The sequence below is a fragment of the Streptomyces sp. NPDC048269 genome (genome assembly GCF_040652395.1).
Classification (GTDB): domain Bacteria; phylum Actinomycetota; class Actinomycetes; order Streptomycetales; family Streptomycetaceae; genus Streptomyces.
Genome location: NZ_JBEZLW010000044.1, coordinates 1 through 53,978, shown reverse-complemented (window position 1 = coordinate 53,978; position 53,978 = coordinate 1). Strand labels below are relative to the sequence as shown.

Annotated in this window: 55 protein-coding genes, 1 tRNA gene and 1 pseudogene; 31 read left to right on the top strand and 26 right to left on the bottom strand. The window is 71.3% G+C overall.

Annotated elements, in window-relative coordinates; genetic code table 11:
* Positions 1-114: 114 nt before the first annotated feature.
* From AB0D48_RS30870 to AB0D48_RS30855, 4 genes are all read right to left on the bottom strand, one after another.
* A complete protein-coding gene (locus AB0D48_RS30870; protein ID WP_362404279.1) occupies positions 115-840 on the bottom strand; it encodes a class F sortase in 726 nt (241 codons plus the stop codon).
* Complete coding sequence (locus tag AB0D48_RS30865; RefSeq protein WP_362404287.1) at positions 837-1,661, bottom strand: hypothetical protein; 825 nt, start codon at positions 1,659-1,661, stop codon at positions 837-839. The genes AB0D48_RS30870 and AB0D48_RS30865 overlap by 4 nt, the downstream gene beginning before the upstream one ends.
* A 141-nt stretch (positions 1,662-1,802) precedes the next feature.
* Positions 1,803-2,237 (bottom strand): ribosome-inactivating family protein, encoded by a 435-nt coding sequence (locus tag AB0D48_RS30860; RefSeq protein WP_362404276.1) that lies wholly within the window; start codon positions 2,235-2,237, stop codon positions 1,803-1,805.
* A 633-nt stretch (positions 2,238-2,870) separates the two neighbouring features.
* Positions 2,871-3,326 carry a transglycosylase SLT domain-containing protein gene (locus AB0D48_RS30855; protein ID WP_362404273.1) on the bottom strand — a complete coding sequence of 152 codons (456 nt, stop codon included), beginning with the start codon at positions 3,324-3,326 and terminating at the stop codon, positions 2,871-2,873.
* A gap of 955 nt (positions 3,327-4,281) precedes the next feature.
* Here AB0D48_RS30855 and AB0D48_RS30850 point away from each other — a divergent pair.
* The 4 genes from AB0D48_RS30850 (at position 4,282) to AB0D48_RS30835 (ending at position 7,429) form a co-directional block, all read left to right on the top strand.
* Positions 4,282-4,848 carry a CAP domain-containing protein gene (locus AB0D48_RS30850; RefSeq protein WP_362404270.1) on the top strand — a complete coding sequence of 189 codons (567 nt, stop codon included), beginning with the start codon at positions 4,282-4,284 and terminating at the stop codon, positions 4,846-4,848.
* 299 nt (positions 4,849-5,147) lie between these two features.
* On the top strand, positions 5,148-6,431 hold the full coding sequence (locus tag AB0D48_RS30845) for a hypothetical protein (protein ID WP_362404267.1): 1,284 nt from the start codon (positions 5,148-5,150) through the stop codon (positions 6,429-6,431).
* A gap of 72 nt (positions 6,432-6,503) precedes the next feature.
* The gene (locus AB0D48_RS30840) at positions 6,504-6,953 is read left to right on the top strand and encodes a hypothetical protein (RefSeq protein ID WP_362404264.1); all 450 of its coding nucleotides are present in this window, start codon (positions 6,504-6,506) and stop codon (positions 6,951-6,953) included.
* 92 nt (positions 6,954-7,045) lie between these two features.
* The gene (locus AB0D48_RS30835; RefSeq protein ID WP_362404261.1) at positions 7,046-7,429 is read left to right on the top strand and encodes a VOC family protein; all 384 of its coding nucleotides are present in this window, start codon (positions 7,046-7,048) and stop codon (positions 7,427-7,429) included.
* Between the two features lie 140 nt (positions 7,430-7,569).
* On the opposite strand, the gene AB0D48_RS30830 is transcribed toward AB0D48_RS30835, so the two are convergent.
* On the bottom strand, positions 7,570-7,731 hold the full coding sequence (locus tag AB0D48_RS30830) for a hypothetical protein (protein WP_362404257.1): 162 nt from the start codon (positions 7,729-7,731) through the stop codon (positions 7,570-7,572).
* Between the two features lie 109 nt (positions 7,732-7,840).
* Here AB0D48_RS30830 and AB0D48_RS30825 point away from each other — a divergent pair, with 109 nt between their 5' ends.
* Together AB0D48_RS30825 and AB0D48_RS30820 are read left to right on the top strand one after the other, a co-directional pair.
* Complete coding sequence (locus AB0D48_RS30825; RefSeq protein ID WP_362404254.1) at positions 7,841-8,350, top strand: hypothetical protein; 510 nt, start codon at positions 7,841-7,843, stop codon at positions 8,348-8,350.
* Positions 8,351-8,389: 39 nt separating this feature from the next.
* Positions 8,390-8,767: a peptidase inhibitor family I36 protein gene (locus tag AB0D48_RS30820; RefSeq protein WP_362404252.1), complete on the top strand. Its 378-nt coding sequence runs from the start codon at positions 8,390-8,392 to the stop codon at positions 8,765-8,767.
* Positions 8,768-9,071: 304 nt separating this feature from the next.
* Here the strand turns inward: AB0D48_RS30820 and AB0D48_RS30815 are convergent, their stop codons facing one another.
* From AB0D48_RS30815 to AB0D48_RS30800, 4 genes are all read right to left on the bottom strand, one after another.
* Entirely contained in the window at positions 9,072-9,590 is a 519-nt protein-coding gene (locus tag AB0D48_RS30815) for a GNAT family N-acetyltransferase (RefSeq protein ID WP_362404249.1), read from the bottom strand.
* A gap of 428 nt (positions 9,591-10,018) precedes the next feature.
* A complete protein-coding gene (locus tag AB0D48_RS30810; RefSeq protein WP_362404246.1) occupies positions 10,019-10,267 on the bottom strand; it encodes a hypothetical protein in 249 nt (82 codons plus the stop codon).
* Complete coding sequence (locus AB0D48_RS30805) at positions 10,267-10,476, bottom strand: hypothetical protein (protein ID WP_362404243.1); 210 nt, start codon at positions 10,474-10,476, stop codon at positions 10,267-10,269. The genes AB0D48_RS30810 and AB0D48_RS30805 overlap by 1 nt, the downstream gene beginning before the upstream one ends.
* A gap of 297 nt (positions 10,477-10,773) precedes the next feature.
* A complete protein-coding gene (locus tag AB0D48_RS30800; RefSeq protein WP_362404240.1) occupies positions 10,774-11,415 on the bottom strand; it encodes a TetR/AcrR family transcriptional regulator in 642 nt (213 codons plus the stop codon).
* A gap of 100 nt (positions 11,416-11,515) precedes the next feature.
* On the opposite strand from AB0D48_RS30800, the gene AB0D48_RS30795 reads away from it, so the two are divergent.
* The 3 genes from AB0D48_RS30795 (at position 11,516) to AB0D48_RS30785 (ending at position 13,008) form a co-directional block, all read left to right on the top strand.
* Complete coding sequence (locus tag AB0D48_RS30795; protein WP_362404237.1) at positions 11,516-11,749, top strand: hypothetical protein; 234 nt, start codon at positions 11,516-11,518, stop codon at positions 11,747-11,749.
* On the top strand, positions 11,740-12,099 hold the full coding sequence (locus tag AB0D48_RS30790; RefSeq protein WP_362404234.1) for a dihydrofolate reductase family protein: 360 nt from the start codon (positions 11,740-11,742) through the stop codon (positions 12,097-12,099). Before AB0D48_RS30795 ends, AB0D48_RS30790 begins: the two co-directional genes overlap by 10 nt.
* Before the next feature lie 105 nt (positions 12,100-12,204).
* Complete coding sequence (locus tag AB0D48_RS30785; protein ID WP_362404284.1) at positions 12,205-13,008, top strand: VOC family protein; 804 nt, start codon at positions 12,205-12,207, stop codon at positions 13,006-13,008.
* A 137-nt stretch (positions 13,009-13,145) separates the two neighbouring features.
* On the opposite strand, the pseudogene AB0D48_RS30780 reads toward AB0D48_RS30785, so the two are convergent.
* The 4 genes and pseudogenes from AB0D48_RS30780 to AB0D48_RS30765 form a co-directional block, all read right to left on the bottom strand.
* A pseudogene (locus AB0D48_RS30780) lies at positions 13,146-14,176 on the bottom strand (aminoacyl--tRNA ligase-related protein).
* A gap of 301 nt (positions 14,177-14,477) precedes the next feature.
* Complete coding sequence (locus AB0D48_RS30775; protein WP_362404231.1) at positions 14,478-15,047, bottom strand: TIGR03086 family metal-binding protein; 570 nt, start codon at positions 15,045-15,047, stop codon at positions 14,478-14,480.
* Between the two features lie 218 nt (positions 15,048-15,265).
* Positions 15,266-15,940: a M15 family metallopeptidase gene (locus AB0D48_RS30770; RefSeq protein WP_362404228.1), complete on the bottom strand. Its 675-nt coding sequence runs from the start codon at positions 15,938-15,940 to the stop codon at positions 15,266-15,268.
* A 53-nt stretch (positions 15,941-15,993) separates the two neighbouring features.
* On the bottom strand, positions 15,994-16,287 hold the full coding sequence (locus AB0D48_RS30765; RefSeq protein WP_362404226.1) for an acylphosphatase: 294 nt from the start codon (positions 16,285-16,287) through the stop codon (positions 15,994-15,996).
* A gap of 545 nt (positions 16,288-16,832) precedes the next feature.
* Here AB0D48_RS30765 and AB0D48_RS30760 point away from each other — a divergent pair.
* The 3 genes from AB0D48_RS30760 to AB0D48_RS30750 all read left to right on the top strand — a co-directional run bounded on the left by AB0D48_RS30760 (position 16,833) and on the right by AB0D48_RS30750 (position 20,733).
* Complete coding sequence (locus tag AB0D48_RS30760) at positions 16,833-18,284, top strand: hypothetical protein (RefSeq protein ID WP_362404223.1); 1,452 nt, start codon at positions 16,833-16,835, stop codon at positions 18,282-18,284.
* Positions 18,285-18,303: 19 nt separating this feature from the next.
* Complete coding sequence (locus tag AB0D48_RS30755) at positions 18,304-19,785, top strand: hypothetical protein (protein ID WP_362404220.1); 1,482 nt, start codon at positions 18,304-18,306, stop codon at positions 19,783-19,785.
* Positions 19,786-19,950: 165 nt separating this feature from the next.
* Complete coding sequence (locus AB0D48_RS30750) at positions 19,951-20,733, top strand: lysophospholipid acyltransferase family protein (protein ID WP_362404217.1); 783 nt, start codon at positions 19,951-19,953, stop codon at positions 20,731-20,733.
* Positions 20,734-20,880: 147 nt separating this feature from the next.
* Here the strand turns inward: AB0D48_RS30750 and AB0D48_RS30745 are convergent, their stop codons facing one another.
* Complete coding sequence (locus AB0D48_RS30745) at positions 20,881-21,723, bottom strand: serine/threonine protein kinase (protein WP_362404214.1); 843 nt, start codon at positions 21,721-21,723, stop codon at positions 20,881-20,883.
* A 96-nt stretch (positions 21,724-21,819) separates the two neighbouring features.
* Between AB0D48_RS30745 and AB0D48_RS30740 the strand changes: the two genes are divergently transcribed.
* From AB0D48_RS30740 to AB0D48_RS30715, 6 genes are all read left to right on the top strand, one after another.
* The gene (locus tag AB0D48_RS30740; RefSeq protein ID WP_362404211.1) at positions 21,820-22,305 is read left to right on the top strand and encodes a DUF2975 domain-containing protein; all 486 of its coding nucleotides are present in this window, start codon (positions 21,820-21,822) and stop codon (positions 22,303-22,305) included.
* Positions 22,305-22,526: a helix-turn-helix transcriptional regulator gene (locus tag AB0D48_RS30735; protein WP_089213797.1), complete on the top strand. Its 222-nt coding sequence runs from the start codon at positions 22,305-22,307 to the stop codon at positions 22,524-22,526. Before AB0D48_RS30740 ends, AB0D48_RS30735 begins: the two co-directional genes overlap by 1 nt.
* A gap of 278 nt (positions 22,527-22,804) precedes the next feature.
* Positions 22,805-22,975 (top strand): hypothetical protein, encoded by a 171-nt coding sequence (locus AB0D48_RS30730; protein ID WP_362404206.1) that lies wholly within the window; start codon positions 22,805-22,807, stop codon positions 22,973-22,975.
* A 165-nt stretch (positions 22,976-23,140) separates the two neighbouring features.
* Positions 23,141-24,295, top strand: coding sequence for a hypothetical protein (locus tag AB0D48_RS30725; RefSeq protein WP_362404203.1), 1,155 nt, complete (start codon positions 23,141-23,143; stop codon positions 24,293-24,295).
* 269 nt (positions 24,296-24,564) lie between these two features.
* Positions 24,565-26,565: a hypothetical protein gene (locus tag AB0D48_RS30720; protein WP_362404200.1), complete on the top strand. Its 2,001-nt coding sequence runs from the start codon at positions 24,565-24,567 to the stop codon at positions 26,563-26,565.
* Between the two features lie 4 nt (positions 26,566-26,569).
* Positions 26,570-28,048 carry a branched-chain amino acid ABC transporter substrate-binding protein gene (locus AB0D48_RS30715; protein ID WP_362404197.1) on the top strand — a complete coding sequence of 493 codons (1,479 nt, stop codon included), beginning with the start codon at positions 26,570-26,572 and terminating at the stop codon, positions 28,046-28,048.
* 73 nt (positions 28,049-28,121) lie between these two features.
* Here the strand turns inward: AB0D48_RS30715 and AB0D48_RS30710 are convergent, their stop codons facing one another.
* From AB0D48_RS30710 to AB0D48_RS30685, 6 genes are all read right to left on the bottom strand, one after another.
* Positions 28,122-29,087 (bottom strand): glycosyltransferase family 2 protein, encoded by a 966-nt coding sequence (locus tag AB0D48_RS30710; RefSeq protein ID WP_362404194.1) that lies wholly within the window; start codon positions 29,085-29,087, stop codon positions 28,122-28,124.
* Positions 29,088-29,187: 100 nt separating this feature from the next.
* Positions 29,188-29,529, bottom strand: a complete 342-nt coding sequence (locus AB0D48_RS30705; protein WP_362404191.1) for a hypothetical protein — start codon at positions 29,527-29,529, stop codon at positions 29,188-29,190.
* Positions 29,530-29,765: 236 nt separating this feature from the next.
* Positions 29,766-30,968 (bottom strand): FAD-dependent oxidoreductase, encoded by a 1,203-nt coding sequence (locus tag AB0D48_RS30700; RefSeq protein WP_362404187.1) that lies wholly within the window; start codon positions 30,966-30,968, stop codon positions 29,766-29,768.
* A 251-nt stretch (positions 30,969-31,219) separates the two neighbouring features.
* Positions 31,220-31,903 (bottom strand): DUF4232 domain-containing protein, encoded by a 684-nt coding sequence (locus tag AB0D48_RS30695; RefSeq protein ID WP_362404184.1) that lies wholly within the window; start codon positions 31,901-31,903, stop codon positions 31,220-31,222.
* A gap of 507 nt (positions 31,904-32,410) precedes the next feature.
* Positions 32,411-33,625 (bottom strand): glycosyltransferase, encoded by a 1,215-nt coding sequence (locus tag AB0D48_RS30690; protein WP_362404181.1) that lies wholly within the window; start codon positions 33,623-33,625, stop codon positions 32,411-32,413.
* A complete protein-coding gene (locus AB0D48_RS30685) occupies positions 33,622-34,422 on the bottom strand; it encodes a MerR family transcriptional regulator (protein WP_362404178.1) in 801 nt (266 codons plus the stop codon). Before AB0D48_RS30685 ends, AB0D48_RS30690 begins: the two co-directional genes overlap by 4 nt.
* 246 nt (positions 34,423-34,668) lie before the next feature.
* On the opposite strand from AB0D48_RS30685, the gene AB0D48_RS30680 reads away from it, so the two are divergent.
* Together AB0D48_RS30680 and AB0D48_RS30675 are read left to right on the top strand one after the other, a co-directional pair.
* Entirely contained in the window at positions 34,669-35,430 is a 762-nt protein-coding gene (locus AB0D48_RS30680) for a maleylpyruvate isomerase family mycothiol-dependent enzyme (protein ID WP_362404175.1), read from the top strand.
* Positions 35,431-36,145: 715 nt separating this feature from the next.
* Positions 36,146-36,706: an HPP family protein gene (locus AB0D48_RS30675; protein ID WP_362404172.1), complete on the top strand. Its 561-nt coding sequence runs from the start codon at positions 36,146-36,148 to the stop codon at positions 36,704-36,706.
* A 177-nt stretch (positions 36,707-36,883) separates the two neighbouring features.
* On the opposite strand, the gene AB0D48_RS30670 is transcribed toward AB0D48_RS30675, so the two are convergent.
* Together AB0D48_RS30670 and AB0D48_RS30665 are read right to left on the bottom strand one after the other, a co-directional pair.
* Positions 36,884-38,416, bottom strand: a complete 1,533-nt coding sequence (locus AB0D48_RS30670; RefSeq protein ID WP_362404169.1) for an amino acid permease — start codon at positions 38,414-38,416, stop codon at positions 36,884-36,886.
* Positions 38,417-38,553: 137 nt separating this feature from the next.
* On the bottom strand, positions 38,554-39,534 hold the full coding sequence (locus AB0D48_RS30665; RefSeq protein WP_362404166.1) for a hypothetical protein: 981 nt from the start codon (positions 39,532-39,534) through the stop codon (positions 38,554-38,556).
* A 397-nt stretch (positions 39,535-39,931) separates the two neighbouring features.
* On the opposite strand from AB0D48_RS30665, the gene AB0D48_RS30660 reads away from it, so the two are divergent.
* The 3 genes from AB0D48_RS30660 to AB0D48_RS30650 are packed head-to-tail and all read left to right on the top strand — an operon-like array spanning position 39,932 to position 43,949.
* Positions 39,932-41,368: an FGGY family carbohydrate kinase gene (locus AB0D48_RS30660; RefSeq protein ID WP_362404163.1), complete on the top strand. Its 1,437-nt coding sequence runs from the start codon at positions 39,932-39,934 to the stop codon at positions 41,366-41,368.
* The gene (locus tag AB0D48_RS30655; RefSeq protein ID WP_362404160.1) at positions 41,365-42,762 is read left to right on the top strand and encodes an FAD-dependent oxidoreductase; all 1,398 of its coding nucleotides are present in this window, start codon (positions 41,365-41,367) and stop codon (positions 42,760-42,762) included. The genes AB0D48_RS30660 and AB0D48_RS30655 overlap by 4 nt, the downstream gene beginning before the upstream one ends.
* Positions 42,759-43,949, top strand: coding sequence for an FAD-dependent oxidoreductase (locus AB0D48_RS30650; RefSeq protein ID WP_362404157.1), 1,191 nt, complete (start codon positions 42,759-42,761; stop codon positions 43,947-43,949). Before AB0D48_RS30655 ends, AB0D48_RS30650 begins: the two co-directional genes overlap by 4 nt.
* A gap of 177 nt (positions 43,950-44,126) precedes the next feature.
* On the opposite strand, the gene AB0D48_RS30645 is transcribed toward AB0D48_RS30650, so the two are convergent.
* Complete coding sequence (locus tag AB0D48_RS30645) at positions 44,127-44,330, bottom strand: cold-shock protein (RefSeq protein ID WP_328929665.1); 204 nt, start codon at positions 44,328-44,330, stop codon at positions 44,127-44,129.
* A gap of 270 nt (positions 44,331-44,600) precedes the next feature.
* Between AB0D48_RS30645 and AB0D48_RS30640 the strand changes: the two genes are divergently transcribed.
* The 5 genes from AB0D48_RS30640 (at position 44,601) to AB0D48_RS30620 (ending at position 47,275) form a co-directional block, all read left to right on the top strand.
* A tRNA-Trp gene (locus AB0D48_RS30640) sits at positions 44,601-44,675 on the top strand.
* A 175-nt stretch (positions 44,676-44,850) separates the two neighbouring features.
* Positions 44,851-45,351 carry a hypothetical protein gene (locus tag AB0D48_RS30635; RefSeq protein WP_362404154.1) on the top strand — a complete coding sequence of 167 codons (501 nt, stop codon included), beginning with the start codon at positions 44,851-44,853 and terminating at the stop codon, positions 45,349-45,351.
* A 206-nt stretch (positions 45,352-45,557) separates the two neighbouring features.
* Positions 45,558-45,791, top strand: a complete 234-nt coding sequence (locus tag AB0D48_RS30630; protein ID WP_362404151.1) for a hypothetical protein — start codon at positions 45,558-45,560, stop codon at positions 45,789-45,791.
* Positions 45,792-46,094: 303 nt separating this feature from the next.
* Positions 46,095-46,379 carry an isoamylase early set domain-containing protein gene (locus AB0D48_RS30625; protein ID WP_362404148.1) on the top strand — a complete coding sequence of 95 codons (285 nt, stop codon included), beginning with the start codon at positions 46,095-46,097 and terminating at the stop codon, positions 46,377-46,379.
* A gap of 149 nt (positions 46,380-46,528) precedes the next feature.
* Complete coding sequence (locus AB0D48_RS30620; RefSeq protein ID WP_362404145.1) at positions 46,529-47,275, top strand: VOC family protein; 747 nt, start codon at positions 46,529-46,531, stop codon at positions 47,273-47,275.
* Positions 47,276-47,397: 122 nt separating this feature from the next.
* Here the strand turns inward: AB0D48_RS30620 and AB0D48_RS30615 are convergent, their stop codons facing one another.
* On the bottom strand, positions 47,398-47,700 hold the full coding sequence (locus tag AB0D48_RS30615; protein ID WP_362404143.1) for a hypothetical protein: 303 nt from the start codon (positions 47,698-47,700) through the stop codon (positions 47,398-47,400).
* A 307-nt stretch (positions 47,701-48,007) separates the two neighbouring features.
* Between AB0D48_RS30615 and AB0D48_RS30610 the strand changes: the two genes are divergently transcribed.
* Both AB0D48_RS30610 and AB0D48_RS30605 read left to right on the top strand, forming a co-directional pair.
* Positions 48,008-50,512 carry a nitrate reductase gene (locus AB0D48_RS30610; RefSeq protein WP_362404139.1) on the top strand — a complete coding sequence of 835 codons (2,505 nt, stop codon included), beginning with the start codon at positions 48,008-48,010 and terminating at the stop codon, positions 50,510-50,512.
* A complete protein-coding gene (locus AB0D48_RS30605) occupies positions 50,509-51,693 on the top strand; it encodes a zinc-dependent alcohol dehydrogenase (protein ID WP_362404137.1) in 1,185 nt (394 codons plus the stop codon). Before AB0D48_RS30610 ends, AB0D48_RS30605 begins: the two co-directional genes overlap by 4 nt.
* Before the next feature lie 32 nt (positions 51,694-51,725).
* Here the strand turns inward: AB0D48_RS30605 and AB0D48_RS30600 are convergent, their stop codons facing one another.
* Together AB0D48_RS30600 and AB0D48_RS30595 are read right to left on the bottom strand one after the other, a co-directional pair.
* The gene (locus AB0D48_RS30600) at positions 51,726-52,619 is read right to left on the bottom strand and encodes an SDR family oxidoreductase (RefSeq protein WP_362404135.1); all 894 of its coding nucleotides are present in this window, start codon (positions 52,617-52,619) and stop codon (positions 51,726-51,728) included.
* A 132-nt stretch (positions 52,620-52,751) separates the two neighbouring features.
* The gene (locus AB0D48_RS30595; RefSeq protein ID WP_362404133.1) at positions 52,752-53,081 is read right to left on the bottom strand and encodes a plasmid stabilization protein; all 330 of its coding nucleotides are present in this window, start codon (positions 53,079-53,081) and stop codon (positions 52,752-52,754) included.
* Positions 53,082-53,469: 388 nt separating this feature from the next.
* Here AB0D48_RS30595 and AB0D48_RS30590 point away from each other — a divergent pair, with 388 nt between their 5' ends.
* Positions 53,470-53,883 (top strand): CBS domain-containing protein, encoded by a 414-nt coding sequence (locus tag AB0D48_RS30590; RefSeq protein ID WP_362404130.1) that lies wholly within the window; start codon positions 53,470-53,472, stop codon positions 53,881-53,883.
* Positions 53,884-53,978: the final 95 nt, after the last annotated feature.

The following is a 53,978-nucleotide window of genomic DNA, read 5'->3' as shown; positions in this document are numbered from 1 at the left end:
CAGTGCAGGGCGTTGTAGGCGGTCATGAGTGGGGCGACCCGGTCGCGGATGCTCGCCGCCTCCGCCCGGCCCACGCCGAGCCGCTCCGGGCGGTCACCGGCCCCGCCGGCCTGGCTACGCGGCTCCCGTCATGCGGGCGAACACCACCACGTTGCTGTCGTAGTAGTGCTTCTTCGGGTCGAAGTCGCCGCCGCAAGTGACCAGGCGAAGGCCCGCGTGGTCGAGGTTCTTGTAGACCTCCAGCGTGGGGAATTCGGCCTTCGGGTACTCGGCGACCCGGTCCACCGTGAACGTGACCGTCTTGTTGTCCCGCCTCGTCACCTTGATGGTGTCACCGGCCTTCATCGTCTTCAGCTTCTCGAACACGGCGGATGCTCCGTTCCACGTGACATGCCCGGCGATCACGGCCGGTCCCTGGGAGCCGGGGGTCGGCCCCGGCTCGTACCATCCCGCGAGCGCGGGGTCCTTCGGGGTCTGCATGGTGCCGTCCGCGTTCTGCCGCAGCGTCTCCAGGGAGCTGGACAGGCCGAGGGAGGGGATCGTGATCTTCTGCGGCTCCGACCGGGCGAGGGCGGGCTCGGCCCGGCCCGCACCCGTGCCCGTACCGTTCTGCGATCCGTCTGCGGGTGCCTTCCCGGTGGGAGCGGCGTCGGCGGCGGCCGGTGCCCCGCCTTGGAGGGCTTGCCCCTCCGGGGCGGGGGGCTTCACCGCGTTCTGGCCGCCGCACCCCGCGAGGAGCAGCCCGGCGAGGGCGGCGGCCGCCAGGGGGCCTGCGGTCCGCCTGAGGCGGGGCCGTGTGGTGGATGCGGGGGGTGCGCAGAGCGCGGGGGCCCACTTCACGCGCCGCCCCCGGCGATCTCCCCGCGTACGGGGACGGCAGCGGCCCGCTTCCGCGCGACTGCCACCGCACCGGCCACCGCCGCGAGTACGGTGATCGCCGCACCGTCGCGCACCGTCACGGGCACCGCCGCGCGCTGCGGAGAACCGCCTCCGGTCTCGATGCCGCCGACCGGAATGGACCCCACGGCCGCGCCCTTGACCTCCCCGCAGTTGGTCGGAGCCGTGGCCTCCTGGGGCAGCTTCGGGTCGAGCTCGCTCTTGCCGGCGCCCTCGAAGTCGTACTTGTCGTTCTTGTTGCGGTCGATGCCGTGCTGCACGACGTGCAGGTCCTTGATGTGGTCGACCACGTCCTGGCCGACGGCGATCGTCCGCTTGTAGGAGACCTTGCCCTGCTTGTCAGCGACGGGCATGCGCTCCACGGCGAGCCCGCTGGTGGCTTTGGTGTCCCCGGCCGTGGTGAGTGAGATGTTGATGTCGCCGTAGTCATGCGTGGCCTCGGTGTTGCTGAGGACCCCGTCGCCGTCGGTGTCGTCGGTGGCGTCCGGGCAGTGGAAGTCGTGCCCCTTCGTCGAGCCGTGCAGATGCTGGGCCGACGGCTGTCCGGGCACCATGCCCTCGGACTCGATTTGCACGGTGAGTTGGTTGCCTTTGAGGCTGAGCATGACCGTACCGCTGGAGCCGGATTCGTTCAGCTGTGCCAGATCGATCTGGTACGCCTTCCCGCCCTCCGCGAGAGCTGGTCCGGAAAGGCCCAGGGTCAGGAACACGGCGGCGGGTACGGCGGCAAATATCACGAGGCGACCGGTGCGCCTGGCTATCACATTCTTCACATTCGCTCCTGTTCCGTGGATCCCCAGGACGGGAATCGCAGATCGTACGGGGGCTGAAATGAGCTCCTGGAGAGAGGTCTCGCTCCTGCTTCGATGCCCCAACGCCCTTGGGTGAGTGCCTATGAAGAATCTTCAGGCGACTGCCGCGGCCGACAGTCGCCCGCCGGTCATCCAGATGCGGGACATCGCATCGGCCAGGACGGGGAATTGGGCAGCCTCGCAGAGCATTTCCGAGAGCACGAGAATGCCGTGTGCGGTGCACTTCGGATCGCGGTTCCGATGCAGCCGGATGACCGCGTTGCCCAGGGGGCGGCGCCCCAGAGATATCCCCGAACGCCGCACCTCGGCGGCCGTCTCCAAGTCGGAGCGGCCTCCGCCGAACGGCAGGGCTTGCGTTCGGCGGATTCCCGGTGGCGCGACGGAGTCCCGCACATGGCGGACGTACGCCTCCGGCGGGGCCTGCCCGTTCTCGAAGGTGTTGCGGAACCCGACAATGCGAAGGCCCGCGTTCGGTGAGCTGAGCTCGATGTAGAGCTCGATGAACAAGCCCCGCTGCTGGATGCGCACCGGGAGGCAAGGTGTTCCTCCCTCCCTGCGCCCGGCCCTGCTGAAACGGCCCTGAGCCTCATCCGCTCTCGACCGGATGGTTGATGTCAGGAGCCGGTACTCGTCCACCGATGCGTCCGCCGAAGAAAACGACACGGGTTTCAGCATGGCTACCCGCATCAGGTGAAGGAGCCGGAACTCGGACTCCACGGAGGTAATCCGACCGCAATCGGTTCGGTCCTGCTGCACTCACGCACGCACATCCACCGCCTTCGACATCATCCCGATCGTCGACGGGTGGCATCATCCCCGTCGTCCGGTTTCGGTTCGGTCCCGTTCGGTCCCGTCCTTTGTAGTCGCCCTGGCGGCAACCGGGCGAATAGTTGGCCTCTGATGCTAAGAAATCAGCGCGTGATCCCGGTGGGCTGCGCCTGGACGGCTACCGGTGACACGAGTGTCCGGGACGTGACCCGACCCTGCTGGCGGGACGCAATGGGTCGTGAACGAAAGCTGAGCGGGGGAAGCCGCCGCCCGCTGCCCACCGATTCCGTGGCCACGTCCAGGCGCAGCCGTGTGAGGGAGCCGCATACGCAAAGACGCCCGGCCGGAAAGTCCCGGCCGAGCGTTTTCGTGCGTCTGCTACCCGCTGGTGGCTTAGTACCAGTGGTGGGCCTGCCAGAAGTTCCAGGCGCCGACGGGGCTGCCGTAGCGCTCGTTCATGTAGTCCAGGCCCCACTTGATCTGGGTGGCCGGGTTGGTCTTCCAGTCCGCGCCGGCGGAGGCCATCTTCGAGGCCGGCAGGGCCTGGACCAGGCCGTACGCGCCCGAGGAAGCGTTCGTGGCCGTGTGGTTCCAGCCGCTCTCGCGGGAAACGATGTTGTTGAAGGCCGCGAACTGCGCCGGGTCCTTGATCATCTGCTGGGCGATCGCCTTGGCGCTCGTCGGGGCCGCCTGGGCGGGAACCGTGGCGAGCATGGAACCGGCGACACCGAGGGCGAGGACGGTACCGGTGAGGGTCTTCTTGGAAGCGGCGATGCGGCGGATGACGGAGTTGGACACGGATTGACCTTCCGAAGGGGACAAGGGCGGTCGCAGGCATGCCGAAGACATGCGTGAGCCACTCACGCGATGGAGAGGGGTTCGTCGGCGGCGGGTGAAGCACCCGTGCCGCCCGGCGACTCATCCAGTTCTACAGACGCCCCGGGGCCCTGGCAACGACCCCTTCTACTAGGAACCCTCGCAGTAGGGGACTCATGGCCCCGTGCGGGGCCCGGCGGAATCCGTGCAGGTGAGAGCCCGTCCGAGGATGCGATACCGGGCCTGTAGGGACTACTAGCCCGGCTCGTATGTGATGTGGGCCCTATGGGGCGGGTCACCCCAGAAGCGCCCGAATTTCACCGAATGTCACTGCTTGTACCCCTTCGAGAAGCCCGGCCGGATACCGGAACGAGGCAGGAATCGAAGGAAACAGGCGGGTCGAAGGCTGCCTTTCGCGTGGCCGGCTCCAGCACCTGTCAGCCATGTGGCGCCCGGCCCCCTTGGCCCGCCGCCAGCCGGTCGGCGAGCGGCCTGGGCGGCAGCCCGAGGAATGGTGTGCGCGGCCGGGGGCAGGGCGAGCCCTTACGGGGCGCGGGCCCGGTCACCGCGGTCCAAGGGTGCCGGGGGACGTTCAGGCCAGGTGGGTATTCGGCCCCGCGAGCGCTCCGCGTCCACGCTCGTGCGGGGCTGGAGAAGTGAGCGGACGAGGCGCTCGGGTGGTTCGGTGCCCGGCAAGGACCCGGCCCTCCGGGTCGCCGAACGGCGCAGCCGTCCGGAAGTACGCCGACTCGACGAGGCGTTCGCCACGGTCCGGGACCAGCCGGTACGCCCGCCCGGAACCCTGGATGGCGAGTCGGCGCGCCCGGTGGCAGCCTGAAGGAGAAGTCGTAGCAGCGGGAGCGGGCCATGCCACGTGCCGCCCCTGGCGCGCGTGGCGCCTCCACCGCTGGAAACCACTGTTCGTCGCAGGAGGTGGACCTCCTTGAGCAGGCACGCTTCGTTCACGAGAACGGCACGGAGTCTCGCTGTGGCCGGAGTCCTGTCGGCCGCGCTGGTACCCGTATCCGCAGCACCGGCGACGGCCGTCGCGTGCGACGCCGCGGCCGCTGCCCGTGCCCCGAGCAGCAGCAACGACAGCGCCGTGCGGAATGCGGTGGTCTGCCTCATCAACGCCCAGCGCACGCAGAGGGGGTTGTCTGCCCTCACCACGAACCAGGCACTGACAACTGCGGCGCAGCAGCACTCCGCCGCCGCCGTGCAGCTGAAGTGGTGGGGACCGGGCAAGGATTCGCACCGCAACCCGCAGACCGGTTCGACACCGGAAAGCCGGATCAAGGCGGCGGGCTACTGCCCGAACCCCAGGTCATGGGCCGTCGCCGAGATCACGTACACCGGCTGGGGCGGCTCGGGGACCCCGAAGGCCGCGGTCAACTGGTGGATGAACGTCAGCACATGGGGCCACCGCCAGATCATCCTCGACCCGTCGATGCGGGAGATCGGCGCCTGGGCCCAGCCGGGTGCGGCGGACCCTGCGGGGGCCGGCGCGAGCCAGGCCGGAACCTACGTCGTGACCTTCGGACGCTGCCAGCAGTGAACCGGTAGGACCTGTGACCCGGTCCTCTGCTCTCCCAACGCCCGGTAGCGACGAGCCCCGGCGCGGACCGCGGGCAGGCGGAGGAGCAGTTCGGCTGCACCACCCGTGAGTGCGCGTCGTTCGGTCACTGCCGAACCCGGTCAATCGCATGCTCGCGCGCCAACGTCGAGCGGAGGGCCCGGAGAAGTCCACAGATGCCGCCGCACCCCTCGCCGGACCCGGATGCGAGACTGGCCCCGGTCAGCACGGCGACGCGCTGGCTGAGCAGGACGAGCGTGCGGACCGGGCAGGAGGCGCAGTTGAGCATCACCGTCGAGGGGCAGATCGACATATCGGGTCCGGTGGGCAAGCTGCTCCACCGACGGCGGCTGCAGAACACCACGGTGATGCAGTCCTTCGGCATCGACCCCGTCACCAGCGAGGTCTTCGTCCTGCAGGTCGTCGAGGGCAGCCTCACCCTCCCGGGCGAGTCGGGCCCCAAGACCGGCAGGCAGCGGGCGTACGCCGGCGACCTGACCGTGACCCGGCTCAGCCAGGCGGGCACCATCACGGGGCACATGTACCTGCGGGGCTTCGGCCACGGCGTGTCCATGGGCGTCGAGCACCACAACGGTGTGTCGCGGTTGTGGACGGAGACGGCGTCCATCCCCATGGGCAGCAACGTGCCGGAAGAGGAGAAGGAGGGCTACGGCACTGCCGTCACCCACTTCGAGTTCCGCAACGGCGCGGTCATCGACTCCGGTTCCTCACCACTCGCCGTGCCGTACCGGCCGGTGGTCGGTGCCACCAACGTGACCTGCACCATCGACCCCACGACGAACCGGGTGATCGTCCGCTTCAAGAGCGGCACCATGATGTTCGAGGCCTACGACCTGGACAAGGCCAGGGCCGGTGACTGGACGCCGCTGACCCGGATCACCCAGCCGGACGCGAAGGGGGTCTTCCAGGGGTACGCCTCCCTCGGCGGCGTGCTGTACATGCTGGCCGGCCAGGGCTACTCGGACGAGGTCAAGCCGCCCGGCAACACGTACCTGACCGCCGTGGACTTGGCCACTGGCGCCATCCTGGACCAGCAGTTCGTCTCCGCCGCTCCCGGCCTGGAGCTGCGCGAACCCGAGGGAATGGCCGTATCGGTGCAGAACGGGGTGCAGCTTGTGCACTTCGGCTTCGCCGGCGAGGAGCCCGGCCCGCGGACCTGCACCATTCTGTCGCTGTCCGGGGCGCCGGAGGTCGACGGGGTGAAGGTGCTGGCCGATTGGCAGCCGATCCCGCTGGCCAGCGGCGTGTCCGCCGACGTCCGGGCTCCGCAGGGGCGGCTCATCAGCGTCGCGGGGACGACGGTGCTGCAGCTCAGTGGCGGGGTGAAGGGGACCTTCGAGGCGGACACCCGGATCGGTACGCTGCCCGACGCGCTGGCGCCGAGCATGGCGGTCCGGGGCAGTGTGCCGCGCAACAACAGCGGTGGCGTGTGCGCCGCCCGGGTGGAGGCGGACTCCGTGCGGGAGCTCTGGCTCTACGGCGGGCGCTCCACGAACCCCGTGACTTGGGCCCAGTTGGACAACTTCAGCGTGGTCTGGCGCTGACGTCCGCCTCGTCCCCCTTCCCCATCCCCGTCGCCAACCCCTTTCCGCCAAGGCCAAGGAGACCATCCCCCCATGTCCCACAACCGCCGCCGTATCCTCGGTGCCGCGCTCGCCCTGCCCGCCACGCTGGCCACGACGAACCTGGTGGCCGCCACCCCCGCCGTCGCCGCGGGTGGTGTCGAGGCACAGCCGTGGACCGACCTCCTCCTCGAACCGGGTGTCACCGCCCAGACGGGAGCGACTCCGCAGGTCCGGCTGATCACCATCGCCGGTACGGTCTTCCTCCAGGCGCGCGGATCGGTGACCTGCAGCCTCGCCGCCGACACGAAGGTCGCCACCCTGCCGGCCGGGCTTCGTCCCACCGCCCTGGTCCGTGCCACTGCCCCGCGCAACAACAGCCAGGGCATCAATGCCTGCCGTTTCGAGGTCAACACCGCCGGGTCCGTGACCATCTACGGCGGCAACGGCGGAAACCCGATCACCTGGGTCCAGTTCGATTCCGTCCAGACGATCTGGCGCTGAGTGCAGCGAGTGGGGCGGCGTAACCCTGACGGACACGGCCCGCGCCGCCGGCGATAGGGCCGGGGCCGGGCCGTCGCACCTATCATCGCTGTATGGCATGCCGAATCAGCGAACTCGTCATCGACGCGGATGACCCTGGCCGTCTGGCCGCATTTTGGTGCGATGTCCTCGGTTACGTCGAGCTGGCTCGAGAAAGTGACGGCAGCATCGAAATCGGCCCGCCCGGCGTCGGATTCGGCGGAGCGCAGCCAACTCTCGTCTTCAACGCGGGCCGCGACCCCCGGCGCGGGAAGCTCCCGCTGCACATCGATGTCAACGCCACCGACCGCGACCAGGACGCCGAGCTGGCCAGGTTGCTCTCAGTGGGCGCCGTGCCCGTCGACATCGGCCAGACCGGAGAAGAGAGCTGGCACGTCCTGGTCGACCCCGAGGGCAACGAGTTCTGTCTCCTGCGCACTCAGCTGAAGCCCATCTGACGTCCCGCCACATCGCGCAAGGTCCAGCGGAGGGGCGACTCCTCGGCCGGGGTGGGGTTGCCGTTCATCCACGCTCGGCCATCGCGGTCGGGGGGTGACCTTCGGTCATGGCAATCGTTCACCAGCGGTGAGGAAGATGATCACCGGCGCAGCACGGGGTTCGGGCGTCCCGGCGGCAGCGCGAGCGAAACGGTGGACTGCCATGTCAGCTGCGCCATGTGGCTGATCCGCGCCGTCTGGACCGCAGCCGCGGCTCTGCTGCTGATGGGCTGCGCCGGGTCTCCGACCGCACCCCCTGCCATCCCAGCAGGCGAACAGGCCCGGACTGACCTCATCAAGACCGCGCAGCGAGCCCTCGTCACACGCTGCCTCGCAGGGAATGGCCTGACCCTGCCGACCGCACGGGCACGCTTGGAGTCCCCCGAGGACAAGCGGCTGCAGGCCGCCTTGTTCGGCACCGACCCCCGTGAGCTGTCGCTCGAGTTCCCCACCGGGTACACCGTCACCGCCAACACGGACGGCTGCCTCGCCAGCGCGCAGCGCGCCCTGTACGGAGATCAGAAGACCTGGTTCCAGGCCGAGGTGATCGTCAACAACCTGCGTGCGGAAGCCCAGTCCCGGATGACGACCGATCGGGACCACCGGGCCGCAATGGCGCGCTGGACCCACTGCACCGGGCGACCGTCCGGCAGCCGTCCGCAGAAGCAGGACCGGGCCGTCGCCGATCGTTGTCGCCGCGAGAGCGGCCTGGCCGAGATCGAGGCCCGCCTGGAGCCGGCCCTGCTGGCGGAGGTACGCGCCGAGCGACGCGGCCAATTGCGTACCTACGAGCAGCTGCGCTCGGTCGCCTTGCGTCGTGCGCAGAACCTTGCAGGGGCCACCGGGCTCCTGGAAGCCCCGGGCGGAGGACCGACCCGGTGACCGATCCCAAGCAGGCCGAACCGAAAGGGCCGACACCAGATGACCATGCATCGAATCATCACGTCCGCCGCCACGGCGCTCCTCGCCTTGACGGGAGCACTGACGCTCTCCACACCAGTCGGCGCAGCCGACTGCCCGAGCGGGCATTTCTGCGCGTGGGAGCACGCCAACTTCGACGGGCAGCGCGCCAACTGGTCAGGTGATGACGGCTGGTGGGAGAGCTGGATCGCCGACGAGGACTCCTCCTGGGCGAATCACGGCATCTCAGGTCCGGGCGTCAAGGACCACGTCAAGGTGTACTCAAGGGCACATCAGGGCGGGCACATGACCATCTGCCTGTCCCCGGGCCAGGAAGTCGGCCACGACGGGGCAGCGAACGACAACGGCGACTCCCACACGTGGGCGATGAGCTGCTGAGCCAAGCACGTGTCCGCCGCGGAGCCCGGTCCGCGCGTGGGCCCGGGCTCGTGCTGCCGTCCGCGCTGCCCCGTACCCGCAGGCTCGGCAGCGCAGCGGACACGCTGCCGGGCCTCTGCAACACGCCCAGCGCGTAGTCCAGGTCCTCCAACGCGGCCCGCGCGCGACTCCTCGATGCTGCGCAGGGCGGCCAGCGGCGCCACCGGGGCGGCGGAGATCACTTCGCCCGTCGCCTGTTCGAGGGCAGGCTGATCGAGCCCAGGAGGAGGGGCCTCCGGTCGACTGGCCGAAGAGCGGCGTGTCCCTACCCGAGCGCACGCTGGTAACGGAGCTCGGTGAGTGTGGTGTCGCCGTAGACGTCGTCTTGAGAGCCGCCGTCGGGCTGGTAACCAGCGCGCTCGTAGAAACGACGGGCCTGCTGGTTGTCACCGAGAACCCACAGGACCAAGGTCTGGAACCGCTGCTCCTCCATGCGCGAGTGAACCTCGCTGAGGAGAGTACGGCCGACGCCCTGCCCGATGAGGTCGGGACGAACGTAGAAGGCGTAGATTTCACCTGCTCGTCCAGCACCGGGTACCTGGCCCCGGTACGGACCGAAGCTGATCCATCCCACGAGATCGCCCGAGGTGAGGGCGACGAGGTCCGTCGACTGACGAGGCGGCGCGGAGAACCACTGCCTCCGTCGTTCCGCATCGCCCTCGATCGTCATCGCATCCAGGTACGTCTGTGGAACGACCCCGGCATAGGCGGACTGCCAGCCCCGCACCCGGATCGCCGAGACAGCCTCGATATCAGCTTCACGCATCTCCCGCACCTGCAACATCACGCCACCGTAAGGCCCAGGCGTGTCAGCAAGAACTGCTTTACCCACCACGCTGCTTCGACCTCTGCACGCGCGCACTGATCGTGCACAGGGTGTCCAGGTCGGCGGTGGGCGGGCCTTGGTGTCGGCAGCGCCCGCGCCGCGGGACCGCGGAGGATGTCCGCGAGGACGCGGGGCGACGCCAAGCGGATCTTCGTCTACGCCGACTTCGATCCCGACGCCTGCCCGGCCTTCCGTCTGCAGCTCCAGATGGACTGAGCCGGCTGCCGGGGGCGGTCACGCTCGTGCGAGGCGTGGGACGCTCCCGGCGGAGCTTCCGGGCGGAGAGTCCACGTCTGATCGGGCGACCTCAACCCGGTAGGGCCGGAGTGGGTGTGGGTGAGTGTGAGTGGCGAACGGACGGCGGCTGCACGCCGTACCAGCGGCTGTCAGGCCTCGGCGTACGCGACGAGGATCAGTGTGCCCAGAGCCGTGGGCACGTACAGGACGCGGACCCCGGCCTCGCGGTGTTCGCGGACAGACCCGTGCTTCGACAGCACGCCGATCTCCGGGTTCCGGGAGACGGCGACGAGCACCGGATCGAGCCGCGCGCGCTCCACCTCGGACATGCGCTCGATCTGCTCCTGCGCCACGTCGTAGAAGACGACGCGCGCACGTCGCGGGCCGTGCTTGCCCATCAGGCGACGTGTGCGGTGGAAGGGCTGTCGTCCAGCGGGGGTTGCCCGAGGTTCTCCCGCAGGTCCTCCCACGGGGTGATCCGGTCCAGATCGATGCCCTCGCCGGCCAGGCGCTCGAGCACGTACGCGATCTGCGGATCATCGGCCACCAGGTCCCGCGCGTCTGCGCGCAGCGCGTCCTGCTCCGACTCGTCGAAGACGATCCGCATCGGGCCCTCCCGGAATTAGGTGCTGCCCCGAGGCTAGCGCAGGAACCCTCCCGCCCGGGACCGATCGGCCGTCCCCGACCCGGACCGGCGAAGCCCGGCGCACGCAGCCGCGGGCGCGCAATGGGCGCCGGGGCAGGGGCTGTTGCAGGCCCCCACGGGTGTTGCCGGCTACGGGGCTCCGCTACCGCGTCCCTGCCCGAACCACGGCACGCCTGGGCAGTCCCGGTTCTCTGTGCGTGCCACGAATTGCCGTACGGCCCGCCCCTCCCCTGCCCACTTGCAGGGCGTGCGGCCAGGTCACGGGGTCACGGTGGTGGGGTGGTTGCCGAGGGCGGCGGCGAGGAGGGTGCGGAGGTGGTCGGCTTCCGGAATCAGTGTGGCCTCGATCTGGTCGTCGGTGCGGCCGGCCAGGGTGAGTTCCTGGATCCGCCGGAACAGCAGACGGTCCGCTGCGGCGATCAGGGCGGCGGCGGCCCGGGGCGCGATGGCCGGTTCGGGATCCGTGGCGGTGGAGGTCAGCGCTGCGGCGAGTGCTTCCTCCCGCTGATCGTGCAGTTCGCGCAGCCGGGCGGTGAGGGTGGGGCTGTCGGCGACCATGCGGGCGAACGAGGGGCCGGTGAAGCCGACGACGGGGTTGTGCTCCAGCAGGGCGGTGCGGAACGTCCGTCCCAGAGCGGTGAGCGGGTCTTCGCCGGGTCCGCGCTCGGCAACGGTCCGGGCCAGGCCTTCGGTGAACGCCTCGTGATGGTCGAGGGCCAGGTCTTCCTTGCGGGGGAAGTAGTTGGTCACCGTCTTCTTGGCCACGCGGGCGGCGGCGGCGATCTCGGCGATGGTGGTCTGCTCGAAGCCCTGCTCCATGAAGAGCTTGGTCGCGCAGTCGGAGATCAGCTGCCGGGTCTCCCGCTTCTTGGACTCACGGAGCCCCAGTTCGATACGCATGAAGACATCTTACCCTCGTAGCAAAATTACGCTTGACCGATCCGAAGCTCTCTGCGAAAGTTACGTCTGTCGCAAAATTCGTCCGAGTGAACGGATCTGCATGCGCAAGCTCACCTACTACGTCGGCACCACCATCGACGGGTTCATCGCCGCTCCCGACGGCGATTTCGACTTCTTCGACCCGTGCCTCACCGAGGACTACCTCCCGCACTTGATCGGCGAGTACGCGGATACCCTCCCCACGCCGGGCCGCGCCGCCCTCGGCGTTGCGGACGCACCCAACACCCGTTTCGACACGGTGCTCATGGGCCGCGGCACAACGCCGTGGGTCTGAGCGGCGGCCTCACCAGCCCCTACGCCCACCTGCGGCAGATCGTGCTCTCCCGCTCGCTCACGACCAGCCCGGACCCGGCTGTGGAGGTCACGGCGGAGGACCCGGCCACCCTGATGCGCAAGCTCAAGCAGGAGGACGGGCTCGGGATCTGGCTCTGCGGCGGCGCCGACCTGGCGGGCCAACTGCTCCCCGAGATCGACGAGCTGATCGTCAAGCAGTACCCGCTCGTGGCCGGCACCGGCATCCCGCTCTTCCGCGCCGACTTCTCGCCGCGCGCCTTCCGGCTCGCGGACAGCCACGTGTTCGAGGGCGGCAACCTCATCGTCACCTACACGAAGGCCTCCGATTAGAGCAGCACCGCTCGGCGCCCGCGCACACGTTCACCGCCCGCACCCGCCACGCCGGACGAACCCGCCACGCCCGTCCCACAACGCCCTTTTCCGCCATGCCCGAACCTGCCAGGAGATGCCCTGAACGTCACCACCTCCACCCTGTCCCTCACCGTCGCCGACGTGGACGCCTCACGCGAGTTCTTCTGCACCCACCTCGGCTACCAGGTCGCCATGGCCGCCGACGGCTTCGCGTCCTTGACGCGCGGTGACGCCGCCCCCGACATCGTGCTGCTCCGCCGTGGAACCGAGGTGCTCCCACCCGAGCAGCGCGACCGCCAGGCGGGCGGTCTGATCCTCGCTCTCACCGTCACCGGCCTCGACGCCGAGGAGCGGCGCCTGCGCGAAGCCGGCGCTCCGATCACCATGCCGCTGCGCGAAGAGCCCTGGGGCGAGCGGCTGTTCCAGCTGACCGACCCGAACGGAGTCGTCGTCCAGTTCGTCGAGTGGGCCACCCCCGACGGGCCCGCGCAGACCCCGGCGGCCGAGGAGCCGACCATGCACGTGATCACCCCCGCCCCTGAGAACGTCACCGCTTCCCCGAACGCCACCATGACCGCCCTGGCCGCCCCCAGCCGGGGCAGCGCCGAGCTCAGCACCTGGACCGTCGCGATGGAGGCCGGCCAGACCGGCCCCGAGCACTTCATCAGCCGCGAACAGGTCTGGACGGTGACCACCGGAGCCCTTCAGGTCACTTGCGGAGGCCGCACCGAGAAGATCACGGCCGGGCAGACCTTCGTCCTCCCGCCGGACGTGCTCCGCCAGGTCCACGCCCCGCAGGCAGCCGAAGCCCACGTCTCCATGCGCTCGGACGGCGTGGCCTCCGTGCCCGGCACCGAGGGCACCCGCATCCTGCCCTGGGCCCAATGACGGCCTGCCTCAGGCCCCGTCCCGCCCCTCGCAAATCCTCAGGCGGCCGGGACCGGACCGTGCCCCCCGGGGCACGGTCCGGAGCGGGCCGGGCCGTGCCCCGGGCTGTTAGCAGGCGCTGATCGCCCCGCCCGCTATCAGGCCGCGTCGACCCACAGGTCGGTGCGGTGGGCATCGACGAGAGCGCTGATGCGGGTGATTACGTCACTGACCGGCCGCGGGTCGAGTCGGCGTCCGTCGCGCAGACGCAGCGCGACCTGATCGCCGGCGGCCTCCTTGGCGCCGATGACGGCTTGGTAGGGAACCAGGCGGGCCTCCCGGATGCGGGCGCCCAGACTGCCGCGTTCCGGTCCCGCGATCTCGGCACGCAGTCCGAGGCCGGCGCATCGCCGAGCGAGGGCTGCGGCGTTCGGCAGTTCGGTGTCGGAGACCGGAAGGATCACCAGCTGAGTGGGAGCGAGCCAGGCGGGGAAGGCGCCGCCGTGCTGTTCGATGAGATGGGCAACGGCTCGCTCCACACTGCCGATGATGCTGCGGTGGACCACGACCGGCCGATGTTTGGCGCCGTCCGCACCGATGTAATGCAGGTCGAACTGCTCGGGCTGGTGGAAGTCGACCTGGACGGTGGACGGGGTGGACTCCCGGCCGGCGCCGTCGGTGACCTGGACGTCGATCTTGGGGCCGTAGAACGCGGCCTCACCTTCGGCCGCCTCGTAGGGCAGTCCGGAGCGGTCGAGGACGTCGGTCAGCAGGGCGGTGGACCGTTGCCACTTCTCGGGTGCGGCAACGTACTTGCCACCGGAGGCCCGGGAGGGAGAGCCGGTAGCGGGTCGGGGTGATACCGAGCGCCTCGTACGCCTGGCGGATCAGCTCCAGCGCTGCCCGCGCCTCGTCGGCGACCTGGTCCAGGGTGCAGAAGATGTGCGCGTCATTGAGCTGGATGGCCATGTAGTGCGCCCACTGCCCCGAAATCTCGTACAGCTCCCGCTTGCCGAGCACCGGTGAGTAGACGTGCCGGTACCCCGCTCGCCGCTCGGCGGCGCGGATGTACTCCTCCAGGGTGTGCCGTACGGTCGCGCCGTCGGGCAGCCAGTACGGCAGGCCCGCACCGATCAGCGGGTCGGTGTCGAACAGGCCCAGTACGGCCGAGCTTGCGATGGTCATGCATGGCGGTCTCCTCACGGACATCGGGCGAGTGACCGCAAGCCGAAGCCCCGGGGCACTCGCCCCGGGGCTTCGGACTGAGACATCTGTCAGCGCGCCGGGACACTCTCCGGCGTCGTCGTCATGGCAGCGCGCTTCATGCCGAAAACGTTAGCAGGCAGGCGCGGTGTCCACACGGCCATTCCTCCCACCGAGTCCGGGACCGCCTCCGTCCGCGCACCCACGACGTTCGCCTCGCGATCGGCGACTCCCTGAGACCTCCGGCCCCTCAGTCCCGGGGCGGGCTCGCGTCCCCGGCACCGGTCTCACAGCCTCGGTGGGAGCGGCCGGCCCAGAAACCCGGCAAGCCGGTCGATGGCCGGAGCGGTCTCCTCGACGGGTTGCGGCTCGGCGAACCGTCCCGTTCGGGACTGAGTGGAGAACTGGACCTGAACGAACGTCAGGGCCTGCTCGGCAAGGTCTTCGGGCAGCCGGGCAGGAATTCCGGTGGCCTGGGCGAGGTCCCATCCGTGAGCGAGCAGATCGTACAGACGGATCTGCAGGCGCTCGGCGCCCGTGGCGCTCCCCAAGGCTCCGCGATAGCTCTGCTCGAGTACCCCGGGACGGGAGAAGGCGGCCTGCAGCGCTGCGCTGGAGGACCGGTAGGCGCCGACCGGGTCGTCGCCGAGGCTGTCTGCTCCGCGCTCGGGCATCGGGCCGCCCTCGATCATGGCTGCGAACACCAGGTCCATGCCGACCAGGTGGTTGACCACCTCGCGCACGTTCCATTCCGTACACGGCGTCGGAGCCTTCCATTGCTCGAACCGGATCTCGGCGATCAGGTCGGCGACGGCTTTGGACGCGCGTGCGAGATCTTCAACAGCAACGGTGGTCATCCAGGGAGACTATGCCGCCATCTGCCGAGCTGCCCACGGGTTTGTGCCGATGCGGTGTGGCCCTGTCGAACCGGGATCGCGGGATCGCTCGGCGCCGATGAGCGGCACCTCACAGTGCCTCCCCTGCCCACCGAAGTCGGCGGCGACCAGCCCGGCGCACTTGCGGGCGTGCCGGATAGGAACCAGGTCACCAGCCGCAACCGCATGACGCGCGGAGGTCAGCCGCCGTTTGCCGAGAAGTGCTGGTAGTCGGGGTTGGCCCAGCCGCCACCCCAGTGCCAGCCCACCTTCTCGAAGGCCCGGGTGATGACGTCGCCGGGGCGGATCATGCCCGGGGTGAGGCGGTCGCGCCGCAGATACCGGCGGCCGGCGGGCGGGCGGGCGGTGCCTTGGCGGTCCACGTACGGGTTCTCCACCGGGTTGACGTCCACTGCCTCCCCGTGGGCGTGCCGGGAAAGGCGGCTGGGATCGGCGGTGACCTGCCGGCAGTTGAAGGCGGAGGTGTTGTCGTCTGCCATCGCACGGGCATCGTCACCGCCGTAGACCGCGGCCGACCGCATGCGACGGATGGGGAACCTCGCCTCGAACGCCTTGCCGAAGACGTACAGGAGGGGGCGGACCGACCGTTCGTGGACGACGAGTTCACCCCGGTGGACCTTGCCGTCGAAGCCCCAGTGGTTCATCCGGATCAGCCGCAGACGGTCGGGGCCGACCGGACAGCCCGGCCCGTACGTGGCGCCCAGCGCTGCGGCCGGAACCCTGTCCACCTCGGCGGCCAGCGCAGCGTGGGCCTGGACACGGGCGGCGAGCGGGTGCGAAGGGACGGCCGTGCAGGCGAGGGTGGCGGTACACAGCACGGCGACCGCCGCGACGGCAGTGGAGACAAGGCGCACCTCATCACGGTACGGGGCCCGCCAGGCCTCGCCGCACCTCACACGGAGCGGGCTCAGCCCGAGTCCCGCGGAGTGGGGCGTACCTCGAAACCGAGCAGTTCCACCGGCGCGGGTGTCTCCTCGCGGACCTCGACAGCCCGCACCTCGGCCGCCGCCGGTCCCGTACGCGCCCATCGCACCATCGCCGCGACGGCGCCCTCGGCTCCTTCGAACAGCGCCTCGACATCGCCGTCGGGCAGATTCCGTACCCAGCCCGACACCCCCTGCGCAAGCGCCTCACGGCGGCAGGTGTCCCGGAAGAACACCCCTTGCACGGCCCCCGACACGATCACACGCTTGCGTACCATGCTCCGACCATAAGGCCGGGTCTGCCCCAGTACGGAGTGGCTGGTCCCGCCGTGTCGGCTCCGGCAGGGACGGGGTCCGCAGCGAAGATCCTCGACGTGGCGCGCAAGGCCATCTGCTCCTGATGTCTGGTCTCGCCGTGCCCGAGACGCCGAAGGAGAAGGTGCTCAGACGCGCCACGGTGCGCTCGGCCGACCGCAACCGGTTCCACGAGGATGGTCGGCGAGACGGCTGTGACGGTCGCCTTGCGGGCAGGGCCGTCTGGACCAGTCGCGGGGGCCGAGGCCGGCGCGCGTCAACGTCGTGATCCGCTACTCATCCTCGGGGCCGGTGAATCCCGTCAGGCTGCACCGCGCTGCCGTGCCCGCCTCACCGTCCCTGGAATCGGGCCCCGAAGCCCTCCGGCCGGGGGGCGGCGGCGGTCCGGGACCGGATCGCGGCCTGCCGACCACCGCCGGTGTGCGCGAAGTGCGCTGCTTTCGATGCCACCATCCTGGCGGAAAAGGGGGCAGCGCGGTGAAACCGCACAGCGATGAGAGGGAGGACCGTGACGCCTCATGCGGTCGATGAAGCAACCCAGCCGATTCCGGGACAGACCAAACCGCCCGTCGACACGCTCGGCGCCCTCCCCCGGGCCGCCGGGCCGGCGGTGGGGCGGCCCGACGCGGAGCTGCTGATCGCCGCGTCCGTGCTGCTGGCGGACGCGGCCCTTACCGCGAAGCGGGCCGGTGCGGAACTGACCGGAGCGCTGAGCAGTTGGCGGTTCGGACTGGCCGCACTGCGCCGTCCCGGGTGGGCGCTCGGCACGGCGGTGTCCTGTGCCAAGGCGCTGACCAGCCCTTCGGGGCTCGGGTTCGGGCCGAACGGCGGATTCGTCGGGGAACTGGCCCGAATGGCGGGGAGCGTGACCTACCGCCGCCCGGCCGCCGTGGCCATGGCCGTGGACGCCTTCGCGCTGAGGATCGAGGCGGCGGCGGTCGAGCACCCGAACCTCGACTCGGCACTGGCGAGGCGGCTCACCGACGCCATGGTGGAGGGAAACCGGTGGGAAGCGCTGCGGGCGCTGCACGCACTGGTCGAGCGGCTGGGTGTGACCCGGGCCCTGACGACCGTCAGCCCCGTGATCATGGAGCTGCTGGCGTTGCTGGGGCTGCTCGACGAGAATCCGGTCAACGACAGCTTCTCCTGGGTGACGCTCGCCGGCGGGGTGCCGGCCACGGATCCCTTCTTCGGGCTGCCGAGTTCGGTGCTCCGGTACCTCAATCCCGGTCCCGGACGCGCGGAGCGGATCGAGCCGGACTCCATCCTGGCGAAGGTCCTGAGGACGTCCCGCAACGACATCGTCAGCTACATCAACGACATCGGCGCGCTCGGCAACCACGGGCTGGCGCTGCTGCGGCGCGTCGAGTGCGCCGACGGCCACGTCAGGCACGTACTGCTGCTGCCCGGTACGAGCTTCGGGCTGCCGAGCAACAGCACCCCGCAGGACCTGGTCGGCGCCTTCGACGGGAGCCTGCGCTCCGACACGACCTACACGCGCGCCGCGCAGAAGCTGCTTCGGCGGGCGGGGTTGCCGGCCGGGTCGGAGCTGATGCTCGTCGGACACAGCCTGGGCGGGCTGACGGCCATGAACCTGGCGATGGACGTGGAGCTGGCATCCACCTACCGGATCACGCACGTGGTCACGGTCGGCTCCCCCATCGACAACAAGCGCCCGGCCGACCACACCACCCAGGTGATCAGTCTCGTCAACAAGCACGACGTGATCCCCATGCTCGACGGGCGCGGGCCCGCCTCCCCCCACGACATCCCCGCCGGCTGGGTCGAACTGACCTGGCTGGACGAGTCCTACGACTACCCCCTCTCGCACGCGCCGCAGGCCTACTCCGGCACCCTGCGCGGGGAGATGGCGCACCACCGGGACCGGGTGAACGAACTGATCAGGGCCTACGACGGTGAAGTCGTCGGGAACCAGCCGTACATGCTCCGCGACAAGTGACCACGAGGGAGACCGACCGATGACCCGTGCCGATGGCAAGACCACGACGGTGTCGCGGCCCGAGACGGCCTGGCCCATGGAGAACCTGCTGTTCAGCGCCGCACTGGTGGCCCCGCGCATGCCGTGGGCGGACCTGCCGGCGCGCGCGCTCGGCCTGGACGCGCTGACCCGCGAAGGGCTGACGCGCCGGCTGATGACGCATCTGCAGGGCGGCCGGGACGGGCGCCCGGTGCGGCTGCGCACGCCCTTCGGCACCTTCCTCGTGCCGCTGACCCGGGCGGACGCCGAAAGCCTGCTGACCCGGGCCCACGGCGCGGGGGCTCTCGGGACTCCGTCCGGTCTCGCCGACGGACGCCGGTACGGACTGTCGCCGCACGTGGCGCCGGCGGGCGCGTGGGACGTGCTGACGGAGGGCGGACTCGACGGGCTGACCGTCCAGGTGTCCGAGTACCTGGCTCCGGTGGTCGGTGCCCGGAGGGAGGACGGCACCCTCGACCAGGATGACTGGCGCGACGGCATGCTGCGGCTGAGCCGGCGCGTCGTGCTGGGGGCGGGCGCCGCCGAGGACACCCTGTTGAGCGAGGTGGTCACGGCGGCGGCGGGCGCCGCGGGCAGCCGTTCGTACGAGGCGCGGGCGGCGGCCGTACGACGACGGGTGGCTCCGTACCTGGCCGATCCCGAGCCCGGCTCCCTGGCCCATGGGCTGGCGGACCGGGGCCAGGACGCCGCGGAGACGCACCTGGCCGTCGCGCACGCGCTGGCCATGGTGTCGGCAGCCACCGGTGCGTCGGCGCTCCAGGCCCTGGCCCTGCTCGGGGCAGGTGCGGCCGGTTCCGGTGGGCGTACGGGTTCCACGGGGACCGTGACGTCGGCCGAGGAGGCCGTGGACCGGGTCCTGGACCATTACCCCGCACTGTCCGCCGTGGTGTACCCGGTGCGCGCGCCGCTCGGCGGCGACGGTCCGGCGATCGGAGCCGGGGACGAAATCCTGTACGTCCCGAGGCTGTTGGGGCAGCGCACGGAGGGCGAGGGTACGGATCCGGCGTGGGCGCTGTGCGGGAATCCTTCCGGCTGTGCTCTCGCACGGTTCGCCGCACTCGTCGGCCAAGAAGTCGTCCGCGGGATCACGGCAGAGGTGCGCCCCGTGCTCCTCGCTCCGCGGTTCGCAGGGGACCGCCTGCCGGACTCCCTCGACCCCCGGACGGTGGTCGTGGCCCTCGCCGCGTGCGAGGGTCCCGGCGGGACTCCGGACGGGCACGGCGAGCCGCCGGCGGTCGGCTCGACGGTGACCGCACCGCTCTCCGCCTCCGGGGCGCGGGGGCGGGCCGGCGCGGACCGGCTGGACCGGCACGCCGAGAGCCTCTCGGTCTGCGCCGCCGACACGGGCTGGAACGGGAGCGAGGCCGGCGAACGGTTCCGCATGATCCTCCTCGCGCACGCCGACCGGTGCTCCAGGGCGGCCGCCGACGTACGGCATGCCGCGAGGCGGTTGTCGGACTGACCTGCGTGCGGAGGTGCCGCTCCTGCCCCGGCCCTCGAACGGACGACCTCCCGCGGTTCCGCCCCGATCGGCCGTGATCAACAGAGCTCACGGGCGTTGAACCGGCGGGAAACCGTCTCGCCGACACCTTGTCGATGACGTGCGATGTGAGAGTGAGGTTCGACCGTGAGGGACAACGTGGCCGAGATGATCAAGGCGACCGGGGCGGAACTCCGCTCCGCCGGGCGGTTGCTCGGCGAAGCCGGCGGGGTGGCGTGGGACCGCCTCCTCGACTGGCTCGTCGACGACTACTTCCGGGTGGTCGCGCTGGGCCTGGAGAACATCCCCGCGGAGGGCCCGGCCGTGATCGCCGTGAATCACTCCGGCGCCTGGGGTCTCGACGCGTTCGTACTGGACAAGGTCCTGGGCAGGGCGTTGGACCGGCGCGTCCGCTTCCTCGCGGCCCCGTTCGTCTTCCGCACCCCCATCCTGGGTCGGCACGCGCGCCGCAACGGCGCGCTGCCGATCGGTCCGACGGCCGGGGTCGACCACCTCAACGCGGGCCGGCTCGTCGGGGTGTACCCGGAGGGGATCGCCGGTCTGGAGAAGCCGTTCAGTGAGCGGTACCGGCTGCGGTCCTTCAGCCCCGGTTTCGCGGTCGCTGCCATCCGCTCGGGTGCCCCGGTGGTACCGGTCGGGATCGTCGGCGCGGAAGAGGCGTGCCCCAAGCTCGGTGAGGTGCCGACCCTCGCTCGGCTCCTCGGCATGCCGTACTTCCCGCTCACCACGCCGTTCCCGCTGCCGTCCAATTGGACGATCACCATCGGGGAGCCGATCCCGGCGCCGGCCCGGCCCGAGGGCCTGGCCGCCCGCCGGGACGCCGCCCGGCGGCTCAGCGAAACCACGCGAACTGCCGTTCAGGAACTGATCGACCGCGAACTGGCGGAGCGGGAGAACCTGTTCGACTGACCCCGCGGTGCGGGCGCACGGCGTCCCGGCCGACTGGCCTGCGACAGGTCTTGGCCGTCGCCGCCCTCGGTGGAATCCGACCGCGTCCGCCCGCTTCGCCTCCGAGTCAGGGGGTGTACGGCGGAGCACGGTCCTCACCGAGAACTGTCAGGTGCCGCTGCGGGCACGGTCGAAGCCCTCCCGAGCGGCCGCTTGCCAGGCGTCGACGAGGTGGCGCACGGACGGATAGCGGCTCTCGGGGTCGGCTGCCGTGGCTTTGCCGATGACGGCCAGTTGGCCGGAGGTTCCTCTCCACTGTTCCTCCTCGTCGCCCGAGTCGAGGAGCAGCCGCATGGCCCGGCCTAGGGTGAATACGGTGGTGCGGATGTCGATGCGTGAACCCTTCACGAACTCCTCGGGAGCCATGAAACGGGCCGAGCCAGGCAGCCGGTCCGCCTCCAGGGTGAACGGGCCCGGGCGGTACTCGTCCAGGTCGCACAGCCTCATCTCGTGCTTCTCGAAGTCGTACAGCATGCACCCGTCGTAGAGATCGACGGCGACGAGCCCGCCCTGTTCGACAGCCAGGTGCGCGTGCAGGATCGAGTCCACGGCAGCGAGGACGGTGGGAACCGGCAGCCTGCGAAACCGTGCCAGGGGGCTGTCGGGGGCGCTCCTGCCCCCGTGACGGGATCGCGTCGGGTGGTAGAGCACCTGCCCTTCGACCCACGGATGGACGAGGGCCAAGCCCTCATCCGTCGTGAACGAGTGCAGGAGCGGCACGATCGCGGGGTGGACGACGGTCTTGTGGACGAGGACCGCCCGGTTCAGCGACGAGACACCGAGCGGCGTCGCGGCGCTCTTCACGAACCAGCGCCGCCCCCCATCGAGCACCCCGTAGGAGACACAGCCGGAGTCCTGGTCATCGAACCTACGGAAGACGGTCCCCGTCCGCGCAAGAAAGGCCTCAAGGGAGGGAACGTGCGTGACGCCGAGAATCTCATGCCTGGTCATGCCAACAATGCTGCCACCCACCCGTGCCGTCCCCACCCTTGCTTCACCTATCGACATTCGATAGATTTCCATCGCAACTCGATGGAAGGACAGACCGTGGGAAAGCTGACAGTGGGTGCGCTGCGCGCCGTGCTCGTGGTGGTGCTCGCCGGCACCGTGTTCGTACAGGCATTGATGGTGTGGGCGTTGGCCACCGACCCGGAGGACGGGTCGCTCCCGCTGACCCCGCTGCGCGTGATCACGATCCTGGGCATGGTGTCGGCGCAGGTCGCCCTGGTCAGCGTATGGCGGCTGGTGGCGATGGTGCGACGCGGAACCGTGTTCTCCCACGCCGCCTTCCGGTACGTGGACGCCGTGATCGGCGCGATCGTGGCGGCTTCCCTCCTGTGGTTTACGGTCACGGTGCTCAACGCGCCGGGCCAGCGGGACGACCCGGGCGTCACCGTCATCATGGGCGGGGTCGGCTTGGCCATCCTGGGGGTCGCGCTCATCGTGCTCGTGCTGCGGATGCTGCTCGCCCAGGCCGTCGCGCGCGACGTCGAAGCGGCGCAGATGCAGGCCGAGTTGGACGAGGTGATCTGATGCCGATCGTCGTCGACATCGACGTGATGCTGGCCAGGCGGAAGATGTCCGTGGGCGACCTCGCGGACCGTGTGGGGATCACGCCCGCCAACCTGGCGGTACTCAAGAACGGCCGCGCCAAAGCGGTGCGCTTCGCGACGCTCGCCGCGCTCTGCGAGGTGCTCAAATGCCAGCCGGGCGACCTCCTGCGCTGGGAGGGCGAGGACGCCGCGGGCGGATGACGCGCCCGGGGCTGACATCGCCCGGCACCACCGGCCCGTGACACGGCCGGTCCGCTGTCACCGAAGCGGTGCCTGCCGGCGGAGGCGACGCCGCGGCCGCTGCTGGGCCGCATCGACGGCGACGTGTGGGACCGGGCGGTGGGCCGCTGGCCGGTCGGCCGGCGCGCTGGGGCCTACGGTCAGCTGCACGCAGTGGCGGTAGACGGCAAGACCCTGCGCACAGCGGCCAGGGCCACGGGCCGAACCGGACCCCGGCTCGGCCGGAGGAGCAGTCCCGGATGCAGCTCCGCGAGGCGTTCGCCAAACTGATCGTGAAGCACGGCACCGTACCGGTGGTCGTCGGCAGGCCGCAGCCCGCGACGTTTCATGTCGCGGACGCGGCCCGGGCGAGGCCGCACACGCCGCGGTCCATCGAGCTCACCGACGAGCGATCACGGAGCTGGAGATGATCGGTTTCCCCGTGTCCGTGCGCTCCCGTACGGAGGGCGAGTCCGGGTGGGCGAGCACCGCCGCTGGTCAACCGGTGAGCGGCACGGTGCCTGGTGCCTGACTCCGCACTGGTGGAACCCACCCGGCCGGCGCGCCGCGCTGGGCGCCATGGCCTGCTGCCGCCAGTGGTCGCATGGCTGATCACCAACCTCATCACCTGGCTGGTCGCGAGAGGATCCGTTGCCGGCGATGGATCCGAGGTGGCCTATTGGTCCACCGCCGGCCGCCATCGCTGGGATTCCGGACACTACCTGTCCATCGCCGAGACCGGCTACGAAATGTTCTGGTGCCGTGATCGCTACGAGAACTTTCGCGACGTGATGTGCGGAAACGTTGCATGGTTTCCCGGGTACCCCATGGCGGTCCGGGCGGTTTCCGCCACCGGACTTTCCTATGAGATATCAGCTGTCGTCGTCACCGAAGCGTCACTGTTCGGCATGTTCGCGGTGTTGTGGTGGCTGCTCGGCGCCCGGCTCACATGGGCCACGGGCCTCACCCTCGCCATTGGTACGGTATTCCCCGGCGGCATCTATCTCCATGCGATGTTCCCGATCGCCACCGGAACGCTGGGACTGCTGGTCTGTATCGCCGGAGTGAAGCGCGGCTCCGGGGCAATCGCCGCTGCTGGTGGTTTCGTGGCGGCCTCCTGTTACCCCGTCGGCGCTGTCGCTGTCGGGATGCTGCTGTTGAGCGCGTTCTTCGCGTGGCAGAGGGACACGTGGCCGATACGGTTCGCGAAGGCCGGGTCGTCAGCAGCTGTCGCCGGCTGCGGCGTGCTCTGGGCCAAATGGCTGATGTGGCAGGCGACGGGACACTGGGACGCGTACGAGATCATCCAGAAATCCAGTTACCGACAAGGTGACCTACGTCAGCCCTTCGAGGAGATGAGGAAGGCCTACGATTTTCCCTTCAGCGACTGGTACACGCCCGAGGGGAACCTGCCGTGGCTGGTGGAGCACAGTCTGGCCGCGCACAGGGCCCAGCTATGGCTGAATACCGCCTTCGTGCTGCTCGTACTGGCGACGGCCGCAATTCAATTCCTCCGGAACCGTCGGCTCGACGTCGAGGAATGGGCAGCCTTGGTCTTGACGGTGGCAATTTTCTTGCTGCCGTTCTTCGCTGGTGCAGCCATGTCGTGGTACCGCAATCATGCGCAAATGTTTGCCGGGCTCATCCTGGTCAGGCGCATGCCCCGATGGATTCAGGTATCAGTGTTGGCGGTCTGCACGATCCAGTATGCCTTTTTGGGGGCGATGTTTTTCTCCGGGGTGCTGGTGTAACCGGTCTTTCAGACCGGGGCCGACGTGCCGTCGCCCGTGGCGAGGTGACGTGCGCAGAGGAGCCGGGCGCGAGCCTGTCCGCGTCGGCGGTGCCCGGGTCCCCGTCCCGACCCCCCCGCGGCCGCCGCCCCCTCGACCGCGGACGGCGGAGCCGGTTGTCTGCGGAGGGAGACCGGAACGAATCAAGGAGGGGAAACCCCTGTCTGACTCCGGCTCCGGATGGCAGTCTCTATTCCTCGGAAACGTCGTCCTGGGGGGGATCACGCGTGATGGAGCCGGGTACGGGCATGGGCCTGCGGGGCCGCAGCGGCATCCTGTCGCTGGTCGACGCCTGCCTGAAGGAGAACCCGGCAGCCGAGCGGCCCCTGACCATGCTCCTCGGCCCGGCGGGCAGCGGAGCCAGCGAGGCGCACAGCGCGCTCATGGAGCACTTCGGGCCCGACTACCCCTTCGCCTTCGTCAACTTCGGCGGGGCCCAGTCCCTGCTGCCGCGCTACGCCCTCGGACTTCTGGCACGCCAGCTCGAACGCAAACTGCCCCGCTACGGCCGCTCCCACTTCCCCCTGCTCAGCCTCGGCCTGCTCGCCTCCGACCAGGAACTGCGCATGCGCAGCCTCGCCGAGGGCCGGCGCGCGGTGCAGCGCCAGCTCGACCGGTTCCAGGAGGAGAACGAGGCCCGGCACGGCGACTATCTGGCGGCCTTCTTCGAAGTGGGCATGGGGGCGGTCGGCATGCCCGAAGGCGCCTCCACCGCCGCACTCGCCCTCTTCCAGGACGCCCTGCGGCGCGGCCGCCGCACCGTGCCCGGCCTGTTCGGCGGCAGGCTGGGCAGTCGGCTCACCGCCGGGGCCCAGTGGTACGGACACCACCCCATGACCCGCAGCGCGGACCCCATGGAAGCCCTCGTGGAACTCAACCTGTGGCGCCACGAGGGCGACGAGAACGAACAGGAGCGGCTCGACCTCGTCCTCTTCTCGGCTTTCCTGGAGGACCTCAGGCGCAACACCGCCCGCAACTTCATGCCCCGCTCCTACCTGCTGCTCCTCGACAACTCCCACACCGAGTACGGCCGCCGCTTCCTCGACCTGCTGCTGCGCTCCCGGCACGACCAGACGGTCGTGGCCGGCCACGCCAGCGACCCGCTGACCGTCGTCGCCAGCTCCAACCGCTGGCTGCCCCGCTGGGGCCCGGCCACCGGGGACTCCTGGCCCTGGCAGTTACGCGGCCCCGACCGGGCCTCCCTGGCCGACTGGAACGCCCACCGGCCGACCCGCGACAGCGAGGACACCTGGTGGTACCCGTTACGGCTGCGCGACCTCAACCTGGACGAGGTGCGGATCCGGATAGAGCTCCAGCTCGGCGGGAACAGTGACCTGGCCCCGCTGACCCGCCTCACCCCCTTCGTGCACCGGCTCACCGGAGGACTGCCGCGCGCCGTGCACCAGGTGCTCGACGTACTTCGCCAGGCCGGGCCGCCCCCGGACTCCGGCCCCCAGCAGGACCGCTGGCTGCGCACCCTGCCCGACCGGCCGCTGCGCACCGGGGAGGACTCCGCCACCCTTGCCGACGCCGCCCTCGGCCACCTCCTGCGCGACTTCGACGGGACCCAGCGCACCGCCCTCGCCGAGTGCGCCGCCGCCCGGGACTTCTCCGTCGCCACGCGGCTGCTCAGCCCCGACGACTCCCTGTTCGGCGACATCCGCTCCCGCTGGCTGCTGACCGGACCCGTCGCCGTCGTCCCCGTACTCCACCCGTGGCTGCGCCGGCTGCTCCTGTGGCGGCTGGCGGCACGCCCCGACGGGTGGGACGCCGTGCACGAACTCCTCGCGGAGTACTACCGCGGCGAGGGCAAGCCGGTGCAGGAGATGTACCACCAGCTCGCCCTCGGGCGGACCGAGGAGGTCACCGCCCACCTGACACGGCGCTTCACCGCCGTACCGGCCGCGCAGTGGATCTCCGAGTTCGAGGCGATCACCGTCGCTCCGAACCGCCTCCCCGCCGACGGAGGACCGCTGGAACTCCTCGCCGGACTCGTCCCGCGCCGCCCCGGACGCGTGATGGACACCGAGTCCGTGATCCACACCCTGGTGACCACCCGCTGGGTGTGGAGCGATCCGCTCGCGGATCCCGCCATGCGGCTCAACGACATGATCGCCGACGGCTACACCCAGCTGTCCCAACTGCGGAGGAACGACATCGTGGCCCTGTTCAACGAGGCGGAGCGGTACCGTCACTGGCGCGGTCCCCAGACCGCCGGCTGGGAGGGCTGAGCGCGTGCCCAGACTCGAATGGCCCCTGCACGTCGTACGCCGCGTCGCCCTCGCCACCGCGGCCGCCGTCGCCCTGGTGGCGGCGCTCTGGCTGGGTGTCGGCTGGCTGCAGGAACGCCAGGCCAGCTGCGCCGACGGGGTCGTCGAACAGGGCCCGGACGACGAGTGTGTCGGAGTGACCGACGGCTCCTACGTCTTCGCTCCGCACCTCGACGCCGTCAGCAGGAAGATCGAGGAGGAGAACCGCCGGGTCCTCGCCAACGCGGACAAGGAACCGTACGTCAGCGTCGCCTACTTCACCTCCTTCACCACCACCGCCGAGGACAGCAACTCCGCAGAGGGCGTCCGCCACGAACTGCAGGGCGCCTACCTCGCCCAGTACCGGCACAACCAGGGCGACCTCGCCGCCACCCCCAAGATCCGCCTGCTGCTGGCGAATCCGGGCAGCAGGTCCACGCAGTGGAAGCACACCGTCGACGAACTGATCGCCCGCAAGGACTCCCCGGACCGGCTCGTCGCGGTGGCCGGCCTCGGCCCGAGCACGAATGAGAACCTCGCGGCCATAGAACGCCTCTCCGAACACGGCATCGCCATGGTCGGTGCCACCATGACCGCCACGAACATCCAGGGCATCAACGGCTTCGTCAGGATCGCCCCCACCAACGAGGACGAGGCGTACGCGGCCGCCGGCTACCTCAAACGGCGCGGCGTCGCCACCGCTGTCGTCCTCCAGGACGTGGCGGAGGGAAACCTCTACGCCTCCACCCTCGGCACCGCCTTCACCAAGGCCTTCCAGGACGGCGACAAGCACAGACTCGTCGCCGAGCGCATGACGTACGACTCCTCCGTGAGCAGTGCCTGGCAGAACGAACTGCGCTACATGCCCGGCCAGTTGTGCCAGCAGCGCCCTCAGCTCGTGTACTTCGCGGGCCGCGGCCGGCACCTCACCCATTTCCTCGACGCGCTCTCCAACCGCAGCTGCACCGACCAGCAGTTCACCGTGTTCGCCGGGGACGACACCACCAATCTGAGCGCCGAGCAGCTCGCCCACGCCGCCGAGACGGGCATCGAGGTGCTCTATACCGGCCTCTCCCACCCCGACATGTACCGCTCGGCGCCGCAAGCGGTGTCCGCGCCGTCCGCGAAGAACTTCCAGCCGGGCGGGCTGCTGGACCAGTGGTTCCCGCACGACCCCCGGGAGGACGGCGGGGCGCTGATGGGTCACGACGCGGTCCTCGCCGCGGCCCACGGCATCCAGATGGCCGCCCGCTGGCAGGGGCAGGTCGTCGGCGACGCGGTGGCCCGGATGTTCCACCAGATGGACGGCACCCAGCAGGTGGCCGGGGCCAGCGGGTTCATCTCCTTCCAGAACAACGGCAATCCGCGCAACAAGGCCGTTCCGATCCTGCGCCTCAACGGCAAGGGACAGGTCGAGTTCGTCGAAGTGTCCGCGGCGGAGGGCAAGCCGCCGCAGGAACAGTGACGCGCCCGGCCCGGGGCACGGCCCCTTGGGGCCGGACGTCGCGGAGCCGGGCTCACCACACAGGAAACGAGCTCTACTGCCGTTCTTCGTCCGTGTCGCGAGCGACGCAATAGGTGGGCCGGGCTTGGACGGCCGTGTAAATGCGGGCCACGTACTCCCCGAGCATTCCCAGGCAGAAGAGCTGAACAGCTCCGAAGAACAGGACCGTGGTGATCAAGGAGGTCCAGCCCGGCAGGGTGCTGCCCGTGGCGTAGACGGTGAGGGTCCAGGTGAGGAACGCGAGACAGACGACGAGGCTGAAGGCGCCGATCGCCGTGGCCAGGCGCAGGGGGACCGCAGAGAAGCTGGTGATGCTGTCCCATGCCAACAGGACCATCTTGTGCAAGGGGTATTTGGTGGTGCCGGCCACTCGCTCCCCGCGCTGGTAGGTGATCTGGCCGCCGGGGAAACCGAGCCAAGGGATGAGAAGACGATAGATCTGCTGCTGGTCGGGGAGGGTTTTGAGGGTTTCCACGACGGGGCGGGACAGCAGGCGGAAGTCGCCGGCCTGAGCGGGGACGAAGGAGCCGGCCAGGCGGCGCATCAGCCAGTAGTAGGCGGCGGCCGTTCGGCGCTTGAATCCGGTGTCGGTGGAGCGGTCGATACGGACGCCGTAGACGATGTCCAGACCATCTGCCCGTGCCAGGGCCAGCATTTCGGGGATGAGTTCCGGCGGGTCCTGGAGGTCTGCGTCGATGCTGATCACATAGGCGCCGAGAGCACGGTGCAGTCCGGCGGTCAGGGCAGCTTGGTGGCCGCTGTTCCGCCGGAGGGCCACGATGCGCAGCTGGGGCCAGACGGTCCGCAGGTCTTCCAACAGATGGGGAGTCCTGTCGGTCGAGCCGTCATCGACGGCGAGCACCTCGTACGGTTCGCCGCACCCGTCCAGGGTCGGCCGGAGCCGCGCCGCCAGAACAGGCAGGGCCTCCTCCTCGTTGAAGACGGGAACCACGATCGACAGAGCGATCGATTCCCTGCGTGGGTCATACACAGCACTCATGATGCGGGAGGCGCCTGAAGCCGGCATTTTGAGCCACCGGAGCGTCCCTGCCCGCGGCGCCATCTGGCTGCACCCTTCGCCGCCAAGGGGACGCGCCGGGTCATGTGTAGCTGAGGATCACCAGCAGCGCCGTGCATTCGGCGAGGAGCTGGGCGCCGAGCGCCGCCTGCCGCACCCGCAGGGCGGAAGCGGCCAGGGTGACGACGAGCGCCACGGCGCCGAGGCCGGCACTCCAGCCGAACAGCCACCAGGGAAGCCAGGCGGCGCACTGCTCGCCGTACGTCACACAACGGGACGCCCGCTCGGACGACAGGGTCAGCACGGCGGCCAGCAGAGCCACCGGCAGGAAAAGGGCGGCGGCCAGGCCGGACCAGAGGCGGGCGCGGTCCTTTTCTCCGCCGATCCGGACCGGGGATGCCGCAGAGGGAGCAGTTGCGTTCATGCCCCCATCCCACGCGCTCAGCGGGCCCGGCGCAGCCGCCCGGGTACTCACGTCGCCGGTGTGCGCGTACTCAGACCGCCGGCTCCGGAGCTGGTCGTGTGCTCAGTCGGTCCCGGATCCGTCGATCGGCGCGAGGACTTCCGAGGTGGCCCGTACGGCCCGGGCACCGCTCGACCGGGCGGTCTGGCTCCGGCCGCCGGGGTACGCCCACCGACGTCCGGGACCGGTGGTCCCTCCTATATGGGGAGGCGGAAGCCGTTGAAGAGGTCGTCCATGCCACGCAGGGCCAGGCGGGCGGGGGTGGCACGGACGGCGAGGTCGCGGGCAGCTGCCGCGAGCGGGTTGCGGAGGGCGCCCAGGCGGCCGACCCGGCGGGCGCGGACACGCACGGCGTCGGTGCGGTCGCGGCGGGCGGCGGTGTAGGCGGCGAGGGCGGCCGGGACGGAGTCCGCGCTGTCCGTGCTGTCTCCGGCGGGAAGCAGGTGGGCGAGGACCACCGCGTCCTCGATGGCCTGGCAGCCCCCCTGGCCGAGGTTGGGGGCCATGGCGTGGGCGGCGTCGCCGAGCCAGGCGATCCGGCCGTGGTGCAGGCTGGGGAGCGGGGCGGCCAGGTCGTGGAGGTCGTTCTGGAGGACGTCGGCGGGGTCGAAGCGGCGAACTCGGTCCAGCAGAGCCGGAATCGGGTCGTGCCACGAGCCGAAGCGGTGCCGGAGTTCGGCGCGGGGGTCGGCCGAGCGGGTGCCGGCCGGGACCACTGCCGTGGCGTAGAGGTACAGCCGGCCGTCGGAGAGCGGGGTCACGCCGAACCGCTCACCACGCCCCCAGGTCTCGCTCATGGCCGGTATCCGGAGGTCCGGGGCGTCCACGATGGTCCGCCAGGCGGTCTCGCCGATGTAGTGCAGGCCGGGGTGGGCGGGGAAGTACGCACGGCGCAGCGGGCTGTGGATGCCGTCGGCGGCGACCACCAGATCGGCGGGAAGGTCCGGGCCGGCTGCCGTGAGGTCCGGGCCGACCGCTGTTCGGACGGTCGGACGGCCCGCGGCGTCGTCGACGGCGGTCACGGCGGTGCCGTAGCGAACGGCCTCCGGCGGCAGGGCGGTAGCCAGGGCGGCGGTGAAGGCCGGGCGCGGGACGGCTATCGGGGGCGTGCCGTAGCGGGCCGCCATGTCCGCGGTGCCGGTCCGGGTGAGCCACTGGCCGTCGGAGCGGCGCAGTCCCATCGTCGTGGGTACGGCGCTGCCGGCGGCGTGGGCGGCGTCGACGCCGATGGCATCGAGTGCGCGGAGGGCGTTGGGGGCGAGGCCGATGCCGGCGCCGGTGGTGGGGGGTTCGGGGGCGCGTTCGCAGACGGTGACGCGCCAGCCGCGGCGGTGCAGTGCGATGGCGGCCGTGAGCCCGCCGATTCCGGCTCCGGCCACCACCGCGTGACGATTCGGCATGGAACACCTCTCCGTTTCGGTGCGGCACCCTCTACATCCATAGAGCCCTCACTCTACAACTGTAGAGTGATACCTCCGTATGCGTAGGGGCTGACCCGTGCCGGTGTCCGCATCGCTGTGCCGTGGCGGCGGGCCTTGACCCACACCCGCCGCCGTGACGCAAAGCCGAGCCCGGAGAAGTCCCGGTACTGGCGATCTGCGGCAGCACCGAGGACTCCGCCACGGCGCGACCTTGCGACCGTCGCCGTTCGTCAGGAGGGCTTGGTCGGCGAGAAGGCGGTGACGGTCGCCTTGTTGTCGCATTCGGCGAAGACGCCGTCATCCATGGCGATCTGGTGCGCGCCCGCGCCGGGCACACCGAGAACGAGCGTGGGGAAGCTGGCGGGCGTGGCGCCGGATTCGCAGTAACCGTCGGCCTCGCCTTGGACGTTGACGAAGGTGAGCTTCGTCCAGGCGCGGGCGCCCGGGGCCAGGGACACCGTGGAGGCCGAACCGCTCTGGGTGGTGGAGAGCGGGACATTCTTGTCGGGCGAGCCGTGGCCGGCTCCGGCGACCGTCGGGAAGCCGCGGAGCGTGCAGGGAAGCGTCGAGGTGTTGGTGACCGAGACGATGGCGGCTCCCGTTCCCGTACCCGGCGGCCGGACATCGGCCTGATGGGCGTCGGAGACCTTGATCTGGCCGGTCGTGCACGCCTTCGTCCCGCCGCCCGGGCCGGGTACCGAGGGGCTGGGCTTGGTACCGCCCGTACCGCCCCCGGTGGAGGAAGCGCCGCCGGTGGGGGTCGGCTTCGCCGGCTCCGAGCCCGCGGGCGGCGTCGACGGCCTGTCGATCGCGCCGTCGTCGCCGCCCGGTGTGCAGCCCGTCATCAGGGCGGTGACCGCCACCGCCGTCACCAACGCTGCCGCGGTCCTTCTGACGCTTGCTGTGTAGTGCATGAGCGCTCCCCGAGGTCACGACCGGTCCCACACCGGCCCTCGCCGCTGGACACGGCGTCACGCCCCACTCGGGTTCCCCGGTCCGCGCCGCTGTGGCGGTTCCGTGACGCGCCCATTACGTACGTGCGATCCTCCGCTCGCGGTGGCAACCCCACGGCACGCCGGCCGCGACAGCGGTCGTGGCGTCAGTCGCCTCCGCCGCCCCCGCACGACGATCCGCCCCCGCAGCCGAAGCCGCCGCCGTCGCCGCTCTGCCACGAACCGCGCCGACGCCTCCGCGACGGCTTGCCGGACCCGCGCACCGCCCGGACGAGCACGACGATGAGGCCGAACCCCACGATCGCCAGGTAGTCCATTTGCTCCGCCCCCGTTCCGTTCCACTCTCATCTGTGTGAGGGAGATGCCCCACACGGTCAGCGCACCAATCCCCACTTGAGCAACTCCAGAGCTTCAGCCGCTGTGCCGACCGCCCCCGCCTCTGCCGCCACCGTCAGGCTCCGGCCGCTGTCAGCCCTTTGCCATCCGCCGGATGGCCATCAGGACCCGGCCGCCTCCGTCCTCGGCCGCCATCTGCCGCGAGACCGACGCGGCGGCTCGGGCGTACGACTGCTGCCGGGTGACACGGACGAGCGCGTCGGCGAGCCGTTCGGCGGTCAGAGAACGGAACGGGATCGGACCGGCCGCGGCCCCGACCGCTGCGAGCCGCGCGGCCCAGAAGGGCTGGTCCGCGGCCACCGGCACGGTGACGGCGGGCACCCCGGCGCGCAGCGCTGCCGCAGCCGTGCCGGCACCCGCGTGGTGGACCACTGCGGCCAGCCGGGGAAACAGCAGGGCGTGCGGGACGTCTCCGACGGTGAGGACATCGTCCCCCTCGGCCGCGAGGCCGAGGTTGCCGGACTGGAGGATGCCGCGCAGGCCGGCCCGGCGCAGGGCCTGTACGGCGATGCCGCTGACCTGTTCAGCGTCCCCGGCCGCCATGCTCCCGAAGCTGACGAGGACGGGACGGGGGCCGGCCCGGAGGAAGCCCTCCACCTCGGCCGGGAGGTGCTCGGCAGCGTCGTGGTGGGGCCACCAGGTGCCCACGACGTCCAATCCGGGACGCCAGTCGGACGGGCGGGGGACCAGGGCCGTGCTGAAGCCGTACAGGACGGGCCAGTTCGCCCGTTCCTGTCGTCCACGCATCTCGGGGGCGGAGAGCGGCGGCAGCCGGAGCCGTCGGCGCAGCCCCGCGACCGCTCCCCCGTACACCCGGTCGGTCATGGCCAGTGCGAAGCGACCTGCCGCGCGGTTGCCGACGCGGCCCAGCGAGCGGCCTGCCGCGACCGTGGGCGGGAAGTCGCCGGTGGGCTCGGTGGGCTGGAGGTACACCCCCAGGCTCGGTATGCCCGTGGCCTCGGACAGGTGCCAGCCGAGCGGGGCGGTGGTTGCCGACAGCAGCAGCAGGTCCGCGCCGTCGTCCACCGCTTCGGCGAACCCATGGCCCATCTCGGTGACGAACGCGCCGGCGGCGCGCATCAGCTTCCGCCTGCCGCCGACCTCGCGGTGGGCCCGGGTGTCGCCGGGGAGCCGCCGGGATTCCAGCCCGGCCGCACGGACGAGCGGCGCGAACGCCTCCGTGGTGGCCAGGGCGACGTCGTGGCCCGCGCCGCGTAGCTCCGCGCCCAGGCCGGTGTACGGTGCGACGTCGCCGCGCGACCCGGCCGCGGCCATCAGGATTCTCATCGTTCTTTCCCCGATCCGGTACGGAGGATGTCGGCGCGGGCCGCGTTGGCGTGGATCGCCGTGCACAAGTAGGCCGCAAGGCCCGGGCGTTGCTGGGACGGCGGTACGACGAGAGCGAAGGCCCGCCGATCGGCGACGAAGTCGTCCGCGATGCGCTGGTGCATGGCAGGCGGGCAGTCGGTGAACCAGCGGGTGAGGTGCCGGCGATGCTCCTCGACGAGGTCCATCACCCGTTCACCGTCGGCCGGCTCTCCGTCGTCGAAGGCCGCCAGCAACTCCGCCCGCCAGACCGCCGCCTCGCGCATGAGCTGCCGCCAGTCTTCTTTGGTGTAGGCGTCCGCGCGCGCCATGGCCTCCTGATGCGCTGCCGAATGTGTCCATCTGACCTGCGCTTCGGTCGCGTAACTGAGATCGAAGGAGATGTCGCCGAAGACCTCGAAGCGCTCCTCGGGAGTGAGCGACACGCCGGTTTGCTGTACCTCGATCGCCCGCTCGGCGACCTCGGCCAGCCGCTGCATCCTGACGATCTCCTCGCTCAACTGCCGCTGCCGTGCTCGCAGGTGCTCGAGAGCGTTCGCGTCGGGGTCCTGGAGGATGGCGGCGATCTCGTCGAGGGGAAAGCCCAGTTCCCGGTAGAAGAGGACCTGTTGGAGGCGGGTCAGGTCCGCCTCGTCGTAGAAGCGGTAGCCCGCGTGGCTGCGGCCGCTGGGTGAGAGCAGCCCGACCTTGTCGTAGTGGTGCAACGTGCGCACGGTCACCCCGGCGTACGCGGCCACTTGTCCTACGGAGTACCCCATGTCCCTGTCCCGTCTTCCGTCCGGCAAGCGACATCCTGCGGCCTGACGTAAGGGGAGGGTCAACTCGCGCATCGTGCACGCTGCCTCCCGAGACGCACCGCACCCCGCCCGGGCCGACGCGGAGGGCGAAAGTTGACATCCTGCGCGCTCGCGAATTACCTTCGCCATTACTTGAGAACATGAACCATCTATTACCTTAAGCATCCTCTTCACCCGGGGCAGCACGACCAGAGGAAGGGCACAGGCATGAAACCAGCCCAGCACGGAGCCGCCGTCGCAGCCGAGGCCGCCGCACTATTCGCCACGGTCACGGCAGCCGATTTCTCCACCCCGGTGCCGACCTGCCCCGGCTGGACCCTCGGGGACCTCACGCGGCACGTGGGCAGCGTGCACCGGTGGTTCACCGAGCTGCTCCGCCGGCGCATCCAGCAACCGCCGACCAGCCGCGAGGTGGACCTGCGCCTGCCGGAGCACCCCGAAGGCTTGCCGGACTGGCTGGCCGCGAGCGCGGCGGAGGCCGCCGAGGTGTTCGCCGCCACCGACCTGGACGCACCGATGTGGGCCTGGGGAGCCGACCAGCACGCCCGGTTCTGGGTCCGGCGCATGCTGTTCGAGACCCTGGTCCACCGGGCCGACGCCCAACTCGCACTCGGGCTCCCACCGCGCATCGACCGCGTACTGGCGGTCGACGGCATCGACGAGTTCCTCACCAACCTGCCGTTCGCATCCTCCTTCGCGCCGCTGACCGCACAACTGCGCGCCCCCGACCGGACCATTCGCTTCAGTTGCACGGACGGCGACGGCGACTGGCTGGTCGGCCTGCGCCCCGACGGCTTCGCCCTGGTGGCCGACCCCACCGAGCCCCACGCGGCGGACGCCACCGTCCGGGGGTCGGCCGCCGACCTCCTGCTGCTCCTCTACGGCCGCCTGGACCGCCGCAGTGACGCCTTCCACCTGCTCGGCGACCCGGACCTGCTCGCCCACTGGTTCACCCACTCGGCGTTCTAGGCGACCGGGAGACCGGAACGGCCGCCCCTCCCGATGGACCGGCTGCTCGCGGAGCGCGTGTGGGAGCCGCTCCGGCTGAGCCAGACCAGAAACCAGTACACGCCGCAGATCCAACGGCTGGATCCTCACGAACCCGTCGTTCTCGGGCTACGCGGCCATCGGGGCCTGCCTGCCGACACGACAGCTGTCGATCTCCGTCAGCGTGACGCAGGGCCCCAAGAGCCCTGAAGGCAACTCGGCGCAAACGATCGCCGCACGCCTCTCCGCCGCCCTCGCCCCCGGACATGCGCTCAAGATGAGGTGACTTCCACCACCCCGGCGCCCTTCGGCGTCACCCGGAGCAGAAGCGGCAACGTCCGGTCCCACCCCCACTGACCGTGGCACGTCCGCGGAGCGGGCACTGCCCGGCCGACGGCCGCCGCTCGCGAGGAGCGGTGCCCCGGTCCCACAATCGGGGGCGGGGGATTTGCCCCTCTCTGTACACTGCTGAGTCGTTGCCTCGAGGGTGTTCGGAGGCCCGGTTGCCGCACGGTTTGTCGGGCTTCGTATGATCCAGGGGAGTCCACGGCAGCCCCGACACCGGGCCTCCGCAGTGTCCCCGGTCCTGCCGATCGCAGGGGCTGTCACAGCGGTACCAGCCGAGGCGGCTCCTGCCCTGCCCATCACCGCCGTCGGCCCCTGCCCGGACGGCCCATCCTCTGAAGACACCACTCTCTTGCGCACCGACTCGACCGCCACGCTCCCCCCGCCGCCCGCGCCCGACCAGCCGGCCACCCGCGTACTTCCCCGCCTCAAGGGCCGCGCGCCCGCCCCGCCCGCGCCGGGCGCCGCCCTGCACAGCGTCAGCGCCGCCACCGCCGTCATGCTCGCGCTGGTGGCCATCGGCGCGGTGATCCACGAGCCCGTCCTCATACCGCCGCTGGCCGCGTCCGCCGCGATCGTCCACAGCGTCCCGGGCCTGCCGCTGGCCCAGCCCCGCAGCGTGATCGCCGGCCACCTGATCTGTGCCGCCGTCGGATACGGGGCCCTTGCCGCCCTGGGCAGTGCCCCCTGGGCGGCGGCCGTCGCGGCCGGACTGGGACTGGCCCTGATGACCGTGGCCCGCACCCCGCACTCCCCGGCCTGCGCGACCGCCGTCGTCATCGTCCTGAACACACCCGACCCCAGAACGTTCGTGCCGCTCCTCGCCGGATCGGCGGTCCTCCTCGTCCTCGCCGGCTGCGCCCTCTCCCGCGCCCGCTCCGGAAGCCCCCGCTACCCCGTCTACTGGTGGTGACGACCTGGCTGCTCGGCCTGCCGCCGCAGGTCAGCCGAGGGCAGTGCTCCTGCAAGAGCAACTGAAGCTCCCAGCCCTGGAACGCGTGCGCCCGCCCTGCAGGCCGGGCGGCCGCGCGGGCGGGCGGGAGCGTAAGGACGGGCGGACGGGCGGACGGGCGGACGGGCGTAGCAGGGCTCAGACGATGCCCTCGGCGATCTCCGCCTGCTCCCGGGCGTTCCCGTAGGCCGACGGGGTCCCGTAGGAGCGCCGGGCGACGGACCACCACACGCTGGCGAGGACCAGTACCACGGCCAGGGCGATCACCGAGTAGTTCATCGAGTCGATGGTCACCGGGGACTTCTGCGGCAGGCAGAACACGACGGTGACGACCGCCACCCAGACGACGGCGATCCAGCCGATCGGCTTGCTCCAGCGGCCCAGGCTCCACGGGCCGGGCTCGAACCGGTTGCCCGCGCGGAGCCGCAGGTAGATCGGGATGGCGTAGGCCGGGGTGATACCGATGACGTTGATGGCGGTCACGGCCCCGTACGCGGTGGCGGAGTAGAGCGACGGCAGCGCGAGCACGCCCGCGACGACGACCGAGAGCCAGACCGCCGGGACCGGTGTCTGCGTGCGCCCGCTGACCTTGCGCCACAGGGCGGAGCCGGGGAGCGCGTTGTCACGGCTGAACGCGAAGACCATCCGGCTCGCGGCGGCCACCTCGGCGTTGCCGCAGAAGAGCTGCGCGACGATGACGACGAGGAGCAGGGCGGTGGCGCCTCCGGGGCCCAGGGCATCGAGGAATATCTGGGCGGGCGGGACGCCGGTGACGCTGCCCTGGACGGCCGCGTAGTCCTCGATGGCGAAGGTGAGCCCCGCGAGCAGGGCGAATCCGGCGATCCAAGAGACCCAGATGGCCCGGACGATGCCCTTGGCGGCGGAGACGGAGGCATTCGAGGTCTCCTCCGAGAGGTGCGCGGAGGCGTCGTACCCCGAGAAGGTGTACTGGGCGAGCAGCAGGCCGACCGCCGCCACGTAGAACGGGTTGGCCCAGCCGGTGTCGTTGACGAACTCGGTGAAGACGAACGACGGCGACCGGTGGTGGTCCGGAACGAAGGCGAGGGCGCCGACGATCAGCGCGACCCCGCCCAGGTGCCACCAGACGCTGACGGAATTGAGCACGCTGACGAGGCGGACACCGAAGAGGTTGAGCAAGGCGTGCAGCAGCAGGATGGCCAGGAAGATCAGGAAGGTCGAGCCGGAGGTGGGCACGAAGCCGAACCGGAGGTTGAGGAAGGCGCCGGTGAACAGGGCGGCGCCGTAGTCGATTCCGGCGATGGCGCCGAGCAGGCCGAGCAGGTTCAGCCAGCCCGTGTACCAGCCCCAGCGGCGTCCGCCGAGCCGGTCGGCCATGTAGTAGAGCGCTCCCGAGGTGGGATAGGCGCTGGTCACCTCGGCCAGGGCGAGACCCACGCAGAGCACGAAGAGGCCGACTCCGGCCCAGCCCCACAGCATCACGGCCGGGCCACCGGTGCCCAGGCCGAAGCCGTACAGGGTCATGCACCCGGAGAGGACGGATATGACCGAGAAGCTGATGGCGAAGTTGCCGAAGCCGCCCATCCGGCGGGCAAGGACGGGTTGGTAGCCGAGTTCTCTGAGCCGTTCCTCCTCGTCCTGTGGGCGCGGGGCGTTGCGGCCTTGGTCGGCAGCCCATGCGGTTCGGGACATGGCGGTACCTCCGGGTGGGTGGTGGAGCACGGGGACGGTGGAGCGCGGGGACGTGGAACGGGGTGAGGGAGCGGGTGTGAGGGAGCGGGTGGCGGGCGAGCGGGTGGCGGGAGAGCGGCTGCCGTGGGGACGGAAGGTCAGTCCCGGGCTGCCAGGCTGCGGGACCTGGCCTGCAGGAACACCTCCTCGGCCAGTGCCTGGTCGGCCGGGGCGCGGGTCCGGTAGGCCCACGGCAGGGTGGTCCAGTACCGGCCGATCGCGTCGAAGACCAGGGCCGCCTCGTCGAACCGGAGGGCTCCCCACAGGGCATGGGCGAGGTGGTTCAGGTCGAGCGGGGAAGCGTGCCGCGGGTCGGCGCTGCGGAACCAGGCGTCCAGCGCGTTGCCGGCGTCGCGGATGGCGTTCTCGGCGACCCAGTGCAGATCGAGGGCCCTCTCCTGGCCGCGTTCACGACGGTAGCGTTCGACCCGTACGTAGAGCGGCAGGACGTGGGCGGCGGACCCCGACGGGGCGGAGCCGGCGGCCCAGTGCGCGAAGTTGGCGGCCTCGGAGAGCGGTCCGGTCGTGCCCGCGTACACGAACTGGAGCATCCTGTGGTACGCCTCGCGGTTGTGCGGGTCCCGCTTGTCCGCCTCGGCGAGGAGGCCCCAGGGTCCCGGGGGCAGCATCGGGCCGGGCGGCGGCAGCCGGTGCTCGTCCATCTGACGGTGCTCGTCGAGGAGGGTGAGGGCGAGCAGGCAGACCCAGGGCACGGGGTCGGCGGGGCTGACGCCGGCCGCGTGCCGGCAGGCTTCCCAGGCCTCCTGCCACAGCTCGCCGGTGCGGGGATGTCCGGCGCGGTGGGCGCGGACGGCCCGTTCGACGACGACACGGGTGTGCATCACGGTCGCGGCGACGCTGTGCGGTTCCTCGGTCCGCCACGCCTGGACCACGTCGGATCCGGCGGCCACGGCGGCGAGGACCTGGGTGCGCTGGGTCCACAGGCCCCAGCTGTCCGTCCGTTCGAGCAAGTGCGCCATCGACACCCATCGGCCGGTGCGCAGGTCTTGGACGGCGACACGGAGCTCGTTGTCGTGGCCTGCGGGGTGGTAGACGGGCCGGAAGTCGCTGCCCGCCATCACCTCGTCCCGGTCGGTGGGCGCCCGGGACGGGCGCGGCTTGCGGTGGTCGTGGTCATGAGTCCTCGGATCGCGTGGAGGGTGGGACCATCCGGCGTTCGACTGCCGCACTGCAGCCGTGCCGGCGCCGGGGATGCGCGAGCCGCGCGTGAACTGAGCTCCGGATCCCCGCCGTTGACCCGCGGTCGACGTCTTCCCGTTGATCGGCGATCACTATAGGGCGAGTGGGGGGATCCACCGCTGGATTCTTGTTCGAACGCAACGTACAAGCCATGTGAGCAACATGACTTTGCGTCAGTGACTCCCGGGTGACGGTGGAGGATCTTGACGCGCGTCGTCCGCTGGTGGAGGCTTCCGACCGACGATCACGCATGCCGACACCAGGGACGGAGTGGTGATGACGGGCCCGGTGCTCGCTGTCGACCAAGGCACGTCGGGAACCAAGGCCCTCGTCGTCTGTCCGGTACGCGGGGTCATCGGCTCCGGTTCCGCACGCGTACGGCCCCGCCACCTGCCGGACGGCCGGGTGGAGGTCGACCCCGGGGAGCTGCTGGATTCGGTCGTCGACGCCGGGCGGGCCGCGCTCGCGGCGGCCGGTGAGCCGGTCGTCGCCGTGGGGCTGGCCAACCAGGGCGAGACCGTTCTCGCCTGGGACCCTGCGAGCGGTGCGCCGTTGACCGACGCCATCGTCTGGCAGGACCGGCGCGCCGAACCGCTCTGCACCGAACTCGCCCCGCACGCAGCGTTGTTGCGCGAGGCGACCGGTCTGCCGCTCGACCCTTATTTCGCCGCGCCCAAGATGGCCTGGATACGCCGCCACCTGACGCGCCTCGGCGTCGTCACGACCAGCGACGTGTGGCTCGTGAACCGCCTCACCGGTGCGTTCGTGACCGACGCGGCGACGGCGGGCCGCACCCAGCTGTTGGACCTCGACACCGTCGGCTGGTCGCAGCCGGCACTCGACGCCTTCGGCCTCACGGGCGAGCGGCTGCCGGAGATCGTCGACGCGGACACCCGCGTCGGCACCACCTCCGCCTTCGGGCCCGAGCTGCCGCTGACGGGGCTGCTCGTCGACCAGCAGGCAGCGCTGCTCGCCCAGCGCGTCACTGAGCCCGGAACCGCCAAGTGCACCTACGGCACGGGCGCGTTCCTGCTCGCGCAGACCGGTCCACTCCCCCGCCGCAGCGCCTCCGGGCTGGTCGGCTGTGTGGCCTGGCGGCTCGCCGGACGGACCAGCTACTGCCTGGACGGACAGGTGTACACCGCCGCCTCCGCCGTGCGCTGGCTGACCGACCTCGGCGTGATCTCCGGCGCCGAGGACATCGACACCGTGGGCGGCAGCGTCCAGGATGCGGGCGGCGTCACCTTCGTCCCCGCTCTCGCCGGGCTCGCCGCCCCGTGGTGGCGGGGCGATCTGCGGGGCTCGGTCACCGGTCTCGGCCTCGCCACCACGGCCGGGCACCTGGTGCGCGCCCTGTGCGACGGCATCGCCGCCCAAGTGGCGGAGCTCGCGGACGCGGTCGCCGCCGATCTGGGCGCCCCGCTCGCCGCCCTGCGCGTCGACGGCGGCCTGACCCGGTCCGCGCTGCTCATGCAGGCCCAGGCCGATCTGCTCCAGATCCCCGTCGAGGTGTCGGCGCTGCCGGACGCCACCGCGCTCGGCGTCGGCGCGGTCGCCCGGCTCGGGCTGGATCCCGCGCTCACCGTCCAGGAGGCCGTCCCGCGGTGGAAGCCGTCCGCCGTATACGAGCCGAGGGCCGGCGCCGGGCAGGCCGCGGAGCGCCGCGCACGGTTCCGGACGGCGGTGTCGGCCCTGCTCGACGGCCCGGCGTGACCGTCACCACTCGGGGCGCCCTGCCCGGCGGGGTGTACGACGCGACGGTCGTCGGCGCCGGGGTGGTGGGCTCGGCGATCGCCCGCGAACTCTCCCGGCTCCCCCTGCGGATCGCCCTGGTCGACGCCTCCGACGATGTCGGCGACGGCACCTCCAAGGCCAACACCGCCATCTTGCACACCGGTTTCGACGCCGTGCCCGGCTCCCTGGAGTCCCGGCTCGTCCGGGAGGGCCGGCGCAGGCTCGCCGCGTACGCCGCTGACAGCGGCATCCCGGTGGAACCGCTCGGGGCACTTCTGGTGGCCTGGGACGAGGAACAGCGTGCCGCGCTGCCGGGCCTGGCCGACAAGGCCGTACGCAACGGCTACCGCTCGGCCCGGATCGTTTCGGCCGACGAGGTGCGGGCCCGCGAACCGGAACTCGGGCCGGGGGTGCTGGGGGCACTCGACGTGCCGGGCGAGTCCGTCATCTGCCCCTGGACGACCACGCTCGCGTACGCGACACAGGCCGTCCGCGCCGGTACCGACCTCCACCTCAACTGCCGTGTGGAAGCCGCTACCCCGGGCGACCCGCACGTCCTGGCGACCAGCCGGGGACCGCTGCGCACCCGCCACCTGGTCAACGCGGCGGGCCTGTACGCCGACGACGTCGACCGGCTCCTCGGCCATGCGGACTTCGCCGTGACGCCGCGGCGGGGCCAGCTGATCGTCTTCGACGAACTCGCCCGCGGCCTGGTGCGGCACATCCTGCTGCCGGTACCGGGCGCCCTCGGGAAGGGGGTGCTGGTGTCGCCGACGGTGTACGGGAACGTGATGCTCGGGCCGACCGCCGAGGACCTGGACGACAAGACGGCCACCGGATCGACCGCCGAAGGGATCGCGCTGCTGCGGGAGAAGGGCCGGCGGATCCTGCCGGCGCTCATGGAGGAGGAGGTCACCGCCGTGTACGCGGGGCTGCGGGCCGCGACCGGGTCCGAGGACTACGCGATCCGGGCCCACCCCGCGCAGCGGTACGTCACCGTGGGCGGGATCCGCTCGACGGGTCTGACCGCCTCGATGGCGATCGCCGCCCATGTGGTGGAGCTGCTCGCCGAGGGCGGCCTGCCGGTGACGGGCGCGCGGGAGCTGGAGCCGGTTCGGATGGCGAACCTGGGAGAGGCATTCCCCCGGCCGTACCGCGACGCGGAGCTGATCGCAGCGGACCCGGAGTACGGCAGGATCGTCTGCCACTGCGAGCGGGTGACCCGCGGGGAGATCCGGGACGCGCTCGCGGGGACGGTGCCGCCCGGCTCGCTGGACGGCCTGCGGCGACGCACGCGCGCGCGGGGCGGCCGCTGCCAGGGTTTCCACTGCGGCGCAGCCGTCCGCGCGCTTTTCGAGGAGGCCCGCCGGTGAACCGTACGGTCGACGTCCTGGTCGTCGGCGCCGGACCAGCCGGGCTGGCCCTCGCCGCCCGCCTCGCGGGCGCCGGCGCGGGGCGGGTCGAGGTCCTGGAACGCGAGCAAGACGCCGGAGGCGTGCCACGCCACTGCCACCACGGCGGGTTCGGGTGGCCGCCGCGCCCCTGGCTCCGGGGACCGGCTTACGCCCGGCGGTCGGTGGAGGCTGCGGTCGGAGCGGGGGCCATGGTCCGTACCGGAGTCACCGCCACCGGTTGGGCCGGCCCCCTGTCCCTGGAGACCACCAGCCCGGCGGGCCTGGAGCGGATCACGGCCCGGGCCGTCGTCCTCGCCACGGGTGCCCGGGAGCGCCCCCGCAGCGCCCGGCTGGTGCCGGGCTCACGTCCGGCGGGTGTGCTGACCACCGGGGAGCTGCAGCAGTCGGTCCACCTGTACGGGCAGTCCGTCGGGCGGCGGGCCGTGGTGGTGGGCGCCGAGCCGGTGGCCCGGCACGCGGTACGTACGCTGCGCCGGGCGGGTGCGGACGTGGTCGCGATGGTCACCGAGCGCTCGCGCGGCACCGCCGTGCCGGGGGTCCCGCTGCTCACGGCCACGACGGTGGACGAACTGCGCGGACGGGGCCGCCTGTCGGGCGTGGCCGTGCGTCACGAGGACGGCCGGTCGGGCGTTCTCGTCTGCGACACGGTGGTCTTCACCGGTGACTGGATCCCCGATCACGAACTGGCCCGGCGCGGCGGCATCGCCCTGGCGCCGGGCACCCGCGGACCCTCCGTCGACGGGCGGTTTCGTACGTCGGCGCCGGGCGTCTTCGCGGTCGGCAACGCCCTCCACGGCGTCGAACGCGCCACCACGGCCGCCTCGGAGGGCGCCGCCGCCGCGGACCCGGTGCTGGCCCACCTGTCCGGCTCGCGGTGGCCGGATCCCGGCCCGCCACTGGTCGTTCGGGCCCCGCTGGTGTGGGTGACGCCGAACCGGGTCACGGGCGTCGCGGGGCGGCCGTTGCTGGTGCGGTCCGGGGAGCCGCTGAACGGCCCTGTGGTGTCGGTCGGCCAGGACGGGCGGCTGCTGTGGCGGCGGTGGTTCCCGGGCCCGGTGTCACCGTCGCGGTCGCTGCGGCTGCCGCCGGGGTGGACCAGCCGGGTCGACCTGACAGGCGGCCCGGTGGTGGTGCGCCTCACCTGACGGCACGGCCGGGTCGTCCCGAGCCGACGGCCGAGCCGGGCCCGGCGGCGGGAGTCCGGGCTCCGGGTCGTGCGGTCTCGGGAGCCCGTTGCGGGCGTGGAGGGACGCACGCGGTGGTCGATCCGAACCCGCCCCGGAGCCCATGGCTCCGGGGCGGGCGGATGCGGGCTGCGCCAATCAGGCGGCGGTGATGTTCTCCGCCTGCGGGCCCTTCTGGCCCTGCGTGATGTCGAAGGTCACGGCCTGGCCTTCCTGGAGCTCGCGGTAGCCGGTGGAGTTGATGTTGGAGTAGTGCGCGAAGACGTCCGGACCGCCGCCGTCCTGCGCGATGAAGCCGAAGCCCTTTTCGGAGTTGAACCACTTCACGGTTCCGCTGGCCATGGTCATGCCTCTCAGTCGATGTCGGATCCGCACCGCGCGGACCCGGAGGTGATCGCCCTGGTCCGGCACTGCACAGCAAAACGCCCACGCCAGGGCGCGGGCAGGGACTGCGAACCACGACAGCTCCCGCTGAAGTTACACGCCGGAACCCCAGCTCACCAGAGAGCAACGGCCACTGATCGCCGGTTGGGACAACTCCGTCCCTGAAGAGCCCCCCAGGTCTCCTCCACCGCCACCCGGCTGCGGGCGGCATTACGATGCGGGGCGGGCGGGGCCTTAGCGCAGAGGTCGACGCGCGCGGTCTCCAAAACCGCGAGGACGCCGGTTCGAATCCGGTCGGCTCCGTCCACCGGAATCACTCGCCTGCGTACGTGTCAGTGCTGGTGCGCGGCCTCGCCTCCGACGGAGGTTCCGGCACGGCCCTTCGGCGTGTCTGCGGCGTTCCGTTCCGGGTCGGCGGTACGGGTGGCGGGCGGGACTCGCGGGGCCGGTACTGGAGTGACGAGAGTGGGAGTGCGCCATGGCGATGGTCGGTCTGTTCTGGGTCACTCCGGACGCGGTGTACGTGGGGTCGCCGCCGACCGCCATCGGGAGCTGTGTCCGGTTGACCGCCGAGGGGCTGGAAGCCGAGGACCCCGACGGCTCCCGGGCTTGGACGTGGGAAGGCCTGCGGTCCGCGGTCGTCGAGGACGTGCCCGCCGAAAGCCCGTCGGGCCGTGCGACGAAGTTCTTCGGGTCGATGATCTCTGCCGCGTTCGGCGCCTTCCTCGGCGAGGGGCCGCCCGAGATGACGCTGCGGCTGGAGACGGAGGCCGGCCCGGAGGCGGTGACGGTGCACTCGGCGGCGGCCGGGGGATACGGCGCCGAGGAGGCAGCGCTCTCTCAGGACCTGCTCGCCCGGTTCGTGGCGGGAACCGCGGACCCTCGGACCCTCGAGGAGTGGGGTCGTGAGCACAGCCGGGAGGGCACACCGAAGCCGCGTGAGCGGGAGGCCGTGCTGCGCACGTGGGCGCAGGCGTGAGCCGGGCCGGCGGCAAGGCCGGCAGCTGTTGCGCCATGGGACGACACGGCCTGGCCCCGTGCCGTGCGCGGCCGTGGCGTCCGCCGCGCCGGGGCTGGGGTGGAGGCACCGCCGGTGCCGGCGGCCGGGGCGGTTTGCGTGGGGGTCCTCGGGGCACGTGCTGGGCGAGGGAGGGCAGTCCGGCGCAGAGCACGGAGGAGGTTGTCATGGACGACCAAGGTGGCGCGGGAGGCGTGCCCTTGCACGACGAGAGCGACGAAGAGACCCGGCGCCGCAAGCCGCATGCGGAGCGGACCGGCTCCCGTCCGGAGCCCGAAGGCACCCGGGCGGCGGACACGGACGAGGCGAGCCGTCTCGACCGGCCGCAGGTCCAGCCGCAGGATCCGGGTGACCCGCGCAAGCACCGGGTCGAATGGAAGGGCCCCGAGGGCGGCGGCTGAAACGCCTGCCGTGCCGCCGGTCCTCAGCTGCCCGGCAGCAGGGTTGTGTCGCACGCGTCGAGGGCGGCGGGTTCGTCCTGCCGCGATCCGGTGAAGTCGTCGATCCGGCTCCGCCGGCGATCATGGTGCGCGGGCGGGCGGAGTTCGGCGGCGGTTTCGGCGCGGCCTTTCCGTGTCCTGAGGGCTGCCCCGTACGCGTCTCCGCTCCGCCAGCCGGGTGCTCGTCCGCCGTGTCGTCGTAGGGCCGGCCCGCCCCGGTACGAGGATGTGGCCGACGTTCCCCGACTCGGCAGGAGCCTTCCCGTGCTCGAACGCAAGCGCCGCAAAGGCAGCAAGGACCACACGGAGATCACCTTCGTCCTGTCGGCGGACATCCCGCCGGGACCGGTCAGCGTCGTGGGCGACTTCAACGACTGGCAGCCGGGCACGCACGAGCTGCAACCGCGCAAGGACGGCACGCGAGCGGTCACCGTCACCCTGCCCGGGGCGAGCACGCACGCCTTCCGCTACCTCGCGGCGGGCGACTACTGGTTCAACGACGAGGGCGCCGACGCACTCGACGGGTCCAACAGTCTCCTCCGTACCTGACGCACCGCGCCCACTCACCTACGCACCGTCTCCGGGAGCGCTCCGCGAGTACCGTGGAAGGGCTCCCGGGGGCGCATCAGCGGATGGGGTTGAGAGTCGTGTCGACATCGAGCCACGAAACATTCGGTGCACCCTGCTGGGTCAGTCTGATGGCCCGCGACCTCGGCTCGGCGCAGGAGTTCTACGGTACGGTCCTCGGCTGGGAATTCGGTTCCGCCCGCCTCGGCGACGGGTTTTCCGTGGGCTTCAGCGACGGCGTCCCGGTGGCAGGTATCGGCGTCCTGCCGCCCGGGGTCACGGTCCCCGTGGCCTGGACCCCGTACTTCTCCGTGGACGACGCCGACGTCACGGCCGCACGCGTCCTCGAACGCAGCGGAACCGTCGCCGTAGGCCCCTTGTCCTTCGGCACCGGACGGGCGGCGCTCGCCTCCGACCGTGACGGCGCGGTCTTCGGGATCTGGCAGGGGGATGCCATCCCCGATTGGGGTATGGGCGGCGACGCCGCTCCGGCCTGGCTCGAACTGCGCACGCGGGACGCCTTCGACGCCGCCATTTTCTACGGCGAAGTGCTGGAGTGGGCCTGTGGGCACACCGGCTGCTGCCAGGTGGCCTACGTGGAGGAGGACAACCGCATCCTGCTCCGCCACGCGGGCCGGACGGTGGCCCGACTGCGCGGCGGTACCCTCGCCGAGGCCCCCGACCCGCACCTGCGGCCACGCTGGCACGTCCATTTCCGGGTGCCCGACCTCGAAACCGCGGTGAAGGCGGCCATCGGACTGGGCGGCAGCACCCTTTCCGTGACGGACTCCGGTCCTCTTCCCCAGGAGATCACCCTGCGGGACGCGGAAGGCGCGCTGTTCGGCATCGTCGGCCCGGCCGGACCCGGCCTCTCTTGATCAGTCGCCGCAGTGCTACGCGGCCACGGCGCCGGGTACGGCCGCTTCGGCGAAACGCACGAGGGCTGACGAAGGTGGGGCTGCCGGGTGGTCCGCCCCAGCGTGCAGTCGGGCCGCGCGGGTCAGCCGCCGCTCCGCTTGCCGGGAGGGTCCTGCGGATCGATCCCGGTGACAGCCGATGCGTCCCGCGTACCACTGGGGCGCTGCGAGGCGCCCTGCGGGCCGAGATCGCGCATTCCCTTCTCGCCCTTGGCGCCCTTGGCCTGCCGCTCTCCTCTGCGGCCTTCGCTCTTGCCCACGTCCACGCCGGAGCCCTTCGTCTCCTCGTTGGACACCTTGCGGCCGGGGCCGGGCGCGGGCGCGTGCTCCTCCGCGTGGAAGGAGCGCTCGGCACTCGGGTTCTCCTGCTGACGCGTAGCGTCCACGTCAGGTGACCAACCGTGCTGCTGACCGGAGTGTCTGCTGGTCGCTTCGTCCTGGCTCGGCTTCCGCTGTTTCGCCATGGCCATGCCTGCCTTTCCTCAGCCGCCCCGGGCCGACCCGGCCCGGCGAACTCTTCCAGTTGCCCCTACCCGTACATACCTGGGCAAATCCCATAGCTCGGCCTCGCTCGATTCGGCGGGGGTGAGAGCCGTCATACAGGGCGCCACGTCGGTACTCGGGCGAGGCGAACGGGCCGCCCGCACGCGTACGAAAGGCATGGCGGCCCGAAAACGGGGGCAGGCGCCCGCCATGTCAGAGGAACCGGAACGCGTGAGCGCCGGGGCCTTTCGCCCCGAACCGTCCCCCGACCGTATTGCCGAGCCGTGGGGGCGCCGCACCCCGTTCGGGCGGGGAGAAACCTGGCCCGAGCGCGTGGACTCGTACATCGCCGACGGCTCCGGCTCCACGGGTGCCGATGGCTCTTCGGTTACCGACGGCTCCGCGGGCACCGACGGAGCCCGGGCCGGCCGCGTCGACCGGTGGGTTCCGACCGCTTCCAACTTCCACTCGAACGGGGACGCGATGGAGCTGGCCGTCAGTGACGGCCGGCTGGTGGGCGTCCGGGGGGTGGCCGGCGACCGGGTCAACCGCGGCCGCCTCGACCCCAAGGACCTCTACGGGTGGCAGGCCATTTCCTCGCCGGACCGTCTGACCCGACCGTTGATCCGGGTGGGCGGCATTCAGCGGGAAACCGACTGGGACACGGCGATGGCGCGCATCACCGACCGTACCCGCGCGCTCCTCGACGGACCCGGCCCCGCCTCGATCGGCTTCTACACCAGTGGCCAGTTGTTCCTGGAGGAGTACTACGCCCTGGCCCTCGTCGCCCGCGGCGGCCTGGGGACCAAACACCTCGACGGGAACACCCGGCTGTGCACGGCAACGGCCGGCGAGGCGCTCAAGGAGTCGTTCGGTTGCGACGGCCAGCCCGGGTCGTACGGCGATATCGACCACGCCGACACCATCGCGCTCTTCGGCCACAACATGGCCGAGACCCAGGGGGTCCTCTGGAGCCGGGTCCTGGACCGTCTCGCCGGCTGCGAACCGCCCGTCCTGCTGTGTGTGGACCCCCGGCCGGGCCCCGTGTCCGAGGCGGCCACCGTCCATCTGCAGCCGAAGCCCGGCAGCAACCTGGCCCTCATGAACGGCCTCCTGCACGAGGTGATCGCGGGTGGCTGGATCGACTCCGCGTACATCGAGGCCCATGTCGTCGGTTTCGACCGCCTCGCACGTCAGGTGGCCGGCTTCCCGGCCGAGGCCGCCGCCGCGGCCACGGGGGTACCCGCCGAGCAGATCCGTGCCGCGGCGCGCCTCCTCGGCCAGGCCGGCCGGCTGCTGTCCACGGTTCTCCAGGGCTTCTACCAGTCGCACCAGGCCACTGCCGCCGCCGTCCAGGTCAACAACCTGCACCTGATCCGCGGCATGCTCGGGCGGCCCGGCTGTGGCGTCCTTCAGATGAACGGCCAGCCCACCGCCCAGAACACCCGCGAGTGCGGAGCGGACGGAGACCTGCCCGGGTTCAGGAACTGGGCCAACCACCGGCACGTCGAGGAGCTCGCGAAGGTCTGGAACCTCACTCCCGACCGCATCCCCCACGACGGCCCGCCCACCCACCTCATGCAGATGATCCGCCTCGCCGAGGAAGGCTCCCTGCGCATGCTGTGGGTCTCCGGGACCAACCCCGCCGTTTCCCTGCCCGAACTGGAACGCGTTCGGGCCGTGCTCGGTCAGGACCGGCTCTTCCTCGTCGTCCAGGACCTCTTTCCGACGGAGACGACCGAGTTCGCCGACGTGGTGCTGCCCGCCGCCGGCTGGGGTGAGAAGACCGGCACGTTCACCAATGCCGACCGCACCGTGCACCTCTCCCTCAAAGCGGTCGAGCCTCCCGGCGAGGCCCGCCCCGACCTGGACGTCTTCCTGGACTTCGCCCGCCGCATGGACCTGCGCGACGCCTCGGACGCACCGCTCGTCCCCTGGCGGGGCCCCGAAGAGGTCTTCGAGGCGTGGAAGGAATGCAGCCGCGGCCGCCCCTGCGACTACAGCGGACTGACCTATGCGCTGCTGCGCGAGCGCGGCGGCATCCAATGGCCCTGCACCACCGAGCACCCGGAAGGCACCGAGCGCCTCTACACCCGGGGCGACTTCCGCAGCAGGCCCGAAGACTGCGAGACCTACGGCCGCGACCTCCTCACGGGCACGCCGCTCGACGAGGACGCGTACCGGTCGCTGAATCCGGACGGCAAGGCGGTCCTGCGCACCGCCGAGTACGTCCCGCCGCACGAGCAGCCCGACGACGACTACCCCCTGTGGCTGACCACCGGCCGCACGTTGTACCAGTTCCACACCCGCACGCGCACCGGTCGCGTGCCCGAACTGCGTTCCGCGGCGCCCGACATGTGGATCGAGGTATCCGCGGCCGATGCGGCGGCCGCCGGAATCGGGGAGGGCGACCTCGCGGAGGTCTCCACCCGGCGGGGAACCGTCCGGGCTCGGGCACGCGTCACGGGCATCCGCGAAGGTGTCCTCTTCCTGCCGTTCCACTACGGCTACTGGGACGCCCCCGAGGGAGCGGGGCACCACCGGGCCGCCAACGAGCTCACGCCCACCAGCTGGGATCCGGCCTCCAAGCAGCCGCTGTTCAAGGCCGGCAGCGCCCGCATCACGCTGGTCGCCCGCCCCTCCGGCCCGGCTCCCGGCCCCACGAACACCGCCTCGAAGCCGGTGCACACGCCATACGAGCAGGAGTCGCCATGAAGGCCCTGACCTGGCACGGCAAGCGTGACGTCCGCGTCGACACCGTGCCCGACCCCGTGATCGAAGACCCCACGGACGTGATCGTGAAGATCACCACAACCGGGCTGTGCGGATCCGACCTGCACCTCTACGAAGTCCTCGGTCCCTTCCTCGACGCAGGAGACATCCTCGGCCACGAACCCATGGGCATCGTGGAGGAAGTGGGCTCCGAGGTCACCCGCCTCCGGCCCGGCGCCCGGGTCGTCATCCCGTTCAACATCTCCTGCGGCACCTGCCACATGTGCGGCCAGGGCCTGCACTCCCAGTGCGAGACCACGCAGGTCCGCGAACACGGCAGCGGCGCAGCCCTCTTCGGCTACACCAAGCTCTACGGACAGGTCCCCGGCGGCCAGGCCGAACACCTCCGCGTCCCCTTCGGCAACACCCTTCCCATCCCCGTACCGGCCGACGGACCCGACGACCGCTTCGTCTACCTCTCCGACGTCCTGCCCACCGCCTGGCAGGCCGTCGAGTACGCCGCGATCCCACCCGGCGGCACCGTCGCGGTACTCGGCCTGGGGCCCATCGGAGACATGGCCACCCGCATCGCAGCACACCGCGGAGCGAGCCTCGTCATCGGCGTCGACCTCGTCCCCGAACGGCTCCGCCGCGCCGCCGCACGCGGCGTCCACACCCTCGACCTCACCACGCACGGCGCGGACCTCGTCGACGAGGTGCGGGCGCTGACCGGCGGGCGCGGCCCGGACTCCGTCATCGACGCCGTCGGCATGGAAGCCCACGGTGCACCCGTGGCGAAGGGCGCCCAGCATCTGACCACCATGCTGCCGGACGTCCTGGCCGCGAGGATGATGCAACGCTTCGGCGTGGACCGCCTCTCCGCGCTCCTCCTCGCCATCGAGCTCGTACGCCGGGGCGGGACCATCTCCCTTTCCGGCGTGTACGGGGGCATGACCGACCCGCTGCCCCTGCTGACCATGTTCGACAAGCAGATCCAGCTCCGCATGGGCCAGGCCAACGTGTGGCGCTGGGTCGAAGACCTCTTGCCGCTCCTCACGGACGGCGACCCGCTCGGCGTCGACGATTTCGCGACCCACCGACTGCCTCTCGCCGAGGCCCCCGAGGCGTACGACATGTTCCAGAAGAAGCAGGACGGCGCGGTCAAAGTCCTCTTCAACCCCTGACCGGGATCTCCGGACGAGTTCGGCCGGGAGCGTCACGGGAGGGGTGTGCCGCCGGTCGCGTTGACGATCTCCCCCGTGATGTAACTGGACTGGGGCGAGGCCAGGAAGACGTACGCGGGTGCCATTTCGGCCGGCTGAGCGGGGCGGCCCAGGGGCGAGTTGCCTCCGAACTCCTTGGCGTCCGGCATCGTCGCGGGGATCAGCGGCGTCCACACCGGGCCGGGCGCGACCGCGTTGACGCGGATGCCCCGCTCGGCGACCATCTGCGCCAGGGAGTGCGTGAAAGAGATGATCGCCGATTTCGTCATCGCGTAGTCGAGCAGGTGGGGGCTGGGCTGGTAACCCTGCACCGAGGTGGTGTTGATGACGCAGCCACCACGGGGCATGTGGGTCAGGGCCTTGCGGGAGAGCCAGAACATCCCGTACAGGTTGGTCTTCATCACCCGGTCGAACTGCTCCGTGGTGATTGCCTCGATCCCGTCGGGCTGGGCCATCTGGTAGGCGGCGTTGTTGACGAGGATGTCGATGCCCCCCAGTTCGCTCACCGCCCGTTCGATCAGGGCCGCGCACTGGCCCTCGTCACGGATGTCGCACGCGACGGGTACGGCCGTGCGGCCCGCCTCGCGGATCAGGCGCGACGTCTCGGCGGCCTCGTTCTCCTCCTCGGGCAGGTGTGTGAAGACGACGTCGGCGCCCTCCCGGGCGAAGGCCAGGCACACGGCCCTGCCGATCCCCGAGTCGCCCCCGGTGACGACCGCCGCCCGGTCCAGGAGCACGTCGTGGCCCCGGTAGGAGTCCTCGCCGTGGTCGGGTCGCGGATCCATCGCCTCGGTGGAGCCGGGGTGGTCCTGCTCCTGGTCGGGAAACGGCGGTCGGGGGTGGCGGGTCACCGGGTCGGGAACGCGGGGCGCTTCGTGCGAGGGCATGGCTCTTCTCCGCTGCTCGGGTGTCTGGGCGTTCTCGCGGACCGGACCGGACCTGCCAGGTCAAGGCGGGCGAGAACCCGAGGCGGGCGGGCCTGCGCTCGCACGGCGTGGCCCCGCGTCGGCTGCGTGAGATCAGCGACCGAGGGCGCTCTTGAGCTGCTGCTTGGTCATGGTCGAGCGGCCCTCGATGCCCCGCTTCTTCGCCTCCTGGTAGAGGTCGTCCTTGGTCTGCTCGGAGGAGCTGCGGCCTCCCCCGGACTTCTCGCCGCCCCGCTGCGAGGCGGACTTTCCCTGGGTGGAGCTGCGACTGGCCGTCTTGCTCTCCCCCGAACGTGCACGTTCCTTGTTCACCGTGCGGGAGGCCATCTCCTTCGCACGGCCCTCTGACATGCCGCGCTTCTCGCCGGACTCCTTGATGTGCTCGTACTGGCGCTCACGCTTCGGGCTGGAACCTCGGGGCATGTCGCATCCCTTCATCGACGCTGTGATGTCACGGTCATGGTGCGGGGACGTCGGCCACCGCGCATCTCGCCCGCGCCAGACGGGGGGGGCCGGCCGCAGTCGTGCGGCGGACGTCGGCCGGACCGTGGCCTGGGGCGGAGGGCGGGGGGTCGGGCCGGCCTGGGGCGGGGCGCGCGGGGCTGGATTGCTCCGGACGGGTCAGGATGTCGCTGATCCGTTGCTCCCCCGCCGAGGGGTGCGGCGTGGCAGAGCGGTGGGACGCGGGAAACCCTGACCCGCGAGGCCGGCGGCAACCCCTACCCGGGTGGCGTCCCGGCGTTAGCCGCGCACGCGACCGGGCAGGGGCCAGGAGACGAACCGAAAACGGAGCGACGAGGAGGCACAGCCGATGACCACTGCCCGCGAAATCATGACGGAAGGCGCCGAGTGCATCGGTGCCGACGAGACCATCCTCCGAGCGGCCGAGAAGATGAGGGACCTCGGTGTCGGCGCGCTGCCCATCTGCGGCACCGACAACAAGCTGAAGGGCATGCTCACCGACCGGGACATCGTGGTGAAGGTACTGGCAGAGGGCAAGGACCCCGCCCAGTGCAAGGCCGGCGAGTTCTCCCAGGGCGAGGCCGTGACCATCGGAGCCGACGACGACGCCGCGGAGATCCTGCGCACCATGGCCCGGCACAAGGTACGCCGACTGCCGGTCATCGACGGCCACGACCTCATCGGCATGGTGGCCCAGGCCGACGTGGCACGCGCGCTGCCCGACGCGAAGGTCGGCGACCTCCTGGAGACGCTGTCCAGCTGAGCTGTCCGGGCCAGGCCCCGGAGGCCACCGCGGTGGCCTCCGGGCCGACGCGTAGACCAGCCCGTCCCGCGGCGCCCGGCGCCGGGTCCGCGCCC

Excerpts from the sequence above, each read along its gene's own strand:
- AB0D48_RS30855 (WP_362404273.1), bottom strand. The coding sequence starts at position 3,326 with ATGTCTTCGGCATGCCTGCGACCGCCCTTGTCCCCTTCGGAAGGTCAA.
- AB0D48_RS30840 (WP_362404264.1), top strand. The coding sequence starts at position 6,504 with ATGTCCCACAACCGCCGCCGTATCCTCGGTGCCGCGCTCGCCCTGCCC.
- AB0D48_RS30835 (WP_362404261.1), top strand. The coding sequence starts at position 7,046 with ATGGCATGCCGAATCAGCGAACTCGTCATCGACGCGGATGACCCTGGC.
- AB0D48_RS30830 (WP_362404257.1), bottom strand. The coding sequence starts at position 7,731 with ATGGCAGGGGGTGCGGTCGGAGACCCGGCGCAGCCCATCAGCAGCAGA.
- AB0D48_RS30820 (WP_362404252.1), top strand. The coding sequence starts at position 8,390 with ATGACCATGCATCGAATCATCACGTCCGCCGCCACGGCGCTCCTCGCC.
- AB0D48_RS30815 (WP_362404249.1), bottom strand. The coding sequence starts at position 9,590 with ATGTTGCAGGTGCGGGAGATGCGTGAAGCTGATATCGAGGCTGTCTCG.
- AB0D48_RS30810 (WP_362404246.1), bottom strand. The coding sequence starts at position 10,267 with ATGGGCAAGCACGGCCCGCGACGTGCGCGCGTCGTCTTCTACGACGTG.
- AB0D48_RS30805 (WP_362404243.1), bottom strand. The coding sequence starts at position 10,476 with ATGCGGATCGTCTTCGACGAGTCGGAGCAGGACGCGCTGCGCGCAGAC.
- AB0D48_RS30800 (WP_362404240.1), bottom strand. The coding sequence starts at position 11,415 with ATGCGTATCGAACTGGGGCTCCGTGAGTCCAAGAAGCGGGAGACCCGG.
- AB0D48_RS30795 (WP_362404237.1), top strand. The coding sequence starts at position 11,516 with ATGCGCAAGCTCACCTACTACGTCGGCACCACCATCGACGGGTTCATC.
- AB0D48_RS30775 (WP_362404231.1), bottom strand. The coding sequence starts at position 15,047 with ATGACCACCGTTGCTGTTGAAGATCTCGCACGCGCGTCCAAAGCCGTC.
- AB0D48_RS30765 (WP_362404226.1), bottom strand. The coding sequence starts at position 16,287 with ATGGTACGCAAGCGTGTGATCGTGTCGGGGGCCGTGCAAGGGGTGTTC.
- AB0D48_RS30755 (WP_362404220.1), top strand. The coding sequence starts at position 18,304 with ATGACCCGTGCCGATGGCAAGACCACGACGGTGTCGCGGCCCGAGACG.
- AB0D48_RS30745 (WP_362404214.1), bottom strand. The coding sequence starts at position 21,723 with ATGACCAGGCATGAGATTCTCGGCGTCACGCACGTTCCCTCCCTTGAG.
- AB0D48_RS30735 (WP_089213797.1), top strand. The coding sequence starts at position 22,305 with ATGCCGATCGTCGTCGACATCGACGTGATGCTGGCCAGGCGGAAGATG.
- AB0D48_RS30730 (WP_362404206.1), top strand. The coding sequence starts at position 22,805 with ATGCAGCTCCGCGAGGCGTTCGCCAAACTGATCGTGAAGCACGGCACC.
- AB0D48_RS30720 (WP_362404200.1), top strand. The coding sequence starts at position 24,565 with ATGGAGCCGGGTACGGGCATGGGCCTGCGGGGCCGCAGCGGCATCCTG.
- AB0D48_RS30710 (WP_362404194.1), bottom strand. The coding sequence starts at position 29,087 with ATGAGTGCTGTGTATGACCCACGCAGGGAATCGATCGCTCTGTCGATC.
- AB0D48_RS30705 (WP_362404191.1), bottom strand. The coding sequence starts at position 29,529 with ATGAACGCAACTGCTCCCTCTGCGGCATCCCCGGTCCGGATCGGCGGA.
- AB0D48_RS30700 (WP_362404187.1), bottom strand. The coding sequence starts at position 30,968 with ATGCCGAATCGTCACGCGGTGGTGGCCGGAGCCGGAATCGGCGGGCTC.
- AB0D48_RS30695 (WP_362404184.1), bottom strand. The coding sequence starts at position 31,903 with ATGCACTACACAGCAAGCGTCAGAAGGACCGCGGCAGCGTTGGTGACG.
- AB0D48_RS30690 (WP_362404181.1), bottom strand. The coding sequence starts at position 33,625 with ATGAGAATCCTGATGGCCGCGGCCGGGTCGCGCGGCGACGTCGCACCG.
- AB0D48_RS30685 (WP_362404178.1), bottom strand. The coding sequence starts at position 34,422 with ATGGGGTACTCCGTAGGACAAGTGGCCGCGTACGCCGGGGTGACCGTG.
- AB0D48_RS30680 (WP_362404175.1), top strand. The coding sequence starts at position 34,669 with ATGAAACCAGCCCAGCACGGAGCCGCCGTCGCAGCCGAGGCCGCCGCA.
- AB0D48_RS30670 (WP_362404169.1), bottom strand. The coding sequence starts at position 38,416 with ATGTCCCGAACCGCATGGGCTGCCGACCAAGGCCGCAACGCCCCGCGC.
- AB0D48_RS30665 (WP_362404166.1), bottom strand. The coding sequence starts at position 39,534 with ATGGCGGGCAGCGACTTCCGGCCCGTCTACCACCCCGCAGGCCACGAC.
- AB0D48_RS30660 (WP_362404163.1), top strand. The coding sequence starts at position 39,932 with ATGACGGGCCCGGTGCTCGCTGTCGACCAAGGCACGTCGGGAACCAAG.
- AB0D48_RS30645 (WP_328929665.1), bottom strand. The coding sequence starts at position 44,330 with ATGGCCAGCGGAACCGTGAAGTGGTTCAACTCCGAAAAGGGCTTCGGC.
- AB0D48_RS30635 (WP_362404154.1), top strand. The coding sequence starts at position 44,851 with ATGGCGATGGTCGGTCTGTTCTGGGTCACTCCGGACGCGGTGTACGTG.
- AB0D48_RS30630 (WP_362404151.1), top strand. The coding sequence starts at position 45,558 with ATGGACGACCAAGGTGGCGCGGGAGGCGTGCCCTTGCACGACGAGAGC.
- AB0D48_RS30620 (WP_362404145.1), top strand. The coding sequence starts at position 46,529 with ATGGCCCGCGACCTCGGCTCGGCGCAGGAGTTCTACGGTACGGTCCTC.
- AB0D48_RS30610 (WP_362404139.1), top strand. The coding sequence starts at position 48,008 with ATGTCAGAGGAACCGGAACGCGTGAGCGCCGGGGCCTTTCGCCCCGAA.
- AB0D48_RS30605 (WP_362404137.1), top strand. The coding sequence starts at position 50,509 with ATGAAGGCCCTGACCTGGCACGGCAAGCGTGACGTCCGCGTCGACACC.
- AB0D48_RS30600 (WP_362404135.1), bottom strand. The coding sequence starts at position 52,619 with ATGCCCTCGCACGAAGCGCCCCGCGTTCCCGACCCGGTGACCCGCCAC.
- AB0D48_RS30595 (WP_362404133.1), bottom strand. The coding sequence starts at position 53,081 with ATGCCCCGAGGTTCCAGCCCGAAGCGTGAGCGCCAGTACGAGCACATC.
- AB0D48_RS30590 (WP_362404130.1), top strand. The coding sequence starts at position 53,470 with ATGACCACTGCCCGCGAAATCATGACGGAAGGCGCCGAGTGCATCGGT.